Genomic DNA, 56,017 nt, shown 5'->3' with positions numbered 1-56,017 from the left:
GGACACCCGATCCGGTCAGGCGCGGCGGCCGCGGCCGCGCACCAGCGCGGGCAGGGCCTGCATGCCGGTGGTCGGCTGGAACGCCTCTGCGGCCGCGGTGAGGGCGGAGTGCTCGTCCGCGGTCAGCACGATGTCGGCCGCTGCCGCGTTGCTCTCCACCTGAGCCACGCTCGACGCCCCCGGGATCGCCACCACGTTCGGGAAGTGCACCACCCAGGCCAGCGCGATCTGGGCGGGCGAGGCGTCGTGCGCGCTGCCGATGTCGCGCAGCGTGTTGAGCAGCGGCCCGGCCGCGTTCAGGTTCTCCGGGAGGAACATCGCGTTGGTGGCCCGGATGCCGCCGCTGGGGCGGTGCCCCGCGTCGTAGCGCCCCGACAGCAGGCCCTGCGCCAGCGGGCTCCAGGCCATCACGACGTGCCCGGTGCGCCGGGCCCAGGGCAACATCTCCGCCAACGGCCCGCGCGAGACGAGGCTCAGCTGCACCTGGTTCGACAGCACCCGGCCCCCCGCGCCCCCGGCGTCGGCGCTCCTGCCCGCGAGCGACGCCTCGGCTCGCTTCCAGCGCGTCAGCGAGTAGTTCGACACCCCCACCTCGTCGATCACGCCGACGTCGCGCAACGCCGTCATCCCGCGCATCGTGGTGGCGTCGGAGACGACCGGGTTGGGCTGGTGGACCTGGTAGAGGTCGATCCGCCGGACGCCCAGCCGCTGCGCGCTGGCCACGCCGCGCTGCTGGACGATCGCCGCGGTCGGCAGCACCGGGAAGATCTTGGACGCCACGACGACGTCCTCGGTGCCGCCGCTGTCGCGCAGCGCCGCTCCCAGGATGCGCTCGCTGCGCCCGAAGCCGTACACCTCGGCGGTGTCGAACACGGTGATCCCCAGCTCCCGGGCCCGGGCGACGATCCGCGCGGCTTCCCGGTCGGCGTAGTCGGAGCCGTAGCCCCACTCGCGGGACCCGAACTGCCAGGTGCCCAGCCCGATCACGGAGTACGGCTTCGCGGTGGCGATGTCGACGTGGCGCATGCCCCCAGTCATACCGGGTGGGCCGGCGCCGCGCGCGCCGCGCCCGACCGCTCCTCGCGCGCCCAGCTGCGCCTCGCGCACCCAGCTGCGCCTCGCGCACCCAGCTGCGCCTCGCGCACCCAGCTGCGCCTCGCGCACCCAGCCGCGCCTCGCGCGCTGCCCGCGGCGCGCAGGGCGCCGGCGAGCGCGCGAACGCGCGCCCGCCGGGCGGTCGTGGCCGGGTCAGGCCTCCGCGGGCGGGCCACCGCGGCCGGCCGGGGTGGCGTGGTCGGTGAGGAAGCGGTCGAGGTGGGTCCAGGTGCTCGTGCGGGCGCGGCGCCCGGTGAGGACGCCCAGGTGACCGCCGGGGGCGGGGTGGAAGCGCACCTCGGGCGAGCCCGTCAGCAGTCCCGCGACCCGCTCCACGGCCGCGAGCGGCGCGATCACGTCGTTCTCCCCGCCCACCACCAGAACCGGCACCCCGATCTCCTTGAGCGCGATCGTGCGCCCGGCGAGGTCGATGGTGCCCTCGGCGAGATCGTTGCTGCGCAGCAGCAGGTGGTAGATCTGGCCGAACACGCGGCCGGGGTAGCCGTGCATGTTGTTCATCAGGTGGTCGACGGCCTCGATCTGGGCCAGGCAGTCACGGTCGTCCAGGCGCGAGAGGATCGTGAGGGGTTTGGTGAGCAGCTTGTCGACCGCGGTGAGCTGGAAGATCCAGCTCACCACCGGCGCGGGGAAACTCCCGATCGCCTGGTAGACCACCGAGAGCCCGTGGCCGCCGGTGAGCTCGGCGAGGGGGCGCAGCGGCGCGACCAGCGGCACCGCCGCGATGTCCACCGGGCTGCCGATCACCGTGAGGCTGTGCACGGGCAGCGCGGGATCGGCTGCAGCGGCGAGCATGCAGAAGATGCCGCCGAGCGACCAGCCCAGCAGGTCGACGCCCTCGGCCCCGCTGTCGGCGCAGGTGTCGCGCACGGCCCGCGGCACGACGTCGTCCACCCAGTGCTCCATGCCCAGTCGCCGGTCGGCGAACGTGATCCGCCCGTAGGCGACGAGGTACACGGTGCGCCCGGCCGTGACCAGGTGCTCGACGAGCGAGCAGCCGCGGCGCAGGTCGTAGGCGAAGTCGGGCGCCCCCAGCGGTGGGACCAGGAGCACGGGGGGCGCGTCGAGCGGCTGCACGCCGGGCGCGGGGTCGTAGCGGTAGAGGACCGCGTCGGGCGAGCCGACCAGCGCCGTGCGCGGCATCCGCGTGAGATCGGCGACGCCGCCGTGCACCGCCTTGTCCACGACGTTGGACGCCACGGACGGGACCCACCCCACGATGCTCACGGCGCGACGATAGCGAAGTTACTTGCGGGTATGTGACACTTCCGCCCATGCAGCGCGACATCTTCGACGCCGAGCACGACGCGTTCCGCGACCTGGCCCGCACCTTCGTCGCGAAGGAGGTGACGCCCTTCCACGAGCAGTGGGAGTCCGACGGTCAGGTCAGCCGCGAGGTGTGGCTCGCCGCGGGCGCGGCGGGCCTGCTGGGCACCGACGTCCCCGAGGAGTACGGCGGCGGCGGGGTCGAGGACTTCCGCTACAACGCCGTGCTGCTCGAGGAGCTGTCCTACGCCGGGGCCTCGGGCATCGGCTTCCCGCTGCAGAACGACGTGGTCGCCCCCTACCTGCTGCGGCTGGCCAGCGACGAGCAGAAGCAGCGCTGGCTGCCCGGCTTCTGCTCGGGCGCGACCATCACCGCCATCGCGATGACCGAGCCCGGCACGGGCAGCGACCTGCAGGGCATCCAGACCACGGCCCGGCAGGACGCCGACGGCGACTGGATCCTCAACGGCTCCAAGACCTTCATCACCAACGGCATCCTCGCCGACCTCGTCATCGTGGTCGCGAAGACCGACACCGACGCCGGCAGCCGCGGCTTCAGCCTGCTCGTCGTCGAGCGCGGGATGGAGGGGTTCGAGCGCGGCAGGCGGCTGGACAAGGTCGGGATGAAGGCGCAGGACACCGCGGAGCTGTCGTTCACCGACGTCCGCGTGCCGAAGGAGAACGTGCTCGGCGAGCTCGGCCAGGGCTTCGTCTACCTCATGCAGAACCTCGCGCAGGAGCGGCTTTCGATCGCCGTCGGCTCGGTCGCGGGCGCGGCGGCGGCGCTGCAGCACACGCTGGAGTACACCAAGGAGCGCACGGCGTTCGGCAAGCCGGTGTCGGCGTTCCAGAACACCCGCTTCGAGCTGGCCGAGATGGACACCGAGGTCACGATCACGCAGGTGTTCGTGGACCGCTGCCTGTCCGAGCACGTGGCGGGCAGGCTGTCGATCCCCGACGCCGCGAAGGCCAAGTGGTGGGCGTCGGACGTGCTCAAGCGCGTGGTGGACCGCTGCGTGCAGCTGCACGGCGGGTACGGCTACATGCTGGAGTACCCGATCGCGAAGGCGTTCGTGGACTCCCGGGTGCAGTCGATCTACGGCGGGACCAACGAGATCATGAAGGAGATCATCGGCCGGTCCCTGACCAGCTGAGGATCAGCGGGCGGCGCAGATCCGCTCGATCTCCGCGACCGCGGCCAGGATGCGGGCCGCGTCGAGCTGCACGGCGGTGCCGGCGGGGTCGCCGTCCGGGCCGACCAGCTCCCGTCCCTGGGCGTCGAGGTCGTCGATGGCGGCGACGATCTCGTCCTGCGCGGCCTGCAGCTCGGGGTCGCGCACCCCCGGCGTCGACGCCACCTGACGCGTGTCGAACAGCACCAGCGCGAGCGCGGCCGGGAGCACCGGCATCCGTTCCAGCGACTCCGCGGTGCGGCGCACGAGCGATTCGCCACCGGTGTACTGCGCGCACACCACGTCCTCCGGGACGGGGGCGGCGGACGGGGCTGGGGACGCGGTGGGCCCGGCGGGCCCCGGAGCGGCGCACCCGGCGAGCACCGCCACCGCGGCGACGGCCCCGGCCACCCGCGCTCGCCGCCGCTGCAGCGCCGCGCCGGGATCGGCCGACCTCGCCCGCCCGGTCACGCGACCACGCTGTCCCGCACGCGGGCGCGCTCGGCGGCGACGTCGATGTCGGTGGGCGGGAACTGCGGGTCGAGGTCGACGAGGGTCTCGGTGAGGATCGAGGCGACCGCCCAGTTCCGGTACCACTTGCGGTCCGACGGCACCACGTACCACGGTGCAGCGTCGGTGTCGGTGTGCCGCAGGGCGTCGGCGTAGGCCTGCTGGTAGGCGGGCCACCTGCGGCGCGCGTCGACGTCGGCGGGGTGGTACTTCCACCGCTTCGCCGGCTCGTCGAGGCGCGCGATCAGGCGCTCGGCCTGCTCCGCGGGCGAGATGTGCAGCATGCACTTGACGATCGTGGTGCCGGCGGCCGCCAGCTCCGACTCGAACGCGACGATCTCGGCGTACCGGCCGCGCCAGACGTCCTCGGGCACCAGCGCGTCGACGCGGGCGATGAGGACGTCCTCGTAGTGCGAGCGGTCGAACACGCCGATCCGGCCCGGTCCGGGCGCCTTCGGCCGCACGCGCCACAGGAAGTGGTGGGCGCGCTCCTCGGCGGTGGGCCGCGTGAACGACGCGATCTTCACACCCTGCGGGTTGACCAGGCCTGCGACGTGGCGGATCACCCCGCCCTTGCCCGAGGTGTCCATGCCCTGCAGGACCAGCAGCACCGAGCGGTCACCCCCGCCCGACGCCTCGGCGTAGAGGGCCTCCTGGAGGGTGTCGAGCGTCGCGGCGAGATCGACCATCTGCCCGGCCGCCGCGGACTTGTCCCGGGGCCCGACGGGCCGGGCGCGGGGGTCGATCGCGGCGAGGTCGAACCCGTCGGGCACCCGCAGCGCCGCGCGCACCCCCGGGGTGGATCCGTTCCTGGCCATGATCCCCACCCTAGGCCAGGCCCGCGTCGTCAGCGGATGAGCGGGTCCGTCGCCGGGTCGTGACGAGGCAGGGCGGGATCGGTCGTCGCGGCGTCGACCGTTGCGGCCGGGGGGCCCGGGAAGTCGGGGTTCCCGGCATCCGACCCGTCGGCGTGTGGCTCTCCGGCGTCCGGCCCCTCGGGATCCGGGCCACGCGGGCCACCGCCGTCGGCCGCACCCGGTCGGTCGTGCGCGGCGGGGTCGTGCGCGGCGGCTTCCGCCGGTCCCCCCGCCCCGGTGTCCAGTGCGGCGAGGTCCAGCTCCAGCGCGAACGGCTCCTCCAGCGTCAGGACCTCGCCCGCCTCGGCGCTCGCGTACTCGTGGTAGCGGCCGCCGATGAGCATGTTGCCGGCCGCGAACGGGGCGTCGTGGTCGACGAGCAGGGCGTAGGGGATGCGGCTGCCCGCGTAGAGCTGCGGCTTGAACCAGCGGTCGGCCACGCCGTTGCCCCGGCCGACGACGTCGATCACGAGCAGCGCCACCGAGCTGTCCCGCACCGGCCCGACCCGGCCTGCCGGCTCGTCACCTGCGGTGTCCGGCCCGGGACGCGCGGAGATCACCAGGTCGGGGACGAGGATCCGGCCGGGCGACAGGCGCAGCGCCGTCGGGCCGTCGACCACCAGCCCGGCCGGCAGGGCCGCTTCCACCGCGGCCCGGACGGCGGCGACGGCACGGTCGTGCCCGCCGTCGGTGGTGGGCGCGACGAGCAGGCTCCCGTCCACGAGCTCCACGCGGCGGTCCCCGGGCAACGCCAGGTAGGCGTCCTCGGTCCAGGCCCCCTCGTGGGCCAGCGCCGGGTGCGCCGGTCCGGCCTCGGATGTGGCCATCAGCGGCTCCTCATCGGTCGTCGCGGCGCCATGGTGGCACACCCCGACCGCACCGTGCGGGTGACGGTGACGGAGCGCGATCGGCGGGCCGCCCGGTCAGCCGACCGGTCGGGCCCCGATCGGCACGACCAGCGGCGTCCCGGCCACCGGGTCGGCGATGACGCGGGCGTCGAGGCCGAACACCTCGCGCAGCAGGTCCTCGGTGATGACCTCCTGCGGCGGGCCGCAGGCGACGATCCGGCCGTCGCGCATGGCCACCAGCCGGTCGGCGTAGCGGGCGGCCAGGTTGAGGTCGTGCAGCACCATGACGACGGTGCGCCCGGCCTCGGTGTGCAGGCGGTGCACGAGGTCGAGCACGTCGACCTGGTGGGCGAGGTCGAGGAAGGTGGTGGGCTCGTCGAGCAGCAGCAGGTCGGTGCCCTGGGCCAGCGCCATCGAGATCCAGGCCCGCTGGCGCTGCCCCCCGGAGAGCTCGTCGACCGGGCGCTCGGCGAGGTCGAGCATCCCCGTCCACTCCAGGGCCTGGTGGACGGCCTCCTCGTCGTCGCTGGACCACTGCCGGTACCAGGCCTGGTGCGGGTGCCGGCCGCGGGCCACCAGGTCGGCGACCGTGAGCCCCTCGGGCGCGATCGGCGCCTGCGGGAGCACGCCGAGGACGGTGGCGACCTCGCGGGTGGCCATCCTGTCGATGCGCTTGCCGTCCAGCAGCACGTGCCCCGAGCTGGGCCGCAGCAACCGGCCCAGCGCCCGCAGCAGCGTCGACTTGCCGCAGCCGTTGGGTCCGATGACCGCGGTGACCGTGCCGGCGACGACGTCGAGGTCCAGCCCGTCGACGACGGTCCGGTCGCCGTATCCCAGGCTGACCCGGTCGGCCCGCAGCCGGACGACGTCGACCGCGGGAGGGACGGTTGCGGGGGGGACGATGGTCGTCATGCGCGGGCCTCCCGGCCTTGTCGGGCGAGCAGGTAGAGCAGGTAGGGCGCGCCCAGGACGGCGGTGACGATCCCGACGGGCAGCGGCGACGCGAACGCGGTGCGGGCCACGACGTCGGAGACGACGGTGAGCGCCGCCCCCACCAGCAGCGACGCCGCGATGGGCGGCCGGGCCGCACCGACGAGCCGCTGCGCGATCTGCGGGGCGACCAGCGCCACGAACGCGATGGGACCCGCCGAGGAGGTGGCGACGGCGGCCAGCCCGACCGCGACCAGCAGCAGCGCGGTGCGCGCCCGGTCCACCCGCAGGCCCAGGCCGCGCGCGGTGTCGTCGCCGAACTGGAGCGCGGCGAGCGAGTGGGCGAGCACGAGCGCGGCGGGCACCAGCACGACCAGCGCCAGGCCGACCGGCACGACGTGCTCCCAGCCGCGGGCGTTGAGGCTGCCGGTGAGCCAGACGGTGGCCCGGGCGGCCTCGTAGATCTCGGCGACGACGAGCAGCCACTGCACGACCGCCAGCAGCATCGCGTTGATGCCGATGCCGACCAGCACCAGCCGGTATCCCTGGATCCCGCGCCGCCACGCGAGCCCGTAGATGACGAACGCCGTGACCAGGCCGCCGATCAGCGCGGCGATCGGCAGCCCGACCGAGGCCAGGAAACCGCCGACGACCCCGAAGCCGCCGCCGAGCACGATCACGAACACCGCCGTGGCGCTGGCGCCCATCGTGATGCCGATGATGTCCGGGCTGGCCAGGGGGTTGCGGGCGATGGACTGGGTGATCGCCCCCGACACGGCGAGCGCGCCCCCGACGAGCGCACCGGTGAGCGACTGGGGCAGGCGCAGGTCGAGCACGATGAACTGCTGCCCGCGGTCGCCGCCGCCCAGCAGCACGGAGGCCACCTCGGCGATGCTGATCGGGAAGTCGCCGCGGCCGATGTTGACGACCAGGGCGGCGAGCAGCAGCAGCGCGGTCCCCACCAGCACCGCGACCGTGCGCGGGCGCCACACCACGGAGAACCGGCCCCGCCGCAGGGCCGGGCGGCCGGGTACGCGGACGGGAGGCCGCTCGATCGCGCTCACCATCGTCGCGTCCGGGCCATCAGATGTGCACCATCTTCCGCTTGCGCACCAGGTAGATGAAGAACGGCGCGCCGACCAGCGCGAGCACGATGCCGACCTGCAGTTCCCCGGGCCGCACCACGATGCGGCCGATCACGTCGCCGAGCAGCAGGAGCACCGATCCCGACAGCGCCGAGGCCGGGAGCAGCCAGCGGTAGTCCGGTCCGGTGAACGTCCGGACGACGTGCGGCACGACCAGCCCGACGAACGCGATCGGCCCGCAGGCCGCCGTGGCCCCGCCGGCGAGCAGCGTGATCGCGACGATGCCCGTGACCCGGGTGCGCTTGACCGAGTGGCCCAGGCTGCGCGCCACGTCGTCGCCCAGCGACAGGGCGTTCAGCGCGGGCGCGCTCGCCAGCGCGATCAGCGCGCCCGCGGCGAGGAACCAGACGACGTGGGTGAGCACCTGCCCGTCGCGACCGGCCAGCGAGCCGACGGCCCAGAACCGGTACGCGTCGAGCGTGGCCACGTCGATGAGGATCACCGCCGAGGTAAGCGCACCGAGCAGGGCGGACAGCGCCGCACCGGCCAGCGCCAGCGTCACCGGCGTGGGCCCGCCCCGGCCGACCGAGCCGAGCACGAAGACCGCGACGCTCGCGACGGCGGCCCCGGCGAAGGCGAACCAGACGTAGCCGAGCGGTTCGGTGACCCCGAAGACGTAGATCCCGACGACGACGAGGAACGCGGCGCCGGCGTTGACCCCGAGGATGCCCGGATCGGCGAGCGGGTTGCGCGTGTGGCCCTGGATCAGCGCTCCGGCCAGGCCCAGCGCGGCTCCGACGACCAGGCCCAGCACGGTGCGGGGGATGCGCAGGGCACGCACGACGATGTCGTCCTCGGTGCCGGTGGGGGCCACGAGGGCGTTCCACACGACGTCGAGGGGGATCGGCTTGGCCCCCACCGCGACCGACAGCAGCGCGCACGCCGTCAGCGCGGCCAGCAGCAGCGCGAGTCCGGCCGTCCGGCGCGCGCGCAGCGAGCGACGGGCACGGCCGGGTACCGGCCCGGTGGTGACCGGCGCCCGGGTTGCCGTACTCACGTGCGGTCTCCTCGGCGTCCTGGTGGGTGTGCTGTGCTCACCATAGGTGAGCCTCGCCTAGTGTCCTACCCCTGTCGTGTTCCTCCCACCGACCCGGCCGTCGCGCGCCGAACCGCACCGGCCGTGCTGGGATGGGCGGGTGCAGCGCATCTGGCCGTCCCCCGCCCCGCTCGACGACCCCGGACTCGACGACCCCGGGCTCGACGATGCCGCACTGGCCGCGCACTACGCCTACCCGGACAGCCCGGCCGCGCCGTACGTCCGGGTCAACTTCGTCAGCAGCGTCGACGGGGCGGTGTCGGTCGACGGCCGCTCGGGCGGGCTGGGCTCCGAGGCGGACCGGCGGGTGTTCGGGCTGCTCCGCGAACTGGCCGAGGTCGTGCTGGTGGGGGCGGGCACCGTGCGGGCGGAGGGGTACCGCGGCGCGCGACGTGACACCCGCGGCCGGGACACCCCGCCACCGATCGCCGTCGTCACCGGATCCGCGGACCTGGACCCGGCGTCGCCGCTGCTCACCGACACGCGGGTGCCACCGATCGTGCTGACCCTCGGCTCGGCCCCGGTGCAGCGCCGCGCCCGCCTCACCGACGCCGGAGCCGACGTCGCCGTCCTCGACCGGCTGACCCCCGACGCCCTGCTCGGCGAGCTCGCCCGCCGGGGGCTGCACCGCGTGCTGTGCGAGGGCGGCCCGACCCTGCTCGGCTCGCTGCAGGCCGCGGACGCCGTCGACGAGCTGTGCCTGACCGTCTCCCCGCTCCTCGCAGGCGGCAGGGCCGGCCGGATCGCGAACGGCCCCGCCGGGTCGCCCCCGCGGCCGATGACGCTGGTCGGCGCGATCGTCGACTCCGACGCACTGCTGCTGCGCTACCGCCGGTCCGGCGGTGTACCTTAGTCCGATCGGGTGAGGTTCCGTGAGGACGGACCGGGTACCCCCGTCCTACCCATGTACGCAGACCCGAGCAACACCCGAGGAGCGCAGATGAGCACCCCCACCAAGCCCAGTGACACCAACCCCGCCCGCCTGGCGGACGACACCACGCAGGGCAAGACGACCATCGCCGCGTCGGTCGTCCAGAAGATCGCCGGCATCGCGGCCCGCGAGATCTCCGGCGTGCACTCCATGGGTGGCGGCGTGTCCCGCGCGTTCGGCGCCATCCGCGAGCGCATCCCCGGCGGCGGCACCGGCGCGTCGAACATCGCGGGCGTGCAGGTCGAGGTCGGCGAGAAGCAGGCCGCCGTGGACCTGGACCTCGTCGTGGAGTACGGCGCGTCCATCGTCGAGCTCGCGCGGGCGGTGCGCCGCAACGTGATCACCGCCGTGGAGCGGATGACCGGCCTCGAGGTCATCGAGGTCAACATCGCGATCAACGACATCCACCTGCCGTCCGAGGACGGCGACAGCGACGAGGCCGTCTCCACGCAGCCGTCGCGCGTCGAGTGACGGAGGCCCCACTGATGGCCCCGTCGACCGACCCCGACGCGCTCGCCGAGCTCGTGGCCGCCACGGTGGCCGCGCACCCCGCGGTCGCCCGGCTCGACGGCGGGAAGTTCGGTGTGGTCGCGACCTACCTGCCCGGCCGCCGGCTGCTCGGTGTGCGGATCGGGCAGGGGTCCGAGCCGGTCGAGCTCGCGGTGGTGCTGCACCTGCAGCGCCCCATCCCGGACGTCGTCCGGGACCTGCGTCGGGAGGTCTCGGCGCTGTGCGGCGGGACCACCGTGGACATCACCGTTTCCGACGTCGCCGTGCCGGCCCTCGCGGTCGGACCGCCCGCTCCTGCGGCGTCCTGAGCCCGGGAGTGGCGGCCGTGGACCCTTCGGAGCGCGACATGAGCCCCGAGCAGCGCGCCGCGTACCGCGCGTTCATCCGCGACCACCATCCCGACCGGGGTGGCGACCCCGAGTACTTCGTGGCCGGGCTGGCCCGCCTCCGGGCGGGCCCGGCCGCGAGTCCCGAGGCCACGCAATCGGACCGCGCCCGCTACGACGCCCCGATCGAGATCGTCACGCCGCTGCCGCTGCCCACCCGGGTCGTGATCGCGCTGATCCGCACCATGCGCCGGCAGCGCGAGCGCCGCGTCGACTAGTTCTACCCACCCCGGGCCTCCTTCGTCGGCCCTTCCATCTCCCGGGAGAACACGTGAATCTCACCAACAACACCCACACCGGCCTGCTGGCCGGTCTCATCCTCGGCGCCACGGGCTACATCGGCGGGTTCGGCGCGTTCCTCGTCGCACTCCTCATCGGCGCCGTCGGCCTGGTCGCGGGCCGCGTGCTCGACGGCGAGCTCGATCTCGGCTCCGTCCTGGGCCGGGGGCGGGACCGCTGATGACCGGCCTCGCCGACGCGGGCGAGCGCGGACGGCTCGACATCGACGGCACCGTCCTGCGCAAGATCGTCGAGTACGCCGCCGACGGGACCCCGGGCACGCTGCGCCACGAGCGCCGCGTCGCGGGACTCGGCATGGGCTCGTCCGGGGCGAGCGCCCGGGTCACCGACGGCCCCGACGGCGCGGTCGACGTCCGCCTGGAGCTGACCCTGCAGTACCCCGCCCCCGTCCGCCGGACCGTCGACGCGGTGCGCTCGCGGGTGGGCGGCGAGCTCAGCCGCATCACCGGGCGTCGCATCCGCCACCTCGCCGTCACCGTGACCGGGCTGCGCGGTGCCGACGACGGCGCCGGCGCCTCGGGCGCCCGAGTCGAGTAGGAGTCGACCATGCGTGTCCTGCTCCGCATCCTCGCCCCGCTGCTGGGCCTCGCGATCGCCGCGGCCGGCGTGCTGGTCGTGATCGAGGTCGTCGCGGCCTGGGTCCGCACGCCTGCCACCACCGGGCTGCTCGTGCCCTGGCCCGACTGGCGCACGTCCCTGGACACCCTGACCTGGTCGGACGCGCCGGTTCCCGGGATCGCGATCGGCGTCGGCGTGCTCGGCCTGCTGCTGGTGCTGCTGGGCCTGCTGGCCCGCCGCCGCGACGTCGCCCTGACCTCGCCGACACCCGAGGTCACCGTCACCACCTCACCCCGGGTGCTCGCCCGGCTGGTGGGCCGCCGCGTGCGCGCCACCGACGGCGTCGCCGCCGCGTCGGTCACCGCCACCGGCACGAAGATCTCCGTCGGCGCCCAGGCGTGGAACGACGCGAGCTCCGCCCTCCGCAGCGATGTCGGCACGTCCGTCGGCGAGCTGCTCGACGAGCTGCCGCTGGCCCGCCGCCCGCGGGTGGCCGTCACCGTGCAGGAGAGGAAGGGACCCCGATGACCCTGTCGATGGAGAAGGAGGCGTCCACGGGGAACCAGGCGTCGACGGGGAAGGGATCGGCCCCCGCTCCGGCTGCTCCCACCAAGGCGGTCCGCCGCCGGTCCCGCGCCGCCGTGGCCCGGTCCGCGGGCCGCGACCGTTCCCTGCTGGTGATCATCGGCCTCGTGCTGCTCGTCGTGGGCGCGTTCGCGGCGCTGCTGGGCTACGGCGTGCTGCGCCCGCTGCTGGGCCCGGACGCCGCCGCCCGCCCGCTGCTCGACCCCGCCGTCGTCGACGCGATGCGCGCCCAGCCGCTGATCGCCCGGATCGTCGCGATCGTGGTCGGCCTGCTCCTGCTGCTGCTCGGTCTGATCTGGGCCGCGCGGGCCCTGCGCCCCGAACGCCGTCCCGATCTGGTGCTCGACCGCGGCCCGGAGACCGGCATCGTCGTCAGCTCCGGTGCCGCCGCCGACGCGCTGGCCGCGCAGGCCGCCGCGCTGCCCGGTGTCGGTCGGGCCAAGGCCCGCATGGTCGGCTCCGACGACGCGCCCGCCGTCCGGCTGTCGCTGTGGATCACCGACGACGCCGACGTCCGCGAGGTCCTGGACCGCCTCGACCGGCAGGTCCTGGCCTCGGCCCGCGATGCGCTGGGCCTCGACGCCCTGCCCGTGGCCGTCCGCCTGGAGCTCGACCGGTCCACGGGCGACGGTCCCCGGGTCGCCTAGCGCCGGCGCAGCGCACCGTTCACCGCCCCCACACCGGAGGTGCGAGAGGGTGCGCGACGTGAGCACAGCACGGGGCCGCGGCACCGCCGCGGCCCCGAGGCCGTACCGGGCCCTGGGCGTGGCGATGTGCCTGGTGACGCTGCTGGCCGGATGCACGGTCGGTCCGTCGCAGCGCCCGCCCGTCGCCGTGCGCGGGGAGACCGTGGCCGCCCCGCCGGCCCCCGCCGTGCCCTCGACGCCCGACCCGGTGCCCCCGCTGCAGCCGCAGAACAGCTCGATCCCCTTCGCCGACTGCACCGGCCAGGCGTTCTCCGCGCTCGGTGTGGCTGTGCCCGCAGGCCGCGACCTGCGCGTCGAGTGCGGCGAGCTGCCCGTACCGGCCGATCCGCTGCGGCCCGAGCGGGGCGCGGTGCTGCTCGCCGTGGTCCGGGTCGGGGAGCCCGGCGGGCTGGACCGGCCTCCGCTGCTCGCCGTCGGCGACAGCGTCACCGGGCCGACGGTGCGGCACGCCCTCGTGCTGGGCACGCAGGTCTCCGCCGCCGTGCTCGAGAAGTTCACGGTGGTCGGCATCGACCGGCGCGGCGCCGGGTCGGACCGGCTCGACTGCGGCCGGCCCGACGCGCGCGCGGCCCTCGTCGACGCCGACCCGGCCGCCACGTCCGAGGCCGAGCTCACCCCGCTGCTGGAGCAGGCCCGCGCCGTGGTGCAGGGCTGCAACATCACGCCCTCGATCGCGCTCGGCAGCTACGGCAGCGCCGCAGGGGCCGCCGACGTCGAGCGGCTGCGCGACCGGCTGGGTGTCGCGCAGCTGTCCGCGGTGGGTGTCGGCGACGGCGCCGGGCTGCTCGCCGCGTGGGCCGCCGCGGCGCCCGGGGCGGTCGGGCGGTTGGTGCTCGACGGGCCCCCCGACCCCGCGGCCCCGGAACCGGATCGCTCGACGGCGCGGGCCGCGGCCGCCGAGGCCACCTTCGACGCGTTCGCCGGCTCGTGCACCGGCTCCGGCGCCTGCCCGCTCGGCGCCGATCCCCGCGCCGCCGTCACCGCGCTGCTCGACGCGCTGCGCGCCCGCCCCCTCGCCGCCCCCGACGGCAGGCGGCTCACCGCGGGCGGCGCCGTCACCGCCGTCCTGAACGCCCTGCCCGAGCCCCGCAGCTGGCCCGCGCTCGCCGCGGCGACGGCCGCGGCGGCCGCGGGCGATCCCGTCGCCCTGCTGGACCTGCTCGAACCCTCCCTCGGGATCGACGGCACCTTCGACGGGCGGCTCGCCACGGCGTGCAACGACAACCCCGCCCGGCTCTCCCCCCCGGAGGTGGCCGAGCTGGCCGAGCAGCTGCGTGCCGACCATCCGCTGCTCGGGGGTGCGATCGCCCTGGAGCAGCTGGCCTGTGCCCCCTGGCCGGCCTCCGTGACCCCTGCCGCGCCGGTCGCGACCGCGCTCCCCCCGGTGCTGGTCGTCGGAACCGTCGCCGACCCGCGCGCTCCGCACGACGGCGCCCGGCGGGTGGCCGACACCCTGCCCACCGGGGTGTTCGTCAGCTGGCAGGGCGCGGGTTCGGGCGCCTACCCGCGCACCCCGTGCGTGAACGCCGCCGTCGACACCCTGCTCGTCGGCGGGGCCGTCCCGGCCTCGGGCACGTTGTGCCCGCCCTGACCCCGAGCATGCCCTGACCCGGTCCCGTCGCAGCGGTCAGCCGCAGTAGGTGTCCCGGGCGATCTCGACCAGGTCCGCGGCCTGCGCCCGGCTGACCGTCGGCAGGGACGCGGGCAGCGCGCCGGCGATGCGCTCCTCGGCCACCCCGTCGGCGAGCTCTCCGCAGACGAGCTCGGCCGCCTCGGTCTCGGCGAGCCCGGCCCGGCTGGTCGGCACACCGGCCGCACGCAGCTCGCGCAGGTAGCCGACCGCCCGGTCCGACAGCGGGTCGACCTCGCCGTCGGACCGCGCCGCGTCGACGTCGACCGCGCCCGCCCCGGGGTCGCCGCCTGCCGGGTCGGCGATGTCGCTGGGCGGCACCGGTACGACCGGTGCCCGGCTCGGGGCGGCCTCGATCACCGCCGCGGGTGCGGGCCCCGGGGTCCCGGGCGCGTTCGCGAGCAGCATCCCGGTCAGCGCGAGCACGCCACCGGCCGCGGCCGCGGCCAGCACCGGCGGGGTCGGGCGGCGGAACAGGCCGCGGCGTCGCGAGGCGCTCTCCGGCGTGGCGGGCTCGTCGGGCACGTACCGCTGCGCCGCAGCCGCCGCGCGGGCCCGTCGGCGCGTCTGCGCCCTCGTGGGGCGTTCGGCCGCGGGGGCACCGGCGGAGTTCTCCCCGGAGTCCGCGGCGGGCCCGGCCTCGACCTCGACCTCGGCCTCGGCCTCGGCCTCTGCCTCTGCCTCCGCCGCTGCCTCCGCCTCGGGGTCGGGCTCGGCCGGGACCGCGGCGAACATCGCCGTCGCCGCCTCCTCCGCCCGCCTCCGGGCGGCCCGCCCGCCGGGGGCGGGCTCGGAGCCCAGCAGCAGGGCGGGCTCCACCGCGCCCGGGACCCGGCCTGCGGCGTGCGCGCCGCCCTCCCCGTCCACCCCGTCCTCGGTGCCCGGGACCGCGTCCGCGGTGCGGGAACGGTGCGCCGGCTCCGACCGGGGGTGGCCGGCGACGCGGGCTTCGGCCGCAGCCGCGGCCCGGACGGCGACATCGGCCTGCGCGGCGGCCTGCGCGGCGGCGTCGGCCACCTCGGTGGCCCGGGCCGCGGCGGCGATCGCGGCCTTGGCCTCGGCGGCCGCGGTGGACGCGCGGAGCTCGGCGGCGTACGCCGCGGCCTCGGCCACCCGGCGACGCACGGCCGGGTCGTGCTCGTTCACCGGGGGCATCGACGCCGTGCGCTCCGTCGCGGACACCTGGTCCGCGTGCCCACCGGTCGTCGCCATCGGAGCACTCGACACCGTGCACCCCCTGTCGTCACCGGCCCCGGCGGCCGGTCGTCACTGGATTCAACGACAGCGCGTGGCGAAGGAATCGGTTGTGCGTCCCTTCAGGCGAGAATCCGGGGGGCGGCGGTGACGGAACGCAGTGGCGCCCCGTTCCGTCGAGTGAGCTGGTGCCCGTGTGAGGTGTGGGAATCACCGCAGGTCACCGACCTGCGGAGGTCATCCGGATGCCGGTCGCGCCCGGCTGGGCTGGACCCTCATCGGCTCACCCGGCATCTTCGGGTACTCGGGCGGATACGGCATCTCGCCCAGGCCGTGGTCGCGCTCGTCGGCGGTGTACCACTCCAGCGCCGTCTCGATCCCGCCGACGGCGGCGTCCATCGCCTCGTGCGGGTCGCCGCGCTCGACCAGCAGGCCCGGCACGGTGCGCACGTCGAAGTCCTCCGGCTCGACGTCGGGCAGCTGCTCCCAGGTCAGCGGCATCGACACGGTGGCGCGGGGTCGCCCGCGCACCGACCAGGCGGACGCGACGGTGCGGTCGCGGGCAGCCTGGTTGAAGTCGAGGAAGACACGCTCGCCACGCTCCTCCTTCCACCAGTCGACGGTCGCCCGCTCGGGGAGGCGCTGCGCCACCCGCCGGGCGATCGCGATCACGGCGTGCCGGACGTCGATGAAGTCCCACTCGGGCCGGATCCGTGCGAACACGTGGATGCCGCGCCCTCCCGAGGTCTTCGGCCAGCCCACCAGGCCGGCATCGTCGAGGACCTCGCGCAGCACCGCCGCGACGGCCTGCGCGTCGGCGAAGTCGGTGCCCGGCTGCGGGTCGAGGTCGATGCGCAGCTCGTCGGGACGGTCGGTGTCGGCGCGGCGCACCGGCCAGGGATGGAAGTCGAACGTGCCCATGTTCGCGGCCCACAGCAGCACCGCGGGCTCGGTGGGGCACAGCGACTCCGCGGTGCGCCCACTGGGGAACCTCACCAGGGCGGTCTCGGCGTAGTCGGGAGCGCCCTTGGGCAGGCGCTTGCCGTAGAACGGTTCGCCCTCCACCCCGTCCGGGAAGCGCTTGAGGTTGGTCGGGCGCTCGTACAGCGCCCGCAGCAGCGGCTCGGCCACGGCGAGGTAGTAGTGCACGACGTCCCGCTTGGTGATCCCCGGCCCGGGGAAGTAGATCTTGTCCGGGCTGGTGAGGCGGACCTCGCGGTCCCCGACGGTGAGCAGCTCGACCGGTGCCTTGGACGCCACGGTGGCGCACGCTACTCCGCTACGCTGCTCGGGTGCCGGGACTCCACGATCCGGACCGGGCCGCGGCCCGGTCCCCCCAGTTCGACGACGAGCTGCTCGGCCTGGACCCCGACGATCCCGACGCGCAGGCGTTCGCCGCCCACCTGGACCGGATGCAGCGCCAGCGACCCGCGTTCACCGTCGAGGGCTACCTCGCCGGGGTCGGCGACTTCGCCGAGTCGGCCAACCGGGCCCGGGGCCCGCGGCGGTGGGGCGCGGTGCTGGTCGCGGCGCTGCTGCTCGCCGTCGCCGCCTACCTCGTGTGGGACGCGCTGATGTTCGTGATCACGACGTGGCTGTAAGGAGTCTGTTCGCCCGGATCCGCAGCGCGCTGCCGGGGTCCCGACGTAGCCTGGGACGCATGGATCCCGCCACCTCCGAGCAGCCCGCCACCGTCGTCAGGTCCGACGCCGAGTGGCGCGCGCAGCTCACCCCCGCCGAGTACCAGGTGCTGCGCCAGGCCGGCACCGAGCGCCCGTTCGTGGGCGAGTACACCGACACCAAGACCACCGGTGTCTACGAGTGCCGCGCGTGCGGCGCGGAGCTGTTCCGCAGCGACACCAAGTTCGACTCGCACTGCGGCTGGCCGTCGTTCTTCACCCCGCTCGCCGGTGAGGCCGTCATCGAACGCACCGACTACTCGATGGGTATGAAGCGCGTCGAGGTCGTGTGCGCCACCTGCCACAGCCACCTCGGGCACGTGTTCGAGGGCGAGGGCTACGGCACCCCGACGGACCTGCGCTACTGCATCAACTCGATCTCGCTGAAGCTGGTCCCCGACGCCTGAAGGGCGCGCGCCGAAGTCCGTAGCGATCAGATGTACGACGTCGCCGCGACCGAACCCCCGCACGCGCAGTCGGCGGTGGCCGCACCGGCCGGCAGGCGCACCTTCCGGCCGCAGGCCGCGCAGCGCGGGAGCTGGTCGTTGATCCGGTAGGGCACCCACACGGTGGTGACCCCGTTGGACCCCATCGCGCCGCTGAGCACCCGCGACATGCCCTCGGTGTGCGCCCGGTTGCGGCCGACCGCGGCAAGCGCCTCCTGCGTGCCGGTCCACGCGGTCATGGTGTGGCCACGCCCCCCCCGAGGTGCTCAGCACGGTGCCGAGGAACGACGGCTCGGCGGCGAAGCCCTCCAGGACCGGCTGCATGTACCTCTCGAACTCCGCCCGGTCCTCGGGCCCGGCGAAGTCGGCGGAGGTCATCGTCAGCGCACCGGGGACGTCGGTCCGTCCGAGGTCGATGCGGATCGACGTGCCGAACCGCATCGGCCCGACGTCGTCGGCAGCAGGAACGACCGGAGCCCGAGCTGCTCGGCGAAGGTCTTCTGCTCGAAATAGGCGACGACGGAGCCGATCCCCGGGTCCCCCTCGGGCGGCGTCGATGGTCCCGCGCACCTCCCACCGCAGCACCCGGACCGCCGCGAGCTGCAGGTCGAGCACCGCGACGGTGGCCAGCGCCCCGGCGTCGCTCGCCAGCTCGCGGGCCCGTTCCAGCCGCGTCGACGACGCACTCCGGATCAGGTCGAGGGTGCCCAGCTCGTGCGTCGCGCGGACGACCCACAGCGTGAGCCCGTGCCGCCCGGCGATCCGCAGTTCCTCGGTGAACGCCCCTTCGGCCTCGTCGATGTCGTGCAGCCGGGCGATCCGGCCCAGCACCTCCAGCGCGCGGCACGCCGTCTCGGCGTCCTCGGGCCGGCGCGCGGCCTCCTGCGCGCGGCGGGCCAGCTCCGCGGCCTCGCCCGACCGGCCCTGGCCGAGCGCGACGTGCGCGGCCAGCGCGTCGATCCGTGGCCCGGCGTCGGCCCGGGCCGTGCGGCGGCACCGGCCCAGCTCCGTCTCGGCCGCATCCCACGCCGTCGCGGCGGCGGCCGACTCGGCGAGGAGCAGGTGGACGTGCGTGCGGCGGTCCGGGTCGAGGTCGGCGCCCGCCAGCCGGTCCCCGATCGCGCGGACCGCGTCGCCGTCCCCGGCGTCAGTCACCACCTGCAGGAGCGCCTCGTCGATCTCGACCGAGCGCGGCGTGCCCGCCCCGGCCAGGTCCCGGGCTCGGTCGAGCAGCTGGCGCGCCGTGCGCAGCGCGCCGTCGGCCAGGGCTGCGCGGCCGCTCACGAGCAGCAGCCCGGCCGCGTCGTCGTGATCGCCGGCCGTGACTGCCACGTCGGCGGCGACCTCGGCCCAGATCCCCGGCAGGCCGGGATGACGGGCCTCGATCGCGACCCGGGCCCGCCGCGCCAGGTCCGCCTGCTCCGCCGTGGTCAGGCAGGCGAGTACGGCGTCGCGGGTCAGGGCGTGACGGAACGCGAACTCGCCGTCGGCGATCGCGAGGAGCTGAGCCCCGACGCCGCGACGCAGGGACCCGCGGACGTCGTCGTCGGTCCGGCCCACCATCTCGGCCGGGACCGCCTCGTCGAACCGCCTGCCGAGCACCGCACCGGCCAGCACGACGTCGCGGTCGGAGCGGGCCAGCGACCCGAGCCGCTGCGCGACCCCCGCGGCGAACGTGGCGGGGACGATGCGGTCCGCGCCCGGCCCCAGCACCCACCCGGCGCCGTCCCGCCGCAGGGTGCCCCGGTCCGCGGCCGCTGCCAGCAGTTCCTCGACCAGGAACGGCACGCCGCCGGCGCGGGTCAGCACGTCCACCAGGCCGTCCGGGAGGTCGATCGTGCCCAGGCACCTGGCCGCCACGGCGGCGACCTGCTGCGGAACCAGCGGTGGCAGGTGCACCACGGTGGCGGCCCGCCGGGCACCGAGCGATCGGGCCGTGACCCCGCCCGCCGCATCCGGCCGGGTGGCGGCGAGGATGAGCACCCGCTGCTCGGGGACGTGGTCGGCCAGGTACTCGACGACCGCGAGGGTGTCCGGATCGCACCAGTGCAGGTCGTCGAGCACCAGCACCGCACCGCGGCCCGAGCCCCACACCGCGAGCAGCCGGAGCACTCCCTCGCCCAGCACGATCGACGACTCGGCGGATCCCACCACGTCGTCGCGGCGCCACTGCGGCACGATCCGGCCCAGCGCCGGCCGGTCGGGCCGCAGGCCGGGGTGGCAGCAGGCGGCGAACGCTGTCCACGGATCGGGTCAGCCGATCACCACGACGGCGCGGGGAGGTGCGAGGCGTGGGCTGCCCCGCGGGCTGCAGCTTCGACGCGGGGATGCCGCCCGATCAGCTGACAGTCTCCACCGCGCAGGGCAGCACAGGTGCGCGGGACAATCGGGCGTCGGCGGTGAGCAGTGGTACTCCGAGACTCGCGGCGAGCGCCACATACAGGCCGTCGTAGAACGACAGGTTCGCGCGCAGGCTCCACGCCAGCCGTATCAGCGGGCGATGGACGTAGTGGTGCTGTACGACCACGGCCACCTCCTCCACGAGGGCCAGCGCGTGTGCCGCGGTGAGCTCCCCTCGTGCCACCTTGCTCCGCGCCACCGCCCCGACCTCGGCCGACATCAGATGAGGCACGTGCGAGTCGCCCGCGACGATCCGCGCGGCAAGCGCCCGAGCGGGCGGGCTCACCTCGGTGAAGGCGAGCACGTAGGCGGAGGCATCCAGGACGAAGCCCGTCACCGCCGGGCGGCGTGGACGTCGGCGACGATCTCCTCGGCCGTGGCGCCGACCCCGCCGTACTCGACGAGGAAGCCCTCGAGCCGGTGGATCGCGTCGATCCGGGCCCTGGGCTCGGCGGCCATCTCCATCACCCGACGACGCATGTAGGCCTGCAGGGACTGCCCGGCCTCCTGCGCGAGACGTGCGAGCTGCTGGTGTGCTTCGTCAGGGACGTCTCGAATCTGGATCGTCGCCATGCATGCAGAATAGCGCTGTTCCAGCGCTACGGCAACGCGTCGACGAGCGCCTCCACCCGCACCCGCGGCCCGGTGAAGAACGGGATCTCCTCGCGGACGTGCCGGCGCGCCTCGGTGGCGCGCAGGTCGCGCATGAGGTCGACGATGCGGTCCAGGGCGTCGCACTCGAACGCGAGGATCCACTCGTAGTCGCCCAGCGCGAACGCGGGCACGGTGTTGGCGCGCACCTCGGCGTACCCGCGGGCGGCCTTGCCGTGGTCGGCGAGCATGGTGCGGCGCTCCTCGTCGGGCAGCAGGTACCAGTCCAGCGACCGCACGAACGGGTAGACGCAGACGTAGCCGCGTGCCTCCTCCCCCGCCACGAAAGCCGGGATGTGGCTCTTGTTGAACTCGGCGGGCCGGTGCAGCGCCACCTGGCTCCACACCGGCACGCTCGCCCGCCCGAGCGCGGTGGCGCGGCGCAGGTCGGCGTATGCGCCCTGCAGGGCCTCGACGTTGTCGGCGTGCCACCACACCATGTAGTCGGCGTCGGCGCGCAGGCCCGCCACGTCGTAGACGCCGCGCACCGTGACGCCCTTCGCCGCGAGCCCGTCGAGGTACTCCGCGGCCTCCGTGGCCGGCGCCGTGCGGTCGTCGGGCAGGCGCCCGGGCTCGACCCGGAACACCGACCACATGGTGTAGCGGATGGCGGAGTTGAGCTCGGCGTAGTCCAGGCGGGCCATATTCCCATCGTGCCATCCGCGGCTACCGTGCACGGGATGCGGCCGACGCTCGCCCAGCGCGTGGCCGCCGCGCGCCGGCGCGCGTTCGTCGGCCGCGCCGCGGAGTTCGAGCTGTTCCGGCGGGCGGTCGACGCTCCCGGCGAGCCGCCGTTCACCGTGCTGCACGTGCACGGGCCGGGCGGGATCGGCAAGAGCGCGCTGCTGCGGATGTTCAGGGACCTGGCGGTGGCCGCGCTCGTGGTGCGGGTGGTCGCCCGCGACCTGGCCCCCGGTCCCGACGCGCTGCGGCCCGCGCTCGCCCCGCTCGCGGCCGCGGACTCCCGCGCGGTGCTGCTCGTCGACACCTACGAGCTGCTGGCCCCGCTCGACGCCGCCGAGCAGGACGGTCACCGCAGCGGAGCTGCTGGACTGGCTGCGCGCCCGGCCCTACGTGGAGACCGGGCCGCGCGGGGTGTTCCCGCACGACATCGTGCGGGACCTGCTGGTGGCCGACCTGCGGTGGCGCGACCGCCGGGGCGCGGTCGCGCTGGAGGGGGCGGTCCGCCACAGCATGCTGGACAGGCTGCGCGCCGGTGGCGCGCTCGGTCACGACGCCCTGCTGGACTTCCTGTTCAACCTGCGCGGGTCCCGTGGGCGACCCGACGACGGTCACCGCGACCCGGGCCCGCGGCCTCCCCGGCCGAGATCGCCAGGAGCGGGACATGAGCGTCGCCGGCGATGCTCATGTCCCGGATCGGACGATCAGGGTGATGCGGTCGGCCGCCGCGCGGGCGGTACCGACGCAGGCGGGTACGCCGACCCCGTGCAGCGCGGCGCCGGCGACGGCGAGGCCGTCGGGCAGCCCGGACTCGATGGCCGCGACCCGGTCGAGGTGCCCCACGCCGTACTGCGGCAGCCCGCCGCCCCAGCGCTGGACGTGCACGGCCACCGGGTCCGCGGTGACCCCGGTCAGCGCGGCCAGGTCGCCGCGCACGCGCGCGACGAGCTCGGCGTCGTCGACCTGCAGGGTGGCGGCCTCCCCGAACCGGCCCAGCGAGGCCCGGAGCCGGACCAGGCCGTCGGCGCCGAGGTGGGCCCACTTGTTCGACGAGTGGGTGACCCCCTTGACGTGCAGCGGCTCACCCGCCGCGACCAGCGCCCCGGACGTCGGCGGCAGGCCGGCCGCGTCCGCCGCGCGGTAGGCCAGCGCGACGACGGCGGAGGAGGCCAGCTCGATCTCCCCCGCCGCCCGGGCGGCGCCCGACGCGACCGGGGCGAGCAGCCGCGCGAGGGCCGGGGCGGGCACGGCGAGCACGACCGCGTCGACGTCGAGGGCCTCGGGTGCGGTGGTCGGGCCCAGCACGAGCCGCCACCCGTCGGCGCGACGCTCGATCCCGCGGACGGTGACCCCCAGCCGCACCTCCGGCCGGGCGGCGGCCAGCAACGCGTCGAGCAGCACCCCGTACCCCCCGCGGACCGCGCCGAACACCGGTCCGCCCGCCGTACCCCCAGCCGCCGCACCGCCGCCGGGCCCACCATCGGCAGGCCCACCGCCGCCGGGCCCACCACCGGCAGGCCCACCGCCGGCCTGCGCACGCAGGCCCCGACTCGCGCGCACGGAGGCCCCGACTCGCGCGTCGTCTCCCGCGAGTCGGGGTTTCGGCGTGCGCGTGTCGCGCCGTGCGGGTGTGGTCGCCGCGTCGGCGGCCGCGGTCAGGGACGGGGCGCCGGCGTCGAGGGCCGCGGCGAGCGCGGGGATGGTGGCACGCAGACCGAGCGCGTCGACCCGGCCGGCGTAGACGCCCCCGAGCAGCGGGTCGGTGAGCCGGTCGGGCAGCTCGTCGCCGAAGCGGTCCCGCAGCAGCGCGCCGATGGCCACGTCGGCGCCCGGCTCCCAGCGCAGCGGACGGTCCGGTTCGGCGGCCACCGCGGCCAGGCCCGCGGCCGACAGCAGGCCGTCGAGCACGGCGGCGCGGCCCGGCACGCCGAGCAGGGTGCCGCCGGGCAGCGGCCGGGTGCGGCCGGCCGCGCGGATCGTCGCGGACGCGGCCGTCGGGTGCACCGCCGACAGTCCCAGCTCCGCGAGCAGCCCCGGCAGCTCGGGGCGGCGGGCCAGGTACGCCTCCGCTCCGACGTCGAACGCCGTTCCGGCCAGATCCACGGTGCGTAGGACGCCACCGACGCGGTCGCGCTGCTCCAGCAGGGTGATCCGGGCTCCCGCGCCGAGCCGGGTGCGCAGCCGGTGCGCGGCGACCAGGCCGGAGATCCCGGCCCCGATGATCGCTACGTTCACACCGGCTGGCGGTGCACCAGGTCGACCAGGCGCGTGAGCACGTCGGGATCGGTGTCGGGCAGCACGCCGTGGCCCAGGTTGAACACGTGCCCGGGGGTGCGGCGGCCCTCGGCGGCGATCCGCGCCACCTCCGAGGCGACCGAGCCGAAGTCGGCGAACAGCACCGCGGGGTCGAGGTTGCCCTGCACCGGGTGTGCGCCTCCGGCCCGGCGGGCGGCGTCGTCGAGCGGGATGCGCCAGTCGACGCCGACGACGTCGGCGCCCGCCTCCGCCATCGCACCCAGCAGCTCACCGGTGCCGACACCGAAGTGGATGCGCGGCACCTCGGTGATCGCGGCGAGCACCCGCGCCGAGTGCGGCGCGACGAACTCGCGGTAGTCGCGCAGCGACAACGCGCCCGCCCAGGAGTCGAACAGCTGCACCGCGTCGACGCCGGCGTCCACCTGGACCCGCAGGAACGTCGAGGTCAGGTCGGCCAGGCGACCGAGCAGCGCGTGCCACACGTCGGGAGCCGAGCGCATCAGCGCCTTCGTGCGCTCGTGGTTGCGGCTGGGCCCGCCCTCGATCAGGTACGACGCCAGCGTGAACGGGGCGCCCGCGAACCCGATCAGCGGCGTGGCACCCAGCTCCGCGATCAGCAGCCCGATCGCGTCCCGGACCGGCGCGACCTGCTCGGGGTCCAGCTCCGGGAGCCGCGCGACGTCCGCCGCCGTGCGTACCGGGTTCGCCACGACCGGCCCGGTGCCGGCCACGATGTCGACGCCCACGCCCGCGGCGTGCAGCGGTACCACGATGTCGCTGAACAGGATGGCTGCGTCGACACCGTGCCTGCGGACCGGCTGCAGGGTGATCTCGCAGGTCAGGTCCGGGGTGAGGCACGACTGCAGCATCCCGGTGCCGGCGCGCAGGGCCCGGTACTCCGGGAGCGAGCGGCCGGCCTGGCGCATGAACCACACCGGCAGATGGGCCGGGCGTTCGCCGCGCGCGGCGACCAGGAACGGGGCCGAGGCCAGATCGCGGCGCGGCCGGGTGAGCACGGGAGAGGTAGCCATGGCCGTGCCATCCTCCCACGACGGCGGGACCGGCGATCACCCGGCGCGACCGGGTTCGGCGCGCCTGTCCGGATCGGGGCCCGACCCCGCTTAGAGTCCCGGCTCGTGCCCGACGTCACCGCCGCCCCGCCACCCGATTTCCGGCGCGCCGTGGACTCGATCGGCACGTTGCGCCCGCGTCCCGAGCTGATCGTCTCCGCCCTCGACGCGCCGCCCCGGCTCGCGCCGTGGACCTGGGCGTTCAGCGTCGAGGTGGCCGACTCCACGCTCGGCCGCGAGGCCGCCGACGACGGCGTCGACGAGTCGGACACCTCCGGGCGGCTGATCCTCCTGCACGACCCCGCCGGGCAGGACGCCTGGGAGGGCACGTTCCGGCTCGTCTGCTTCGTGCAGGCGCGACTGGAGCCCGAGCAGCTCGGCGACGAGATGCTGCCCGTCGTCGGGTGGTCGTGGCTCACCGAGGCGCTCGAGGACCACCACGCCGAGCACGTCGCCCTCGGCGGCACCGTCACCCAGACGTCGTCGGTGCGGTTCGGCGACATCGCGCGGACCGCAGGCGGAGCGCGGGGCGGCACCGTCGGGCCGGTCCGCGAGGACGACGTGGAGCTGCGCGCGTCCTGGACCCCGGTGGGCACGGACCTGTCGCGGCACGCCGAGGCCTTCTGCGCCTTCGTCGCGTCCGCCGCAGGTCTACCACCGGTCGGCGCAGTTCCTCTCGCCCATCGAACGGTCTGATCGGCGTGCCCACCTGCGCCTTCGCCGCGAACAGTGATCGTGTTACTCACCCGATCGAGTGGACACCGCTCGACATGGCTGTAACTTTCACCCCGCTAAGTTCGAACAGATACACGACGTTAGACCGCTTGGGGGGCTACGATTCCTCCACGACACCTCCTCGGGCGGTCTCTTCGCCGGCCGAGGTCTGGTGCCGGTCGGGGGCAACGACCGACTCCAGGGAGGTAACACCGTGGCCGTAGTTGGCCAGGGCGCACCAGTTCGCGGCACCACCGGTGCCGTGCTGTCGCCCGCGATGGTCCCGCACCCGCGGGAGGAGCTCTTCTCCGCGCTGGTGGTCGACGACCACCCGCTGCTGCGGGAGGCGATCGCCGCGCGCCTGCGGTCGATGGGAGCGGGCACGGTCTACGAGGCCGCGTCGGTCGCCGAGGCGAGGGCTCGCGCTCACGCCAACGGGCCGTGCGATCTGGCGATACTCGATCTCGGACTGCCCGACGGCAGCGGGCTCGACCTCGTCACCGAGCTGCGCTCGCTGGGCTGGACCAGGCTGGTGGTGCTGGCCTCCTCGGACGACCCGTACGCCGTGCGTTCCGCGTTCCAGGCCGGGGCGCAGGCGTACCTGCTCAAGTCGGCGTCCCCCGCGGTCGTCACCGACGGCGTCAAGCGCGTCCTGGACGGCGGCGTCTACGCCGACCCCACGGTCGCGCCGCTGCTGGCCACCGGCACCCGCGTCCCGGGCACCGACAACACCCCGCGCGAGCTGTCCGCGCGCGAGGTCGAGGTGCTGCAGCTGGTCGCGGACGGCCAGTCCAACAAGGAGATCGGCGAGGCGCTGAGCCTGTCCGCGCTCACCGTCAAGAGCCACCTGTCGCGGATCGGGCGCAAGCTCGGCACCGGCGACCGCGCCCAGATGGTCGCGCTGGCGATGCGGGCCGGGGTCATCCGCTGACCGCTGAGGGCCACGAGGGGTCACCGGCGCCGGAGGGGACGCCGGACGTCCCGGCAACCACCCCGCTCCTGGTCCCGGCCGACGGCCTGCCGGACGTCGTCTCCGACGGCGGCACGCTGCGGGCCGTCGCCGAGCAGTTCGCGGCGGGCACCGGCCCGGTCGCCGTCGACGCCGAACGGGCATCGGGTTTCAAGTACTCGCAGCGGGCCTACCTGGTGCAGCTGCGCCGCGAGGGGGCAGGCACCGCGCTGGTCGACCCCATCCCGCTGGGCAGCGACCTGTCCGACCTCGCCCCGGCGCTGACCGGACCGGAATGGGTGCTGCACGCGGCGTCCCAGGACCTCGCCTGCCTCGCCGAGGTGGGTCTCACACCGACGCGGCTGTTCGACACCGAGCTGGCCGGCCGGCTCGCGGGCCTGCCCCGCGTCGGGCTGGGCCCGATGGTCGAGCAACTGCTCGGCCTGACCCTGGAGAAGGGCCACGGCGCGGCCGACTGGTCGCGCCGACCGCTGCCCCAGGACTGGCTGGTCTACGCGGCACTCGACGTCGAGGTCCTGGTGGCGCTGCGCGACCATCTGGCGGCGCTGCTCGCCGAGCAGGGCAAGCTGGAGTGGGCCCACCAGGAGTTCGAGGCCGTGCGCACCGCCGGACCGCCCGCCCCCCGCGCGGAGCCGTGGCGCCGCACCTCGGGCATCCACAAGCTCCGCAAGCCACGCCAGCTCGCCGCCGTGCGCGCGCTGTGGGAGGCCCGCGACCGGCTGGCCGCCGAGCGCGACATCGCGCCCGGCCGGGTGCTCCCCGACGCCGCGGTGGTGGACGCCGCCACCCGCGCACCGGAGTCCGCGGCCGCGCTCGCCGCGATGCCGGTGTTCCGCGGCCGTTCCCAGCGCCGCCTGACCTCCTACTGGTGGGCCGCGCTCAGCTCGGCCGCGCGTCTCGACGCCACCGACCTGCCCTCGGCCGCCACCCCGAGCGACGGCCCTCCCCCGGTCTCCCGCTGGGCCGACCGCGACCCCGACGCCGCCGCGCGCCTGACCGCCGCCCGCGCCGCCGTGGCCGGGATCGGCACGCAGTGGCAGATCCCGGTGGAGAACCTGCTCCAGCCCGACCTGTTGCGCCGCCTGTGCTGGACACCTCCCGAGGACGGCGACATCACGGGCTTCCTCCGCGCGGGCGGAGCCCGGCAGTGGCAGGCGGAGCTGCTGGCCCCGGCGCTGGAACAGGCACTCACCGCCCGCCCCTGAGGTGCTGCTGATCGTCCAGCACCGACGGCGTCGCTGGGCTCCCGGATACGCGCCGGACGATCAGCAACGCCGCGCGAAGGCCCGCTCGAACCTGTCCACCACCCCCGCCCGGGCGCGGGGGGTACGCATCTCCTCGGGGACCCAGCGCACCACCTCCACGCCATGTCGGTCGCGCAGCCAGTCCTCGCGACGCTTCTCCGCGAACAGCGCGCCCATCCGGTCGTACTTGCCTGCCCCGTCGGCCTCACCCACGGTGCGCCGGCCGGGGAACCACATGTCCACCTCGGCGTAGCCCCCGTCGCCGGTGAAGGGCACCTGCAACGCCGGCCTCGGCAACCCGGCCTCCAGCAGCCACCACCGCGACATCGACTCGAACCAGTTCGCACCACCCGGATCGGCCCGGGCCACGACCTGCCCCAGCCAGGCCGTCCGGCACGGCGATCCAGCTCGTCCCGCAGATCACCCGGCGACGCCATCCCGCGGCGCAGCACGGCATCGGCCACGGCCAAGGCCGAGTCCGGTGGCAGCACCGCGCAGCAGTCGAGCACCAGCCTGGCCCCGCCGAGCACGGGCACCCCGTCGACGAGGACCACGTCCGCATCGTCGTAGTCGGTGACGTGCACGTCACCGAGCAGCGGGTCGTTGGAGGGCGCGTCCGGTCGCCGGGTGACGCACACCCGACCGCCCCCGCCGTCCGGAGGCCGCGGGAGCCCCAGCAACCGGATCGCGCTCGTGTGCGACACCGCTGCCGGGCCGTGCAGGCTCGCCAGGAGCGCGGCGCACAGCCCGTGGTGGCCCGCGTCCGCCATCCCCGGCGCCCCGGGTCGACGCCGGTCCCGGTACACGCCACGGCGGGCCCGGGCCCACGCACCACAGGCGATCAGCCGGCGGATCGCCGCGTCGTCGGCACCGAGGGAGCGGCACTGCCGCGCCGTGACCACCCCTCCGTGCGCGGCCGCCAACGCTCGCAGCGCCTCGTCGAGCCGGCTCAACCGCGCGGACAGCGGCTGCCGATGTCGTCCCATGCCGACACAGTGCTGTGCCCCGAGCAGCCGGGCGTCGAGTTGTCCACAGGCCACCGATGCGTTGCTGATCGTCCGGCCGGTATGCGGCCGTGGAGCCGCGCCTTTCGCGCCGGACGATCAGCAACGCCCCGGGAGCCGCACCGTCACCACCAGCCCGCCGCCCGTGACCGGCGCCGCCGCCACCGTGCCGCCGTGCGCCGTCACCACCGCGCGCACGATCGAGAGGCCCAGCCCGGAGCCGGGGGCGTCCCCGGTGCGCTCCACCGGGCCGCGCCGGAACGGCTCGAACAGCTCCTCCACCCGCTCCGGCGCCACGGCCCGCCCGGAGGAGGCCACCCGCAGCTCCGCCGTCGTCCCCGCGACGCCGGTCCCGACCTCCACCCAGCCCCCGGCCACGTTGTGCCGCACCGCGTTCTCCAGCAGGTTGCCCGCCACCCGCTCCAGCAGCACCGGATCACCTAGCGCGGGGGCCCGCGACGTGTGCACCTGCATCCGGAGCCCGCGCCGGCCCGCCTCCGCCCGCACCGCGGCGAGCGCCGGGGCCACGACGACCGCGAGGTCCACCGCGGCGAGGTCGGGCAGCGCGCCCTCGGTGCGGGCGAGCAGCAGCAGGCCGGTGACGAGGTCGTCAGCGCGGCGGGTGGCGTCGCGGACGACCGCGCCCATGCGGCGCAGCTCGTCGACGTCGGCTGTGGGATCGGACAGCGTCACGTCCACCTCGGTGCGCAGCACGGCCAGCGGGGTGCGCAGCTCGTGGCTGGCGTTGGCGACGAAGCGACGCTGGGCGTCGAACGCGGACTGCAGGCGGTCGAGCATCGCGTCGAACCCGGCGGCCAGCTCGGCCACCTCGCCCCGCGCGGCGGCCACGTCGGTGCGGGTGTCGAGGGAGTCGACGGTGAGCCGCCGCGCCGTGGCCGTCACCGCGTGCAGCGGACCCAGCACCCGCCCGACCAGCACCCAGGACACACCCGCCGCGGCCACCACGACCAGCGGGAACGCGATGAGCCCGGCCCGCAGCACCTCCGCCTGCGCCGCCGCGCCCATCGCCTCGCCGAGCCGCTCGGCGGGCACGTCGAGCCCGTCGACGCGCACCGTCGTGCCCGGGGGCAGGACCGGGACGGCCTGCGACACCCCGGCGACCAGGAGCCACCCCAGCCACAGCAGCAGCCCGCTGACCAGCGCCACCAGCGCGGTGGCGAGCAACGTCAGCCGCGGCCGCAGCCCGCTCACCGCGCTCCCCCGCGGCCCGGGCCCGACGCCGTGCGGTGCCGGCGGCTCCCCGGCGGACGCCCGCTCACCGCACCCGTCCGCGGCGCAGGACGCAGCCCGGACGGTCCGCCCGCCGCCCGCTCACCCCGCGGCGGGGACCCGGTAACCCGCGCCCACCACCGTCTCGATCACGCCGGGCTCGCCGAGCTTCTTGCGCAGCGTCATGACCGTGACCCGGACCGTGGTGGTGAACGGGTCGGCGTTCTCGTCCCACACCCGCTCCAGCAGCTCCTCGCTGCTGACGACACTGCCGCCGGCGCCGATGAGCACCTCCAGCACGCCGAACTCCTTGCGCGTGAGCTCCACCGGCCGCTCGGCGCGGCGCACCGTGCGCCTGCCCGGATCCAGGGCCACGTCGCCCGCGGTCAGCAGCGGGGGGGCCGCAGGGGTGGCCCGGCGGCCCAGCGCGCGCAGCCGGGCGACCAGCTCGGGGAAGTCGAAGGGCTTGGCGAGGTAGTCGTCGGCGCCGCGCGAGAGCCCGTCGACCTTGTCGGCCAGGGTGCCGCTCGCCGTCAGCATCAGCACCCGGGTGGTCGCACCCGCGGACACGATCTCGGCGCAGAGCGCGTCACCGGACATGCCGGGGAGGTCGCGGTCAAGCACCACCACGTCGTAGCGGGTGAACGTGGACTTCTCGTGCCCGCTGTCGCCGTCGAACGCGACGTCCACGGCCATGCCCTCGCGCCGCAGACCGCGGGCGATGGCCTCGGCCAGCGTGCGCTCGTCCTCCACCACGAGCACGCGCATCAGGAGTCCACCGGCACGTCGTCGGGGACGACCGGGGAGAGCGCCGACGCCCACTCGGTGACGCGCCGCGCCACGTCCTGCGCCGTGAGCCCGATGGCCGCCAGCACGTCAGGACGGCTGCCGTGGTCGAGGAAGCGCTGCGGGATCGCGACGTCGCGCAGCGGCACGTCGCACTCGGCGTCGCGCAGGGCCGCGGCCACGACCGACCCGAAACCTCCGTGCCGGCCGCTGTCGCTGACGGTGACGACGAGCCGGTGCGCCGCCGCCATGTCCACGACGGTCGCCGGCACCGGCAGCACCCACCGCGGGTCCACCACGGTGACCGGCACACCCTGGGCCGCCAGCTTCTCCGCGGCGGCGACGCCGAGCGTGCCGAACGCTCCCGCGCAGACCAGCAGGACCGACGAGTCGGGGGTCTCGTGCAGGACGTCCACCCCGTCGGCACGGCGCACCGCGGGCACCGCGTCGATCACCGTGCCCTTGGGGAAGCGGATCGCGGTGGGCCCGTCGTCGACGGCCAGCGCCTCGGCCAGCTCCTCCCGCAACGTGATCGCGTCACGGGGGGCGGCGACCCGCATCCCGGGCACGATGCCCAGCAGCGACAGGTCCCACATGCCGTTGTGCGAGGGCCCGTCGCTGCCGGTGACCCCGGCGCGGTCGAGCACGAGCGTGAGCGCCTGCCGGTGCAGGGCGACGTCCATCAGCAGCTGGTCGAACCCGCGGTTGAGGAACGTGGAGTACAGCGCGACGACCGGGTGTAGCCCACCGTGCGCCAACCCCGCCGCGGACGTCAGCGCGTGCTGCTCGGCGATGCCGACGTCGATGCAGCGCTCCGGGTAGGCCGCCGCGAACGGGGCGAGCCCGGTGGGGCCCAGCATCGCCGCCGTGATCGCGACGACGTCCGGCCGCCGCGCGCCGATCGCCACCAGCTCCTCGGCGAACACGGTGGTCCAGCCCAGCGACGGCGGCCCGGTGGGCAGGCCGGTGTCCGGGTCGAACGCCGCCGGGCTGTGCATCTGCTCGGCCTCGTCGTTCTCCGCGGGCGGGTAGCCCGCGCCCTTGCGCGTGACGGCGTGCACGATCACCGGTCCGCCGAAGTGCCGGGCCCGGCGCAGCGCCGACTCCATCGCGCCGATGTCGTGCCCGTCGACCGGCCCGAAGTACTTCAGCCCGAGGTCGGAGAACAGCTCCTGGGGGCTCAGCGCGTCCTTCACGCCCGCCTTGAGCGCGTGCAGCCCGGCATAGAGCGTGCCGCCGACGACCGGGGTGCGCGAGAGCGCGGCCTTGCCCGCGTCGAGCACCCGCTCGTAGCCCGGCTGCAACCGCAGCGAGGCGAGCCGGTCGGCCAGGCCGCCGATCGTCGGCGAGTAGGACCGGCCGTTGTCGTTGACGACGATCACCACGTTGCGATCACCCGCGGCGATGTTGTTCAGCGCCTCCCAGGACATCCCGCCGGTGAGCGCGCCGTCGCCGATCACCGCGACGACGTGGCGCTGCTGCCCGGTGAGCGCATACGCCCTGGCCACGCCGTCGGCCCAGGACAGCGACGACGACGCGTGGCTGGACTCCACGTGGTCGTGCGGGCTCTCCGCCCGGCTCGGGTACCCCGACAGCCCGCCGGTCTTCTTGAGCCGGTCCCAGCCGTCCTGGCGCCCGGTCAGCAGCTTGTGGACGTAGGCCTGGTGTCCGGTGTCCCAGATGAGGGTGTCGCGGGGCGAGTCGTAGACGCGGTGCAGCGCGATGGTCAGCTCGACGACGCCCAGGTTCGGCCCCAGGTGGCCGCCCGTGCGGGCCACGCAGTCGACGAGGAAGCGGCGGATCTCGGCGGCCAGCTCGGGGAGCCGGCCCGCGTCGAGACGCTTGAGGTCGGCCGGACCACGGATCGATCGCAACACGGTCACCGGACCATCGTAGGAGACGGAGCCGGCCCGCGCCCTCAGAGCGAGGGCCCGCGGGGGGCCGGGACGTGCCGGTCGGCGGCGATGCGCACCGCGTTGCGCCCGGCTCCCTTGGCCGCGTACAGCGAGGTGTCGGCCGCCCTGAGGACCTGGTCGAGGGTGGTGCCGTCGGTGGGTACGGCGGCACCGCCGATCGAGATCGAGATTCCGGTGATGGTCCGCAGCCCGCCCGGTGTGTCGACGCCCACGTCCATCCTCGCGACCCGGTCCCGCAGCCGCTCGGCCACCTGCCACAGCTCCGCGCGCCCGGCGGCTCCCAGCGGAAGCTCCGGGAGCAGGACGACGAACTCCTCGCCGCCGAAGCGGCCCACCACGTCCCGCTCGCGCACCCCGGCGCGCAGCTCGGCCGCGACGGCCGCGAGCACGTCGTCCCCGGCGAGGTGACCGTGCGTGTCGTTGACGATCTTGAAGTGGTCGAGGTCGAGGATCAGGACCCCGGCCCCGGTGCCCGCGCGCTGCACCCGTCGTACGGCGCGCGCAGCCTCGGCTTGCCAGGTGGCGGCGGTGAGCAGGCCCGTCTTCGCGTCCGTGCTCACCTCCTCCTCCAGCTGGCGGACGAGCACGGCGCGATGGAGCACGAGTATCGGCGGGAGCACCAGGGCCACCAGACCCGGCGCCGAGCCCAGCGCGACCGCCGCCAGCGCGCCCATGCACAGCGTGGCCATCTCCAGCGCCACGTCGTCCCAGCGCCCGACGAGCTCCCGCAGCGCGATCCCGGGCTGCGCGAGGCCGATCGCCGCACCGACCAGCACGGTGTTGACGACGACGTAGGCGAGCACCGCCAGCGCGATGGCGGTGACGGCCGCGGGATCGGCCAGGCCACCCGGCAGCCCGCCCGCCGTCCGGACCACCTCGTGCGCGGCGCGAGCGGCCAGCAGCACGGTGGCCGTGGTGTAGACGTGCCGGTACAGCGGTACCCGGGCCGGCGCCCACACGCGGTGCCACAGGTGCGTGTACACCACCACGATCACGACCGCGGCCAGCCCCGGCGGCAGCAGCAGTGCCGCGGCGAAGGTCCAGACCGAGCTGAGGTCGAAGTAGGAGGTCTCAGTCGCGCGGCGGCGGGACCGCTCGATCCCGGTGGCGAGCTCGGTGTGCACGACGCTCAGCGCGGTCAGGGCCAAGGCGAGCAGCAACGGGCCACCCCCGGGCGGGGTGCCCACCAGGCCGGTCACGGCCGACACCGCGGCGGCGACCTCCACCGTCACCGCGAAGACCAGCAGACGATGCCCGACACCCCACAGTTCCCACCGGGTCCTGGAGGGTGACGTGTCGTCCACGAGACGAGACGCTATCGACGTGCGGCCGACGTGTCAGGGTGGATGCGGTCGCACGACAGGTGGAACTCCGTCGACAGCCGGTGACGGTGCGTGACCTTCACCGGGCGGAGTCGACGGCCTCGTGGTCGACCTCGGCGGCCACCGGGAGGTGCATCCCCATCCGCACGACATTGCGCCCGGCGCGCTTGGCCGCGTAGAGCGCCGTGTCGGCCACCTGCAGCAGCGTGCGCAGGTCCTGCCCGTCGCCCGGGAACAGGGAACCACCCACGGACGCGCTCAGCCCGGCGATGCTGAGCGGGCCGTCCGCGGTGGGCATCTCGACGCACAGCGACGCGATGCGACTGCGGATCCGCTCCGCGACGGCCGCCAGCTCCACCTGGCCCTCGCCCGCCTCGTCGAGCCCTCGGAGCAGGACCACGAACTCCTCGCCGCCGAACCGGCCGACGAGGTCGCGGTCGCGCACCTCCGCGCGCATCGCGTCGGCGACCGCCGCCAGCACGCGGTCGCCCGCGAGATGCCCATGGGTGTCGTTGACCGCCTTGAACCGGTCGAGGTCGACCACCAGCACGGCCTTGGGACCCACCCGACGGCTGCCCCGCTGCAGTTCCCGCTCGGCCTGCGTGTGCCAGGCGGCGGCGTTGAGCAGACCCGTCTTGCTGTCGGTGCTCGCGGCCAGCTCGAGATGCCGGACGAGCACCGCCCGGTGCAGCACCAGCAGCGGTGGGAACACGAACAGCACGAGCCACGGATTGACGATGTAGGCGACGGCCGCGAGGGTGCCCAGGCTGATCGTGGCGAACTCGAGAAGGTTCTCGTCCCACTCCCCGACGATGTCGGCGACCTTCGCCTGCGGCGCGCTCACCGCGATCGCCCCGGCGACCAGGCCGGTGTTGACGGTGAAGAAGACGAGCGCCGCGAGCATGAGCGCCAGAAGCCCGGCACCGGGCTCGGACACCTCGAATCGGCCACCGGTGACGTAGCGGACCACACCGCTCGCCGCGAGACACGACAGCGCGATGGCCGCGGTACTGAAGATCTGCCGGTACACCGGCGCCCGGACACGGGCGGAACGCGCCCACAGGTATGTGTTGATCGCCACCGCCAGCAGCGCGGCGAGGGGTGGGTTCAGCAGCACGGCGCCGGCGACGAGCCAGACGGAACTGAGATCGACGTGCAGGTCGTCGGTGATCCGCCAGCGCACCGTCTCCACGTTGTTGGCGATCTCGGCATGCAGCAGGGAAAGGCCGAAGAACACTCCCACGACGACGCCGTCGGCCCAACTCGACGACTCCGTGAGAAGCCCGAACCCGATCAGCAGGAACGCCGTGAGCTCCACCAGGAGAACCGCAGTGAGCAATTGGGTGGGTATCTGCCAGACCGGCCACCGAGCCGGTCGGCTCACGAGATCAGCCACCCGGCGCCTGCCGCGTACCGATTCGTTGGCCACGCCCACCTGTCCCCGTCCGGACCTCGATCGTGATCTTCGGCCACGGTAGTACATCCTCCGGGCGACTGTCACCTCATCGCCGCAAGCCCGGCCCGGTCCCGTCCGCCCGACCGGATTCCGTCCGGCCGCTTAGGCCGAACGGCCTAGTCGCCGTCAGCCGAAGTGCTGCAACGGCCGCTCCGACGTCCCCTCGGCCCGATCGGGATGACACGGTCAGACCGGTCAGCGCATCCTCCGGTCACCATCGGGATGCCGCTGCACCGACGCCACACACGGAAAGGAACCGACCATGCGCGCCAAGAACTGGACCTGAAACCCACCACCGCACCCCACCCACAGAAAGGAACCCACCATGCGCGCCAAGAACTGGACCTGAGACCTCGCGCACCGGCGCGCAGGTCCCGACCGCCGGATGCGTTCAGACGATCGTCGGTGGTATCGCGGCGGCGTCCGGCACCTCCCGGTGCCGGGACGCCCGCCGCCACGCCACCGCGCCGACCGCGGCCGTGGCGACGCCGATCCCGGCACACACGGCAATGGACGTCGACGGGCTCCAGACGTCGGCGAGCACCCCGCCCAGCAGGACGGCCACGCCCTGCCCGGCGATGATCCCGGAGGCGGCGACGCCGATCGCCCGACCCCGGATCGCGTCCGGTGTGGCCCGGACGAACGAGGCCTGCGCCTGCATGACGTAGGCCGTGGACGCCATTCCGGACAGCCCCCACAGCAGGAGGGTGAGCGGGACCCCGGGCCGCAGGGCGGTGAGCAGCAGCGGCAGTCCCGCCGCGATGGCGAGCACCCCGACGAGCCGGGCGCGCCGCCGCGGCGACACGAAGCGTACGAACAACCACGCGCCGAGCACGCTGCCCAGCGGATCGGCCGCCATCAGCAACCCGACCACGGCGGTCCCGGCGCCGATCTCGTCGGCGTACGGCGCGGCCAGCGCCTCGGGCACCACGTAGAGACCGACCATCCACACGAGGATCACCAGCGCCCGGCGTCGCGGGTCGGTGGCGATGTCGGCGATCCCGGCGACCGCGTCGCGCAGGCCGCCCGCAGCCGGGGCCCCCGCCGGCCGGACCGGCCGCGGCCTGCGGGTCAGACCCAGCCGGAGCACGACCGCGGCCAGCAGGAACGTCGCAGCATCGAGCAGCAGCGCCGTCGACGGGCTGACGGCCGCGACGAGCAGCCCGCCCGCGGCGAAGCCGACGACCTGTGCGGTCTGGCTGGTGATCTGGGACACCGCGAGGCCCCGCTCGTAGAGGTCACCAGGCAGCAGCTCGGGCAGCAGGGCCCCCCGGGCCGCGGTGTGCGGTGCCCCGAACAGCACCACCGCGACCAGCACGGCGCACAGGACGGGGAGCGGGAGACCGGGCAGCGCCATCACGGCGACGAGCACCGCCCGGACCAGGTCGCTGACCACGAGCACGACCCGCCGCGGGTAGCGGTCGGCGAGCCCGGACAGCGTCACGCCGCCGACGATCGCCGGCAGGAACGTCAGCGCGTAGGTGGCCGCGGCCCAGGCCGCCGACCCCGTCCGCCCGTAGACCAGCACCGCGAGCGCGACCCGGGCGAGCTGGTCCCCCATGATCGAGAGCAGGTCGGCCAGCCAGATGGCGCGGAACTCCCCGATGCCGAACACCGCGGACAGGCGCGGCTGCTCCTCCGCCGCCGGCGTGCCTGGCCGCCTACCGTTCGGGCTCGGTCCTTCGGACATCCGGCTCGTTCCCCCTCGCCGCTGGCCCACCGAGCGTAGGCACCTGTGCGCCTGCGGTCACCCCGGATGGTCGCCGGACCGGGCTCGGACGGTGCCCGCCGTCGGCCCGAGCAGGTCGGCCACGTGTGCGATCTCGTTGACGGTGCGCACCGAGCGCCGCCCGTCCCGGCCCGCCAGCACCCGGGTGATCCCGGTGTAGTCGAGGGGGAAGGCCAGCGGCCGGTCGATGCCGATGAGACGGGCCAGCCACACGTTGACCACGCCGGCGTGGGCCACGACCACCACGGTCTCGCGACCGGGGTGCGCGGCGACGATCCGCTCGAGCGCGGCGTCGACCCGGCCGGCGAACTCCGCGACGTCGACGTCGGGAGGGAGCAGGCCGGCGCGTATCCGGTCCCACGCCGCCGGGTCGTACTCCGCCATGTCGTGCACCGGGATGTAGTGGGTGGAGTCCGCGTCGTACTCGCGGAGGTCGTCGACGATCTCCGGGTCGCGGCCGAGCGCCTCGGCCAGTGGCGCGGCCGTGGCCCGCGCCCGGCGCATCGGGCTGACGTAGAGCCCGTCGACCGCGGGGCCCACCGCGGCGACCAGCCGGCGGGCCTGCTGCTCGCCGAGCTCGGTGAGCGCCGGGTCGGCGGTCCCGGCGGGGACGGTCGGCCCGGTCGGGATGTCCGCGCGACCGTGGACGCGCTGCGGCAGCGCGTGCCGGACGAGCAGCAGCTGCACCTACCGCCCCGTCATCCGGGGACGTGCTCGCCGTGCCCGGAGTCGCGCAGCGCGGCCCGCAGCGCGTCACGGTGACCGTCCTGCTCGGCGGCGTCGACGGTGGCCGCGGCGTGGGAGAAGTCGAACGCGCCCATGTCCTGCGCCGGGAACACGTGCAGGTGCAGGTGCGGCACCTCGAACCCCGCGACCAGCAGCCCGACCCGCGGTGGCGCGTACACCGTGCGAACGGCCTCGCCGATCGCGTGGGCGACCGAGGTGAGGTGGGCGAGCAGGCCGGCGTCGGCGTCGACCCAGTGGTCGACCTCCGCACGCGGCACCACCAGCGTGTGTCCCGGCGCGAGCGGGTTGATCGACAGGAACCCGACGGCGCGGTCGTCGGACCAGACGAACCGGCCGGGGAGCGCGCCGTCGATGATCTTCGTGAACACGGTAGGCATCGAGGTGAACACTAGCCGCACCGACCCGACCACCGCGAGACGATCACGCCGGCCGACGCCCGGGCCCGGCCCACCCACCTAGACTGGTGATCATGGCTCGTACCGTCGCGACCACCACCACCGTCGACCGCGCGGGACTCCTGGAGTTCCTGCGCCCCCGCCACCACGTGATCCTCATGACACCGCGCGCCGACGGCACCTGGCAGGGCTCACCCGTCACCGCCGGTGTCGACGCCGAGGGACGGATCGTCGTCGCGACCTATCCCGAGCGGGCCAAGGCGCGCAACGCGGCGCGCCACGGGAAGGCCTCCGTGGTGGTGCTCTCCGACGACTTCGGCGGCCCCTGGGTGCAGGTGGACGGCGACGCGGAGCTGCTCACGCTGCCCGACGCCGTCGAGCCGCTCGTCGACTACTTCCGCTCGATCTCCGGTGAGCACCCCGACTGGGACGCCTACCGGCGGGCGATGACCGACCAGGGTAAGGCCCTGATCCGGATCACCCCCGCGCGCTGGAGCCCGATCGCCACCGGAGGGTTCCCCGCGCGGCTCGCGTGAGGCGGGGCGTCGGCCCACCCCGGTAATCTCTCGCCGTTGTCCGAATCGATCGATTGCGAGAACCTCATGCGGCCGTGGCCGGGTCACGCCTACCCCCTGGGTGCCACCTACGACGGCGCTGGTACCAACTTCGCGCTCTTCTCCGAGGTGGCCGAGCGGGTCGAGCTCTGCCTGTTCGACGACGACGGCGAGGAGTCACGGGTCCCGCTCATCGAGGTCGACGGCTTCGTCTGGCACGGCTACCTCCCGACCGTGGAGCCCGGCCAGCGCTACGGCTTCCGCGTGCACGGCCCCCACGACCCGGCCCAGGGCCTGCGGTGCAATCCGAACAAGCTGCTCATCGACCCCTACGCCAAGGCCCTCGACGGCCCGGTGAGGTGGGACGAGGCGGTGTTCGGCTACCCGTTCGACGACCCGTCCGCGCGCAACGACGCCGACTCCGCCCCGTTCGTACCGAAGTCGGTGGTCGTCAACCCGTTCTTCGACTGGGGCTCCGACCGCCCGCCGAAGATCCCCTACAACGAGACGGTCGTCTACGAGGCGCACGTCCGCGGGCTCACGATCACCCATCCCGACGTCCCCGAGCCGTTGCGCGGCACCTACACGGGTCTCGCGCACCCGGCGATGATCGAGCACCTCACGAACCTGGGCGTCACGGCCGTCGAGCTCATGCCGGTACACGAGTTCCTCGACGACCACCACCTCCAGGAGAAGGGCCTGTCCAACTACTGGGGTTACAACACCGTCGCCTTCCTCGCCCCGCACCACGCGTACGCCATGAACGGGAACCGGCCGGGCAACCAGGTGCAGGAGTTCAAGGCGATGGTCCGTGACCTGCACGACGCGGGCATCGAGGTGATCCTCGACGTCGTCTACAACCACACCGCCGAGGGCAACGACAAGGGCCCGACGCTGTCCATGCGCGGCATCGACAACCACGCGTACTACCGCGTCGTCGAGAACGACCCCCGCTACTACATGGACTACACCGGCACCGGGAACTCGCTCAACGTCCGGCACCCGCACACGCTGCAGCTGATCATGGACTCGCTGCGCTACTGGGTCACCGAGATGCACGTCGACGGCTTCCGCTTCGACCTCGCCTCCACCCTCGCCCGTGAGTTCTACGACGTCGACCGGCTGTCCACCTTCTTCGACCTCGTGCAGCAGGACCCGGTGGTCAGCCAGGTCAAGCTGATCGCCGAGCCGTGGGACGTCGGCCCCGGCGGCTACCAGGTCGGCAACTTCCCGCCGCTGTGGACGGAGTGGAACGGCAAGTACCGCGACACCGTCCGGGACTTCTGGCGCGGCGAGCCCGGCACGCTCGGCGAGTTCGCCCAGCGCCTGACCGGCAGCTCCGACCTCTACCAGAACGACGGCCGACGCCCGTTCGCCTCGATCAACTTCGTCACCGCGCACGACGGGTTCACGCTCAACGACCTGGTGTCCTACAACGAGAAGCACAACGAGGCCAACGGCGAGGACAACAACGACGGCGAGAGCCACAACCGCTCGTGGAACTGCGGGGTCGAGGGCCCCACCGACGACGAGGCGGTGCTCGAGCTCCGCGCACGGCAGCAGCGCAACATCATCGCCACGATGCTGATCAGCCAGGGCGTGCCGATGCTGCTGCACGGCGACGAGCTGGGCCGCACGCAGCGCGGCAACAACAACGTCTACTGCCAGGACAGCGAGCTCGCCTGGGTCGACTGGACGCTGGCCACCAAGAACGCCTCGCTGATCGGGTTCACCGCGGGCATGGTCGCCCTGCGCCACGCCCACCCGGTCTTCCGGCGGCGCCGGTTCTTCGCCGGCCGCCCGATCGCCCCGCGACGGCGCTCGGACCCGGCCGCGGCGCTGCCCGACATCGCGTGGTTCACGCCGTCGGGCGAGGAGATGACCGAGGGCGACTGGGACTCCGGCTTCGGCAAGTGCGTCACGGTGTTCCTCAACGGCGACGCGATCTACGACGTCGACCCGCGCGGCGAGCGGGTCACCGACGACTCCTTCGTCGTCGCCCTCAACGCCCACCACGAGGACATCGACGTGGCGCTGCCCGGCTCCGAGTACGGGTCGCGCTGGGCCGTCGTCGTCGACACCGAGGCGGGCGAGGTCACGACGCTCGCCACCGCGCCCGGCATGGCCGCCACGGAACCCGACACGCTCGGCGCGGATGCGGTCCATCGGCTCGCCGCCCGCTCGCTGGTGGTGTTCCAGCGCGTGCAGCCCGCCGGCTGAGCGGCGGGGTCAGCGCACCGCGACGAGGCGGGCCCGGCACAGCGCGACCGCCGCGTCGCCGGTCAGCGCCGACCCGCGCGCGGCCGCGGCGGCGAAGCGCGCCCCGCCGGGGCCGTCGAGCAGCCGGGCGAGGTGCGCGGCACGCAACGGTGACGGTTTGCCCGCGGCGACGAGGCAGTGGTGCACCGCCACGGCGTCCGCACCCGCGTCGAGGCGGGCCAGCAGCCGCACCGCGTAGCGCAGGTTGAGCCACTGCTGGGTCCGGTCCCCGACCCGGTCCCAGTGGTCCACGACCTCGACGACGGCCGCGGCGGCGGCCACCGGGTCGCCGTGCACGGCCCGGGTGGCCGCCGCCTCCATGAGCGCGACGCCCCGCCACCAGAAGTTGTGCACCCCCGCCGCCAGCGCGGCGGCCTCGTCGAACAGCGCCAGCGCGCGTTGCGGGTCGGCCTTCTTGCCCACCAGGCCCAGCGCGTAGCGCGCCATCGACATCGCGGTGGGGTTCGCCGTGCTCCCGGCCACGTCGACGCTCTCCCGGGCCGCCGCCAGCCCCCCGTCCGGGTCGCGCAGCACGGCGTGACAGACGGCCACGTAGTACAGCGTCCACACCAGCCGGAGGGGGTCGCCGTCGCGGCGGGCCGCGGCCACCTGCTGCTCGTAGTGGCGCCGCGCGGCCGCGACGTCACCCTCGTAGAGCGCGATGTCGGCGAGCACGTCGCCGGGGTAGGCGATGCGCCCCGTGCCGCGTGCCGGGACCTGACCACCCGCCCGCTCGGCCAGGCGGCGGGCCCGGACGAAGTCGGCGCGGTTCCACGCCCCCCGCGCCGCGGCACCGACGATCTCGGCGTGGCGTGGATGCTCCGCCGACACCAGGTCCAGGGCGCGCTCGGCCCACTCGGCGGACTCGTAGCCCACCCGGATGTGCCCGATCTCGGACTGCGCGGTCACCACGGCGACGACGAGCCCGACGTCGCGGCAGGCCATGGCGGTCTCGAAGGCGGTGCGCAGGTTGTCCAGGTCGGGCAGGGTGGCCGCGACCCAGGCGCGCTCGTCGGGGCCCTGGGCGCCGCGGGCCGCGCGCCCGGCGAGCCCGGCGAAGTACCGGGCGTGCGCGAGCACGACGGGCGCCTCCCCGTCCGCCTCGCGCAGCCGGTCGCGGCCGAACGCGCGCAACGTCTCCAGCATCCGGTAGCGGGTTCCGGCGGCGGCGGCCCCGGCCACGACCATCGACCGGTCGACGAGCCCGGTCAGCAGGTCGAGCGTCCGCCGGTCGTCGCCGCCCGCGGCGCACACGTCCTCGGCGCACCCGTCCTCGGCGCACACGTCCTCGGCGCACACGTGGTGGGCGGCGGCCAGGTCGAACCCGCCCGCGAACACCGAGAGCCGGGCGAACAGCAGCCGCTCCGCCGGTTCGAGCAGCTCGTAGGACCAGTCGATCGCCGCGGCCAGGCTCCGGTGCCGGGGGTCGGCGCCCCGGGGGCCGCCGGCGGTGAGCAACCGCCCCCCGTCGAGGCGCCCGGCGACCTCGGCCACGCTCATCGCGCGGGTCCGCGCCGCGGCCAGCTCGATCGCCAGCGGCAGGCCGTCGAGGCGCCGGCACACCTCCGCGACGGGCCCCGGCTCGTCGGCGAGACCCGGACGGTGCGCGCGGGCGCGGTGCACGAACAGCTCGGCGGCGTCGCCCATCGGCAGGGGCGTCACCGGCCAGACCTGCTCGCCGTCGACGCCGAGCGGCTCGCGGCTGGTGGCCAGCACCGCGACCCCCGCGCAGCGGGTCACGATCCGGTGGGTGAGTCGGGCGACACCGTCGAGGACGTGCTCGCAGTTGTCGAGGACCAGCAGCAGCCGCCGCGTCCGCAGGTACTCGACCACCGACCCGTCGATGTCGGTGCCGTGGCGCTGCTGCACCCGGAGCGCGGCGGCCACCGCGTGACCGACCGGGCCGCCCTCGGGCAGCGGAGCCAGCTCGCAGAGCCACACGCCGTCCGGGAACGGCTCCCGGTCGCGGCCCGCGACCTCCAGCGCCAGCCGGGACTTCCCGACACCCCCGAAGCCGGTGAGCGTCACCAGCGGGGCGGCGCGCAGGGCCGCGACGACACCGCTCAGCTCGGCGGCGCGGCCGACGAAGCTGGTGGCGCGGCGCGGCAGGTTGCCCGGGGCCGGAGGAACGGCCGGGTCGAGCGCCGGGTCCCGGTCGAGGATCCGCCGGAACAGCGCCTGCGCCGGTGCGGACGGTGCGACGCCCAGCTCCTCGTCGAGCCGGCCGCGCAGCTCGTGGTAGGCCACCAGCGCGTCGGAGGGGCGCCCGGCCGCGCAGAGCGCGGCCATCAGCTGCACGGCCGGGCGCTCGCGGTGCGGGTGCGCCCGCACCATTCCCTCCAGCTCCGCCACGACCTCCCGCCCGCGGCGCAGGTCCAGCAGGGCGTCCACGCGCTCCTCGGCGGCGCCGAGGCGCAGTTCCGCGAGCCGGGCGGCCTCGGCGCGGGCGTCGTCGAGGCCGTCGCACTCGGCCAGCGCCTCACCGCGCCAGAGCCCGAGCGCGTCGTCGAGCAGCTCCACCGCGCGGGCCGGGTCGGCCGACCGCGCGGCGGTGACGAGCCGCTGCGCCTCGGCGGCGTCGAGCTCGTCGTCGACGACGTCGAGGACGTAGCCACCGCTGCGGAAGTGCAGGCGGCGCTCGTCCCCGGCCGCCTCCAGCGTCGCGCGGACCCGTGAGACGTAGGCGCGCAGCGCGCTCGTGGCCCCGGGCGGCGGCGCGTCGCCCCACAACGCCGCCGCGAGCGCGTCGACCGGCACGACCCGGCCGCGGCTCAGCAGCAGGACCGCGAGCAGCGCGCGCGGTTTCGCCCCGCCGACGGCGACCGGCACCCCGCCGAGGTGCACCTCGAGGGGCCCCAGGATGCGGAAGTACACCTCTCACCCCTGGTCCGCTGTGCAATCCGATTGCAAGCCGGTGTCGAGAGGGTAGCGCCGACCGACGACCGGAGGACAGATGCACGCCACCACGACCACGCTCACCGAGCGCCGGGAGCTGTCCGCGATCGCCTACGGCTTCATCGGCTCGAAGGCGCTGTTCGCCGCGCTCGAGCTCGACCTGTTCACCCGGCTCGACTCCGGCCGCGCGACCACTGAGCAACTCTGCGCGTGCACCAGCGTGGCCCGCAACCGGCTGCAGACCCTGCTGCACGCGCTCACCGCGCTCGGACTGCTCGATCACGACGGCGCCGGATACGCGAACGGGCCGGCGGCGGCCCGCTGGCTGGTGCGGGGCGCCCCCTCGGGGTTCGGCGAGTACTTCCGGCTGCAGATCGGGCGCCAGATCTATCCGGCCCTGACCCACCTCGACGCCGGGCTGGCCGGCACCGGAGCCGCGTTCGACACCCTGGCCGGGTTGTTGTCCTCCCCCGAGGAGGCCGCGACCTTCACCGACGCCCAGCACGCCGGGTCGCTCGGCGCCGCCAGGGCACTGGCGGAGCGGATCGGCCCGGCGGTCGACGGCGCCGGCCGGTTGCTCGATGTCGGCGGCGGCAGCGGCGCGTTCTCGATCGCCCTGTGCGAGCGGCACCCCGCGCTGCGGGCCACCGTGCTGGACCTGCCCGCCGTCGTCGAGGTCGCGGGCCGCTACCGCGACGCGGCCGGGCTGTCCGCGCGCATCGACCTGCTCGCCGCCGACGCCGTGCGCGACCCCTGGCCCGCGGACCAGGACGTCGTGCTGCTGTCGTACCTGCTCAGCGCGGTGGGCGACGCCGAGATCGACGTCGTGCTGGCCAAGGCCCGGGACTGCCTGGCCCCCGGCGGGCTGCTGGTCGTCCACGACTTCGCCCTCGACGACCACGGCGCCGGCCCCACCGCCGCGGCCCTGTGGTTCCTCCAGTACGTGGCCTACCACCCCGACACCGTGTCGTTCTCGGCGGGCGCGCTGGCCGAGCGGCTGCGCGGCCACGGGTTCACCGTGCTCGCGCGGGGGGAGCTCATCCCCGGCATCACCGCCGCGTTGTCGGCCCGGAGCCCGTCGTGAGCCCGCTCGCCGCGGCGCTGACCCCGCTGGAGACCCGCCGCGACGTGGTCCTGCACCTCGCCGTGCGCGCCGAGGAGCTGGGCTACGACGAGTTCCTGCTGGCCGAGGGCTGGGGCCATGACGCCGCGGTGCTGCTGGCCGAGGTCGCGACCCGCACGAGCCGCATCCGGATCGGCACCGGCGTGCTCAACGTCTGGGGTCGCAGCCCCGCGTCCCTGGCGATGCTCGCGACCAGCCTCGACGCCGTCTCCGGCGGCCGCTTCACCCTCGGGCTGGGAGCCGGCAGCCCGCAGCTCGCCGAGGGCCTGCACGACGTCGCGTTCCGGGAGCCGGTCGCGCGGCTCGGCGCGGTGACCCGCCAGGTACGTGCCCTGCTCGACGGCGCCCGCCTCGCCCCGTCGGCACCGGACCGGCAGCGCCCACTGCGGCTCGCCGTGCGCCCCGGGGCCCGGGTGCCGATCCGGCTCGCCGCGCTCGGCCCGCATGCGGTGCGGCTCGCCGGCGAGCTCGCCGACGGCTGGTCGCCGTTCCTGCTCCCGCGCTCCGCGCTCAAGGCGGGGATCGGGCTGCTCGACGAGGGCGCCGCCCGCGCGGGACGCCCGCCCGGTGGCACGCTCGTCGGGCCCTGCGTCCCGGTCGCGGTGTCGGAGGCGGGCGCGTACTGGTGGGTCGCGTTCTACCTGACCTCGATGGGGCCGCTGTACCGCGACACCCTGCGCAGGCTCGGCTTCGGCGCCGCCGTGGACGCCGTGCTCGCCGCGGGCCCGGACGCGCCGGTCCCGGCCGCGGCGCGGGTGCTGCTCGACGAGCTCACGCTGCACGGCGACACCGCCGGTGCCGCGCTGGATCGCTGGTACGGCGCGGGAGCCCAGCTCCCGGCCCTCACCCTCCCCCCGCACCTCCCGCTCGACGAACTCGACCGCCTGCTCACCGAGCTGGCACCCGGTAACCGAGAGAAGCCGTCATGACCGCGACGACCGGGACCGATGCCGACCGCGCCCTCAAGGCCAGGCACCGCGCACTGTGGGCGTCGGGCGACTACCCGGCGGTGGCCGCCGAGCTGATCCCGACCCTCGGTGCCGAGCTGGTCCGCCACTGCGGGGTCAGGGCCGGGCAGCGGGTGCTCGACGTCGGCGCGGGCACCGGCAAACGCGGCGATCCCGCCGTGTTCCTCGCCTTCCTGGAGGACTGGCACCGCGGTGGGACCTACGAGGCGGAGTTCCTGCTCGTCTCGGCCCGGCGGCGCTGAGGCGCGTCGACTAGGTTCTCCGGGTGCCCGATGCCCGGAGAACCGTGCCGTCGTCCACCTACCGGCTGCAGTTCTCGAAGGACACCACCTTCGACGACGCGGCCGGCCTGGTCCCCTACCTCGACGCCCTCGGGATCGGGGCGCTGTACGCGTCCCCGCTGCTGGAGTCGGGCGCGGGCTCCAACCACGGCTACGACGTGGTCGACCCCACCCGGGTGTCCGCGGAGCGCGGCGGTGAGGAGGGGCGGCGCCGGCTCGTCGACGCGGTGCGCGAGCGCGGCCTCGGGTTCGTCCTCGACATCGTGCCCAACCACGTGGGCGTCGAGGTCGCGAAGGCGAACCCGTGGTGGTGGGACGTGCTGCGGCTCGGGCGGTCCTCCGAGCACGCCGCCACGTTCGACGTCGACTGGGACGCCGGCCCGATCCTGCTGCCGATCCTGGGCGACGACTCGGTCGCCGACCTCTCCGTCGACGGCGACGAACTGCGGTACTTCGAGCACGCGTTCCCGATCGCGCCGGGCACCGGTGACGGCACCGCGCAGGAGGTGCACGAGCGCCAGCACTACCGGCTCGTGAACTGGCGGCGCGGGGCCGCGGAGCTGACCTACCGCCGCTTCTTCGACGTCTCCACGCTCGCCGCCGTGCGCGTCGAGATCCCGGAGATCTTCGAGAGGACGCACCGGGAGATCCTGCGCTGGGTCGACGCCGGCGACGTCGACGGCATCCGCGTCGACCATCCCGACGGGCTGTCCGACCCCGGTGCCTACATGCGCAGGTTGCGCGCCGCGCTGGGACCGGACCGCTGGCTGCTCGTCGAGAAGATCCTCGGCGTCGGGGAGCAGCTGCCGCCGTCGTGGCCGGTCGACGGCACCTCGGGCTACGAGGCGCTGCGGGAGATCGGCGGGGTGTTCGTCGACCCCGACGGCGCGGGCCTGCTCACCCAGGTCGCCGCCGAGCACACCGGTGTGAAGCAGTCCCTGCACGCCGCGGAGCACGACGCCCGCCGCGAGGTGGCCGCCACGATCCTGGCCGCGGAGGTGGCGCGCATCGCGTGCCTGGTCCCCGCCGCGCCCGGGTCACAGCAGGGTGGCTCTGCCCCGGTCCAGTCGGAGGAAAGCCACCCCGCTGTGACCGGACGGGCCCCCGAGCGGGTGCGCGACGCCGTCGCCGAGCTGTTGTGCGGGTTTCCGGTGTACCGGTCCTACCTGCCGGAGGGGCGCGCGTCGCTCGACGTCGCCGTGTCCGTGGCCCGCGCCCACCGCCCGGACCTGGCCGACGAGCTGGCCGCGATCCACGCCGCGATGCTCGCCGAGCCGGGCGGCGAGCTGGCCACCCGCGTGCAGCAGACCTCGGGCATGGTGATGGCCAAGGGCGTCGAGGACACCGCGTTCTACCGCTGGAACCGGATGGTCGCGCTCAACGAGGTGGGCGGCGACCCGTCGCGCTTCGGGGTGCCGCCGGAGGAGTTCCACACGGCGCTGGCCTGCCGCGCAGCGTCCTGGCCCGCCACGATGACCACGCTGTCCACCCATGACGCCAAGCGCTCCGAGGACGTCCGCGCGCGGCTCGCCGTGCTGGCCGAGATCCCCGCCGAGTGGGCGGACCTGCTGCCCCGCTGGGCCGCCCGGCACCCGCTGCCCGACCCCTCGCTGGAGCTGCTGGCCTGGCAGAACCTCGTGGGGGCATGGCCGATCTCCGCCGAGCGCATGGCGGCCTACCTGGGCAAGGCGGCGAAGGAGGCCAAGCGCGTCACCAGCCACGTCGACGCGGTGGCCGAGGTCGACGAGGCCGTCGCGGCCTGGCCCGCCGCGGTGCTGGGCGACGCGGAGCTGGTCACCGAGATCGAGGAGTTCGTCGAGCGGATCGCCGGGCCGGGCCGGGCCAACTCGCTGGGCCAGAAGCTGCTGCAGATCGCCGGGCCGGGTGTGCCCGACGTGTACCAGGGCACCGAGCTGTTCGAGTACTCGCTGGTCGACCCGGACAACCGGCGCCCGGTCGACTGGGCCGCGCGGCGCGAGCTGCTGACCCGCCTCGACGACGGGTTCCTGCCCGATGTCGACGCGAGCGGGGCGGCGAAGCTGCTGGTCACCGCGGCAGCGCTGCGGCTGCGGCGCTTCCGGCCCGAGGTGTTCGACGGCTACCGGGCGCTGCCCGCCGAGGGCCCGGCCGCCCGGCACGCAGTGGCGTTCCAGCGCTCCCCGTCGCTGGTCGCGGTCGCCACCCGGCTGCCGGTCGGGCTCGCCGCCCGCGGCGGGTGGGGCGACTCGGTGCTGCCCCTGCCCGGCGCGGCGGCCGACTGGCACGACGTCATCTCCGACACCGCGGTCGACGGCAGCGCGCCGCGCCTGGCCGACGTGCTGGGCCGCTACCCGGTGGCGCTGCTCGTCCGCCCGGCGTGACTCAGCCCGCCGAGCGGACGGCGGACGGCGACGGCAGCGCGAACACCGGGAGTGCGAGGGCCGGCTCGGACGCACCGGGACGGGCGAACCCCGGCCGAACCGTGGCTCCGTCCAGCGCCGTCCAGGCCGATAGCGCGGCACCGCCGTCGGCCACCGGCCACGGTGCCCGGAGGTGGTCTGTCACGAGGTCCTGCACGTCGGACAGCAGGTGGTGGACGAAGATCCGCACGGCGTCGGCCCCACCCGAGGCGGGGAGACGGACGCCGTGCGTCGCGATCGTCCGTCCCGACGCGGAGTCCACCATGGCCACCTGCTGACCCGCGCAGACGAGGGCCAGCGGTGCCGGCATCATCGCGTGGAGGGCGGCGACCACGTGGGGAAGGGACTGCGCGGCGGCGACAGCGGTGAGATCGGTCATCGCGGGGTGATCACACATTCGTTCACGGCGGCGACGTAGGTGGTGTTCGTCGCGTTCGAGTAGTGGGTGGCCTGGAGCCGGTACGTGTCGCCAAAGTACCAGCCGTCGACCGCGCGGAAGGCGGTGTGGAAGTTGTCGTCCTTGATGTCGATCCGCGGGGTCTGTGAGACGCCGTTGACGACGTGGGACCAGTTGTAGATGCCCGGCTGCGCGCCCGCGTCGTTGATGAACCAGAAGATCGTCAATGTCGAGAAGTTCCCCGTCGCGGGGTCGAGCCGGAGATCGACCTCGACGCGTCCGGCTTCCTCCGTGTGCACGTAGTTGATGCACGGGGGCGGCTGTGCCGCGGCGACACCCGGCGTCGCGCCCGTCAGCACGGCCGCGCATGCCACCGCGAGGAGGATCCGTCCAGGCCCGGCTGCCCGCCGGATCGATCGTGTCTCCATGGTCAACAGCGCAACACACCGACGTCCAGCGCGAGAAGGCGGCGCGGTCACGATCACCGGGTCGGGCGATTTCGGAGACTCTGCGTGACCAGCATCGCCGCTCCCGGACCGGCACCTCGCAGGTCCGCAGGGCAGGATCGCACCGTGAGTGACTTCCAGGTGTGGGCACCGCACCGCAACCAGGTCCGCGTGCTCGTCGACGGCACCACCCGTCCCATGAGCCGCGACGGCGCCGGGTGGTGGCGCGCCTCGGTGCCCGACGCCGGCCCGGGCACGGCCTACGCGTTCCTGCTCGACGACGACGAGACCCCGCTGCCCGACCCCCGCTCACGCTGGCAGCCCACCGGCGTGCACGGCGCGTCGCGGGTGTACGACCAGCACGCCCACCGCTGGGCCGACGGGATGTGGACCGGCCGGCAACTGCCCGGGAGCGTGCTCTACGAGCTGCACATCGGCACGTTCACCCCCGACGGCACCTTCGACGCCGCGATCCGCCGTCTCGACCACCTCGTCGCGCTGGGGATCGACCTGGTCGAGGTGCTGCCCGTCAACGCCGTCGACGGCCCGCGCAACTGGGGCTACGACGGCGTCGGCTGGTACGCGGTCACCGAGAACTACGGCGGGCCGGACGCGTTCAAACGCTTCGTCGACGCCTGCCACGTGCGCGGCATGGGCGTGGTGCTGGACGTCGTCTACAACCACCTGGGGCCCTCGGGGGCCTACCTGGACCGGTTCGGGCCGTACTTCGCGGGCAGCAACATCTGGGGCCCGTCGGTGAACCTGGACGGGGCGCACTCCGAGCCGGTGCGCCGGTTCGTGATCGACAACGCGCTGATGTGGCTGCGCGAGTTCCACGTCGACGGGCTGCGCCTCGACGCCGTGCACGCCCTGCACGACGAGCGCGCCACGCACGTGCTCGAACAGCTCGCGATCGAGGTGGAGGCGCTGTCCACGCACGTCGGCCGACCGCTGTCGTTGATCGCGGAGTCCGACCTCAACGACGCGCGGATGGTCACCGCGCGCGAGGCGGGCGGCTACGGGCTCACCGCGCAGTGGTGCGACGACATCCACCACACCCTGCACTCCGCGCTCACCGGCGAGGGCCAGGGCTACTACGCCGACTTCGCCGCCGCCGGGTTTACCGGGCTGTCGCACGTGTTCACCCGTGCGTTCCTGCACGAGGGCACGTGGTCGAGCTTCCGGCAGCGGCTGCACGGGGCGCCCGTCGACACCCGGCGGGTCCCCGGCCACCGGTTCCTGGCCTACCTGCAGAACCACGACCAGATCGGCAACCGCGCCACCGGCGACCGGCTGTCGGAGACCCTCTCCCCCGGCCTGCTGGCCTGCGGCGCCGCGCTGGTGTTCGGCTCGCCGTTCACCCCGATGCTGTTCATGGGCGAGGAGTGGGGCGCCCGCACGCCCTGGCAGTTCTTCTCCCACTTCCCCGACCCGGCCCTGCGCGAGGCCGTCCGGAAGGGCCGCACCGCGGAGTTCGCCGAGCACGGCTGGGGTGACGTGGAGGTGCCCGACCCGAACGCCGAGTCCACGTTCACCGACTCGAAGCTCGACTGGGACGAGGCGCTGGCCGAGCCGCACGCCACGCTGTTGCAGGTGCACCGCGAGCTGATCGCGCTGCGGAAGGCCTGGCCGGAGCTGAGCGACCCGTGGCTCGACGAGGTGGACGTCGACGTCGACGAGGACGCGCGCACCGTGGTGCTGCACCGCGGGCGGCTGCGGGTGGCGGCCAACCTCGGCCCCGACGCCGTCACGCTGGCCCTGCACGCCCCGGTGGGCCGGATCCTGCTGGCCAGCGAGCCCGTGCAGGGCCACGACGATGCCCTGACCCTGGGTCCGGAGTCCTTCGCGATCGTGCGGCTCGCATAGCGAGGACCGTGGTCGATCGGGCGCGGACCTCGCCCGAGGCACCGGTCCGACCGGTGTACGGGACGGGCTGTGACGAGTATCGTGTCGGGGCTGCGTGTCGGGCAGCACCGGTAGCACGAGGAGCGACACGATGACGACCGGCGACACCGGGAGCGCCCCGGCTCCTGCCATCGACGGCGCGAAGGTGGAGGCATTCGCCGGGCGGATGTTGTCCACCTACACCGAGGGCATGGTCACCCTGATGATCGATCTCGCGCACCGCACCGGGATCCTGGAGTCGCTCGCGGCCGGGCCGGGCACCAGCGAGCAGATCGCCGCCCGGGCCGGGCTCGTCGAGCGCTACGTTCGCGAGTGTCTCGGCGCGCTGACCACGGCCGGGATTCTGGACTACGACGCCGCGGCCGCCCGCTACACGCTCCCGGCCGAGCATGCCGTCTGCCTCACCGGTGCGGGATCGATGAACCTGGCACCGTTCGCCCGGATCAACACGCTGCTGGGCACGCACCTGCCCGCGGTCGCCGCGGCGACCCGCGACGGCGGCGGCGTGCCCTACGAGAAGGTCCGGCCCGAGTTCACCGAGGTGATGGACGCGATGTCCCGGGGCCTGATGGACGACCAGCTGATCGACGGCGTCCTGCCGGTCACCGGTGAGCTGCCGGACCGGCTGGCCGCGGGGATCCGCGTCGTCGACATCGGCTGCGGCACCGGGCACACGACCAACCTCCTGGCCCGCGCGTACCCCGCCTCCACCTTCGTCGGGTACGACATCTCGCCCGATGCGATCGGGGCGGCCCGCGCGGAGGCCGCCGAGTGGGAGCTACCGAACGTCACGTTCGAGCTGCTCGACGTCACCGACCTGCCGACCGAGCCGCCGATCGACGCCGCGTTCGCGTTCGACGCCATCCATGATCAGGTCGACCCGGCGACGGTGCTGGAGAAGGTGCACGCGGCGCTCGTGCCGGGCGGGGTGTTCGTGATGGTCGACATCAAGGCGTCGAGCCATCTCGAGAACAACGTCGGCAACCCATTCGCACCGTGGCTCTACGGCGTCAGCACCCTGCACTGCATGACCGTGTCGCTGGCCCACGGCGGCGCCGGACTGGGAACCGTGTGGGGCGAGGAACGTGCCGTCGCGATGCTCGCGGACGCCGGCTTCGTCGACACCGAGGTCCACGACGTACCCGACGACCCGTTCGACTCGGTCTATGTCACCCACCGACCGCGCCGGTAGCCCGGACCACGGCCGTTCGGACCGCGGGGATCGTCGTCGACCCCGCCGTGACGCGGATCAGCGCTTGTGCGGCATCACGAACTCGGTCAGGTCGAGCGTGACGGGCCACGGCTCGGTCAGTTCGCCGCGCTCGCCGGGGCCGAGCTCGAGGTCCGGCACGTAGCTGCCGGTCGTCGGGTCGAGGCGGTAGGCCTGCAGGCGGGGGCCGTCGTCGATGCGCCAGAAGTACGGGATGCCCTGCTCGGCGTAGACCGCGGGCTTCGCGACGCGGTCGAGGGTGACCGAGGAGGGCGAGACGATCTCGACCACGAGCACGACGCCGCCGGGATCGTAGGCGAAGTCGTGGTAGGGCGTGCCGCGGTGCACGACGGTGAGGTCCGGGACATAGAGCCGGCGCAGGCCGACGTGGACGCCGACGTTCTGCAGGATGTACACGGTGTCCGGCGCGTTCACCGATACCGCCTGGTCAGCGGCTCGCGCCTCCCAGCCGTGGTCGTCACTCGGTGGCGGAACCACGTGCATCACCCCGTCGTGCAGCTCGCGACGCAGACCGTCGTCCGGCTCGAAGGACAGGTCCGACGCGCTGAGCAGCCCCACCACCCGTGCTGCGGTCACCGCACACCTCCTCGGTCGGGCCCCGATGCTACCGCCCCCACGACGCCGACGACCCCGCTCCGGAGCGGAGCGGGGTCGTCGGAAAGCGGAGGTCAGAGCAGGCCGAGGCTCTTGACCGCGTCGCGCTCCTCGACGAGCTCGGCCACGCTGGCGTCGATGCGCTGCCGCGAGAAGTCGTTGATCTCCAAGCCCTGGACGATCTCCCACGTGCCGTCCTTCGACGTGACCGGGAACGAGGAGATGATCCCCTCGGTCACGCCGTAGGAGCCGTCGGACGGGATGGCGGCGGAGGTCCAGTCGTCCTCGGGGGTGCCGTTGACCCAGTCGTACACGTGGTCGATGGCCGCGTTGGCCGCCGACGCCGCGGACGACGACCCGCGCACCTCGATGATCTCGGCGCCGCGCTTGGCCACCCGCGGGATGAACTCGTCGCGCAGCCAGGCCTCCTCGACCTGCTCCGCGGCGATCTTGCCGCCGACCTCGGCGTGGTAGAGGTCGGGGTACTGGGTGGCGGAGTGGTTGCCCCAGATCGTGAGCTTGCGGATGTCGGTGAGCGGCACCGACAGCGTGTTCGACAGCTGCGCGAGCGCCCGGTTGTGGTCCAGGCGGGTCATCGCGGTGAAGCGCTCGGCCGGCACGTCGGGAGCGGCGGCCGAGGCGATGAGCGCGTTGGTGTTGGCCGGGTTGCCGACCACGAGGACGCGGATGTCGTCGGCGGCACCGGCGTTGATGGCGCGGCCCTGCGGGGCGAAGATGCCGCCGTTGGCCTCCAGCAGGTCGCCGCGCTCCATGCCCTTGGTGCGGGGGCGGGCACCGACCAGCAGGCCGACGTTGGCGCCGTCGAACGCGGCGGTGGCGTCGTCGGTGATGTCGATCCCGGACAGCAGCGGGAACGCGCAGTCCTCCAGCTCCAGCGCGACACCCTCGGCGGCCTTGACGGCCTGCGGGATCTCCAGCAGGCGCAGGCGGACCGGGGTGTCGGGTCCGAGCAGCTGGCCGGACGCGATGCGGAACAGCAGCGCGTAGCCGATCTGTCCGGCGGCTCCGGTGACGGTGACGACGACTGGGGCGACGTTGACGGGTGCGGCGGGTGGGGAAGCGGTCACGGGGACAGGCTAGACCGTGGGCACCCGCGGTCAGGAACTGGAGCGCAGCCAGCCGTCCGCCCGGCCGATGCGGACGAGATCGACCCGGTTGCGGGCGCCCACCTTGGCCATGACGGCCGAGACGTAGTTGCGGACGGTGCCACCCGAGAGGCTCAGCGTGCGGCCGATCTCCAGATCCGGGATGCCCTCGGCGACCAGCTCGACGACGGCGAGCTCCCGCTCGGTGAGACGGACCTCGTACGAGGCCAGTGCGGCGATGGCCAGCGTGCTGTCGACGGCCCGCTCACCTCTGGCCACGGCGCGGATGGCGTCGAGCAGCTCCCCGACGGGCGAGTACTTGACGATGAACCCGAGCGCCCCGGCCCGCAGCGACAGTTGCAGCAGGCCCGGCTTGTTCAGCGCGGTGAGGATCATGCACCGGCAGCCCGGATGGCGGCCGGTGATCTGCCGACAGGCCTCCAGCCCGTCCACGCCCGGCATCTCCACGTCGAGAACGGCGACGTCGGGCCGCAGCCTCGCCACCATGGCGACCGCCTCGTCGCCGCGCCCGCACTCCCCGACCACCGACAGGTCCGGCTCGTTGTCGACGAGGGATGCGAGCGCCGAACGGATCATCACATGGTCGTCCGCGATGATCACGTTCGTCGTACCGGTCCGGTCCATGCGCACCCCCTCACTCGGCCGCCGCGCAGGGGACCGTTGCGGTCAGCGAGAATCCCCCGGCCGTCCTGGTCACGATCAGATCGCCGTCGACCTCCCGCAACCGCTCACGGAGTCCGGCAAGACCGCTGCCGCCGGGCATCTCCGCCATCGTCGGCACCGGAACGTCATTGACCAGCTTCAACCGCGCCCGGCGCGGCGCCGCCGCGTCGAGCGACATCGCGCAGCAGGTGGCGGTGCTGTGCCGCAGGATGTTCGTCGTCCCCTCGCGGATGACCCAGGCGAGGATCTCCGAGGTCCGGGCGCTCAGCTCGACGTCCGCCACCCTGACCGTGACCTCGGCCCCGGTCGACCTGAGCAGGATCGCCGCGCTCGTGATCTCGTCGCGCAACGACGGCTGGCGCATCCCGAGCACGACGCGCTGCATCTCCGCCATCGACTCGCGCAGGAGCTCCTGGACCTCACCGAGGCCCGATCGCCTGCCGCCGGACAACTCGCCCGGCCCGACCCGCTCGGCGAGATCGATCTTGAGTAGGGCCAGCGAGAGCAGCTGTCCGAGGGTGTCGTGCAGGTCCCTGCCGACCCGGACCCGCTCCCGGGCCAGCGCAAGCGAGACGAGCTCCCCCCGTGCCTCGTGCAGCTCGCGCGTCGTGATGACGAGCCGCGGGAGGACGTACAGGACGAAGACGCCGAGCGCGAACTCGGCTAGTACTGCAACGGCAGTTCGGGTCACGGAGGGCGGTGGCCGCGGCGTCGGTAATGGCAGACGCGAGCTTCGTGTTGGCGGCGTCGGCGCCAGTTCGACCAGTTGATCGCGCTGTTCATGCAGACGACGGGGACGAG

57 protein-coding genes and 1 pseudogene are annotated in these 56,017 nt (G+C 74.6%); 25 read left to right on the top strand and 33 right to left on the bottom strand.

Annotated elements, in window-relative coordinates:
- Positions 1 to 15 precede the first annotated feature (15 nt).
- Positions 16 to 1,026, bottom strand: coding sequence for an aldo/keto reductase (locus tag Q1K26_RS05355; RefSeq protein ID WP_300008045.1), 1,011 nt, complete (start codon positions 1,024 to 1,026; stop codon positions 16 to 18).
- A 222-nt stretch (positions 1,027 to 1,248) separates the two neighbouring features.
- Entirely contained in the window at positions 1,249 to 2,331 is a 1,083-nt protein-coding gene (locus Q1K26_RS05350; protein WP_300008088.1) for an alpha/beta hydrolase, read from the bottom strand.
- Positions 2,332 to 2,387: 56 nt separating this feature from the next.
- Between Q1K26_RS05350 and Q1K26_RS05345 the strand changes: the two genes are divergently transcribed.
- A complete protein-coding gene (locus Q1K26_RS05345; protein WP_300008044.1) occupies positions 2,388 to 3,533 on the top strand; it encodes an acyl-CoA dehydrogenase family protein in 1,146 nt (381 codons plus the stop codon).
- Between the two features lie 3 nt (positions 3,534 to 3,536).
- Here Q1K26_RS05345 and Q1K26_RS05340 read toward each other — a convergent pair whose 3' ends face one another.
- From Q1K26_RS05340 to Q1K26_RS05315, 6 genes are all read right to left on the bottom strand, one after another.
- Entirely contained in the window at positions 3,537 to 4,022 is a 486-nt protein-coding gene (locus tag Q1K26_RS05340) for a hypothetical protein (RefSeq protein ID WP_300008043.1), read from the bottom strand.
- Positions 4,019 to 4,879: a PPK2 family polyphosphate kinase gene (locus tag Q1K26_RS05335; protein WP_300008042.1), complete on the bottom strand. Its 861-nt coding sequence runs from the start codon at positions 4,877 to 4,879 to the stop codon at positions 4,019 to 4,021. The genes Q1K26_RS05340 and Q1K26_RS05335 overlap by 4 nt, the downstream gene beginning before the upstream one ends.
- Positions 4,880 to 4,908: 29 nt before the next feature.
- A complete protein-coding gene (locus Q1K26_RS05330; RefSeq protein ID WP_300008041.1) occupies positions 4,909 to 5,745 on the bottom strand; it encodes a Uma2 family endonuclease in 837 nt (278 codons plus the stop codon).
- Positions 5,746 to 5,841: 96 nt separating this feature from the next.
- The gene (locus Q1K26_RS05325) at positions 5,842 to 6,678 is read right to left on the bottom strand and encodes an ABC transporter ATP-binding protein (RefSeq protein WP_300008040.1); all 837 of its coding nucleotides are present in this window, start codon (positions 6,676 to 6,678) and stop codon (positions 5,842 to 5,844) included.
- Entirely contained in the window at positions 6,675 to 7,763 is a 1,089-nt protein-coding gene (locus Q1K26_RS05320; protein ID WP_300008039.1) for an iron chelate uptake ABC transporter family permease subunit, read from the bottom strand. The genes Q1K26_RS05325 and Q1K26_RS05320 overlap by 4 nt, the downstream gene beginning before the upstream one ends.
- Positions 7,764 to 7,779: 16 nt before the next feature.
- A complete protein-coding gene (locus Q1K26_RS05315; RefSeq protein ID WP_300008038.1) occupies positions 7,780 to 8,838 on the bottom strand; it encodes an iron chelate uptake ABC transporter family permease subunit in 1,059 nt (352 codons plus the stop codon).
- Between the two features lie 139 nt (positions 8,839 to 8,977).
- On the opposite strand from Q1K26_RS05315, the gene Q1K26_RS05310 reads away from it, so the two are divergent.
- The 9 genes from Q1K26_RS05310 (at position 8,978) to Q1K26_RS05270 (ending at position 14,445) form a co-directional block, all read left to right on the top strand.
- Positions 8,978 to 9,730, top strand: a complete 753-nt coding sequence (locus Q1K26_RS05310; protein WP_300008037.1) for a pyrimidine reductase family protein — start codon at positions 8,978 to 8,980, stop codon at positions 9,728 to 9,730.
- Positions 9,731 to 9,817: 87 nt separating this feature from the next.
- Complete coding sequence (locus Q1K26_RS05305) at positions 9,818 to 10,279, top strand: Asp23/Gls24 family envelope stress response protein (protein WP_300008036.1); 462 nt, start codon at positions 9,818 to 9,820, stop codon at positions 10,277 to 10,279.
- Between the two features lie 14 nt (positions 10,280 to 10,293).
- Entirely contained in the window at positions 10,294 to 10,626 is a 333-nt protein-coding gene (locus Q1K26_RS05300; protein ID WP_300008035.1) for a hypothetical protein, read from the top strand.
- A gap of 17 nt (positions 10,627 to 10,643) precedes the next feature.
- Positions 10,644 to 10,922, top strand: coding sequence for a hypothetical protein (locus tag Q1K26_RS05295; protein WP_300008034.1), 279 nt, complete (start codon positions 10,644 to 10,646; stop codon positions 10,920 to 10,922).
- 53 nt (positions 10,923 to 10,975) lie between these two features.
- The gene (locus Q1K26_RS05290; protein ID WP_300008033.1) at positions 10,976 to 11,164 is read left to right on the top strand and encodes a hypothetical protein; all 189 of its coding nucleotides are present in this window, start codon (positions 10,976 to 10,978) and stop codon (positions 11,162 to 11,164) included.
- Positions 11,164 to 11,541 (top strand): Asp23/Gls24 family envelope stress response protein, encoded by a 378-nt coding sequence (locus Q1K26_RS05285; protein WP_300008032.1) that lies wholly within the window; start codon positions 11,164 to 11,166, stop codon positions 11,539 to 11,541. Before Q1K26_RS05290 ends, Q1K26_RS05285 begins: the two co-directional genes overlap by 1 nt.
- Before the next feature lie 9 nt (positions 11,542 to 11,550).
- Positions 11,551 to 12,090, top strand: coding sequence for a DUF6286 domain-containing protein (locus Q1K26_RS05280; RefSeq protein WP_300008031.1), 540 nt, complete (start codon positions 11,551 to 11,553; stop codon positions 12,088 to 12,090).
- The gene (locus tag Q1K26_RS05275) at positions 12,087 to 12,794 is read left to right on the top strand and encodes an alkaline shock response membrane anchor protein AmaP (protein WP_300008030.1); all 708 of its coding nucleotides are present in this window, start codon (positions 12,087 to 12,089) and stop codon (positions 12,792 to 12,794) included. Before Q1K26_RS05280 ends, Q1K26_RS05275 begins: the two co-directional genes overlap by 4 nt.
- A gap of 58 nt (positions 12,795 to 12,852) precedes the next feature.
- Complete coding sequence (locus tag Q1K26_RS05270; RefSeq protein ID WP_300008029.1) at positions 12,853 to 14,445, top strand: alpha/beta hydrolase; 1,593 nt, start codon at positions 12,853 to 12,855, stop codon at positions 14,443 to 14,445.
- A gap of 36 nt (positions 14,446 to 14,481) precedes the next feature.
- On the opposite strand, the gene Q1K26_RS05265 is transcribed toward Q1K26_RS05270, so the two are convergent.
- Positions 14,482 to 15,696, bottom strand: coding sequence for a DUF732 domain-containing protein (locus Q1K26_RS05265; protein WP_300008028.1), 1,215 nt, complete (start codon positions 15,694 to 15,696; stop codon positions 14,482 to 14,484).
- A gap of 219 nt (positions 15,697 to 15,915) precedes the next feature.
- The gene (gene ligD / locus Q1K26_RS05260) at positions 15,916 to 16,938 is read right to left on the bottom strand and encodes a non-homologous end-joining DNA ligase (RefSeq protein WP_300008027.1); all 1,023 of its coding nucleotides are present in this window, start codon (positions 16,936 to 16,938) and stop codon (positions 15,916 to 15,918) included.
- A gap of 32 nt (positions 16,939 to 16,970) precedes the next feature.
- Between ligD and Q1K26_RS05255 the strand changes: the two genes are divergently transcribed.
- On the top strand, positions 16,971 to 17,279 hold the full coding sequence (locus Q1K26_RS05255; protein ID WP_300008026.1) for a hypothetical protein: 309 nt from the start codon (positions 16,971 to 16,973) through the stop codon (positions 17,277 to 17,279).
- A gap of 59 nt (positions 17,280 to 17,338) precedes the next feature.
- Entirely contained in the window at positions 17,339 to 17,764 is a 426-nt protein-coding gene (gene msrB, locus Q1K26_RS05250; protein WP_300008025.1) for a peptide-methionine (R)-S-oxide reductase MsrB, read from the top strand.
- A 26-nt stretch (positions 17,765 to 17,790) separates the two neighbouring features.
- On the opposite strand, the gene Q1K26_RS05245 is transcribed toward msrB, so the two are convergent.
- On the bottom strand, positions 17,791 to 18,042 hold the full coding sequence (locus Q1K26_RS05245) for a hypothetical protein (protein WP_300008024.1): 252 nt from the start codon (positions 18,040 to 18,042) through the stop codon (positions 17,791 to 17,793).
- A 508-nt stretch (positions 18,043 to 18,550) separates the two neighbouring features.
- Between Q1K26_RS05245 and Q1K26_RS05240 the strand changes: the two genes are divergently transcribed.
- Positions 18,551 to 20,149: a hypothetical protein gene (locus Q1K26_RS05240; RefSeq protein WP_300008023.1), complete on the top strand. Its 1,599-nt coding sequence runs from the start codon at positions 18,551 to 18,553 to the stop codon at positions 20,147 to 20,149.
- Here the strand turns inward: Q1K26_RS05240 and Q1K26_RS05235 are convergent.
- The 3 genes from Q1K26_RS05235 to hemQ are packed head-to-tail and all read right to left on the bottom strand — an operon-like array spanning position 20,142 to position 21,498.
- Positions 20,142 to 20,540, bottom strand: coding sequence for a type II toxin-antitoxin system VapC family toxin (locus tag Q1K26_RS05235; RefSeq protein WP_300008022.1), 399 nt, complete (start codon positions 20,538 to 20,540; stop codon positions 20,142 to 20,144). The two genes, Q1K26_RS05240 and Q1K26_RS05235, sit on opposite strands and share 8 nt — an antisense overlap.
- Positions 20,537 to 20,776: an antitoxin gene (locus tag Q1K26_RS05230; protein WP_300008021.1), complete on the bottom strand. Its 240-nt coding sequence runs from the start codon at positions 20,774 to 20,776 to the stop codon at positions 20,537 to 20,539. The genes Q1K26_RS05235 and Q1K26_RS05230 overlap by 4 nt, the downstream gene beginning before the upstream one ends.
- Positions 20,777 to 20,802: 26 nt before the next feature.
- On the bottom strand, positions 20,803 to 21,498 hold the full coding sequence (gene hemQ, locus Q1K26_RS05225) for a hydrogen peroxide-dependent heme synthase (RefSeq protein ID WP_300008020.1): 696 nt from the start codon (positions 21,496 to 21,498) through the stop codon (positions 20,803 to 20,805).
- 36 nt (positions 21,499 to 21,534) lie between these two features.
- Here hemQ and Q1K26_RS05220 point away from each other — a divergent pair, with 36 nt between their 5' ends.
- The gene (locus tag Q1K26_RS05220; protein WP_300008019.1) at positions 21,535 to 22,203 is read left to right on the top strand and encodes an AAA family ATPase; all 669 of its coding nucleotides are present in this window, start codon (positions 21,535 to 21,537) and stop codon (positions 22,201 to 22,203) included.
- Positions 22,204 to 22,219: 16 nt separating this feature from the next.
- Here the strand turns inward: Q1K26_RS05220 and hemG are convergent, their stop codons facing one another.
- Positions 22,220 to 23,770, bottom strand: a complete 1,551-nt coding sequence (gene hemG / locus Q1K26_RS05215; protein ID WP_300008018.1) for a protoporphyrinogen oxidase — start codon at positions 23,768 to 23,770, stop codon at positions 22,220 to 22,222.
- Entirely contained in the window at positions 23,767 to 24,822 is a 1,056-nt protein-coding gene (gene hemE / locus Q1K26_RS05210) for a uroporphyrinogen decarboxylase (protein WP_300008016.1), read from the bottom strand. The genes hemG and hemE overlap by 4 nt, the downstream gene beginning before the upstream one ends.
- Positions 24,823 to 24,927: 105 nt before the next feature.
- Between hemE and Q1K26_RS05205 the strand changes: the two genes are divergently transcribed.
- From Q1K26_RS05205 to Q1K26_RS05195, 3 genes are all read left to right on the top strand, one after another.
- Complete coding sequence (locus tag Q1K26_RS05205) at positions 24,928 to 25,557, top strand: DUF3000 domain-containing protein (RefSeq protein ID WP_300008015.1); 630 nt, start codon at positions 24,928 to 24,930, stop codon at positions 25,555 to 25,557.
- Between the two features lie 295 nt (positions 25,558 to 25,852).
- Complete coding sequence (locus tag Q1K26_RS05200) at positions 25,853 to 26,506, top strand: response regulator transcription factor (protein ID WP_300008087.1); 654 nt, start codon at positions 25,853 to 25,855, stop codon at positions 26,504 to 26,506.
- Positions 26,507 to 26,592: 86 nt separating this feature from the next.
- A complete protein-coding gene (locus Q1K26_RS05195; RefSeq protein WP_300008085.1) occupies positions 26,593 to 27,750 on the top strand; it encodes a ribonuclease D in 1,158 nt (385 codons plus the stop codon).
- A gap of 60 nt (positions 27,751 to 27,810) precedes the next feature.
- Here the strand turns inward: Q1K26_RS05195 and Q1K26_RS05190 are convergent, their stop codons facing one another.
- The 10 genes and pseudogenes from Q1K26_RS05190 to Q1K26_RS05150 form a co-directional block, all read right to left on the bottom strand.
- Complete coding sequence (locus Q1K26_RS05190) at positions 27,811 to 28,158, bottom strand: hypothetical protein (protein ID WP_300008014.1); 348 nt, start codon at positions 28,156 to 28,158, stop codon at positions 27,811 to 27,813.
- Positions 28,159 to 28,598: 440 nt separating this feature from the next.
- Positions 28,599 to 28,775: pseudogene (locus Q1K26_RS28665) on the bottom strand (type IV toxin-antitoxin system AbiEi family antitoxin domain-containing protein); the annotation flags it as partial.
- Positions 28,776 to 28,892: 117 nt separating this feature from the next.
- Complete coding sequence (locus Q1K26_RS05185; RefSeq protein WP_300008013.1) at positions 28,893 to 30,005, bottom strand: HAMP domain-containing sensor histidine kinase; 1,113 nt, start codon at positions 30,003 to 30,005, stop codon at positions 28,893 to 28,895.
- Positions 30,006 to 30,125: 120 nt separating this feature from the next.
- The gene (locus Q1K26_RS05180) at positions 30,126 to 30,791 is read right to left on the bottom strand and encodes a response regulator transcription factor (protein ID WP_300008012.1); all 666 of its coding nucleotides are present in this window, start codon (positions 30,789 to 30,791) and stop codon (positions 30,126 to 30,128) included.
- On the bottom strand, positions 30,791 to 32,692 hold the full coding sequence (dxs, locus tag Q1K26_RS05175; protein WP_300008010.1) for a 1-deoxy-D-xylulose-5-phosphate synthase: 1,902 nt from the start codon (positions 32,690 to 32,692) through the stop codon (positions 30,791 to 30,793). Before dxs ends, Q1K26_RS05180 begins: the two co-directional genes overlap by 1 nt.
- 35 nt (positions 32,693 to 32,727) lie before the next feature.
- On the bottom strand, positions 32,728 to 34,029 hold the full coding sequence (locus Q1K26_RS05170; RefSeq protein ID WP_300008009.1) for a GGDEF domain-containing protein: 1,302 nt from the start codon (positions 34,027 to 34,029) through the stop codon (positions 32,728 to 32,730).
- A gap of 97 nt (positions 34,030 to 34,126) precedes the next feature.
- The gene (locus Q1K26_RS05165; protein ID WP_300008008.1) at positions 34,127 to 35,365 is read right to left on the bottom strand and encodes a GGDEF domain-containing protein; all 1,239 of its coding nucleotides are present in this window, start codon (positions 35,363 to 35,365) and stop codon (positions 34,127 to 34,129) included.
- A gap of 529 nt (positions 35,366 to 35,894) precedes the next feature.
- Positions 35,895 to 37,193, bottom strand: a complete 1,299-nt coding sequence (locus Q1K26_RS05160; protein WP_300008007.1) for an MFS transporter — start codon at positions 37,191 to 37,193, stop codon at positions 35,895 to 35,897.
- 57 nt (positions 37,194 to 37,250) lie between these two features.
- Entirely contained in the window at positions 37,251 to 37,919 is a 669-nt protein-coding gene (locus Q1K26_RS05155; RefSeq protein WP_300008006.1) for a histidine phosphatase family protein, read from the bottom strand.
- 11 nt (positions 37,920 to 37,930) lie between these two features.
- Positions 37,931 to 38,356 carry an HIT family protein gene (locus Q1K26_RS05150; protein WP_300008005.1) on the bottom strand — a complete coding sequence of 142 codons (426 nt, stop codon included), beginning with the start codon at positions 38,354 to 38,356 and terminating at the stop codon, positions 37,931 to 37,933.
- 92 nt (positions 38,357 to 38,448) lie between these two features.
- On the opposite strand from Q1K26_RS05150, the gene Q1K26_RS05145 reads away from it, so the two are divergent.
- Both Q1K26_RS05145 and glgX read left to right on the top strand, forming a co-directional pair.
- Positions 38,449 to 38,910, top strand: coding sequence for a PPOX class F420-dependent oxidoreductase (locus tag Q1K26_RS05145; protein ID WP_300008004.1), 462 nt, complete (start codon positions 38,449 to 38,451; stop codon positions 38,908 to 38,910).
- 66 nt (positions 38,911 to 38,976) lie between these two features.
- Positions 38,977 to 41,148, top strand: a complete 2,172-nt coding sequence (gene glgX, locus Q1K26_RS05140) for a glycogen debranching protein GlgX (protein ID WP_300008083.1) — start codon at positions 38,977 to 38,979, stop codon at positions 41,146 to 41,148.
- Between the two features lie 9 nt (positions 41,149 to 41,157).
- Here glgX and Q1K26_RS05135 read toward each other — a convergent pair whose 3' ends face one another.
- Positions 41,158 to 44,061 carry a BTAD domain-containing putative transcriptional regulator gene (locus tag Q1K26_RS05135; RefSeq protein WP_300008003.1) on the bottom strand — a complete coding sequence of 968 codons (2,904 nt, stop codon included), beginning with the start codon at positions 44,059 to 44,061 and terminating at the stop codon, positions 41,158 to 41,160.
- A 79-nt stretch (positions 44,062 to 44,140) separates the two neighbouring features.
- Here Q1K26_RS05135 and Q1K26_RS05130 point away from each other — a divergent pair, with 79 nt between their 5' ends.
- Genes Q1K26_RS05130 through treY form a run of 4 tightly spaced genes read left to right on the top strand, consistent with a single transcriptional unit; the run spans position 44,141 to position 48,814 of the window.
- Positions 44,141 to 45,166, top strand: coding sequence for a methyltransferase (locus tag Q1K26_RS05130; protein ID WP_300008002.1), 1,026 nt, complete (start codon positions 44,141 to 44,143; stop codon positions 45,164 to 45,166).
- Positions 45,163 to 46,134: an LLM class flavin-dependent oxidoreductase gene (locus Q1K26_RS05125; protein WP_300008001.1), complete on the top strand. Its 972-nt coding sequence runs from the start codon at positions 45,163 to 45,165 to the stop codon at positions 46,132 to 46,134. The genes Q1K26_RS05130 and Q1K26_RS05125 overlap by 4 nt, the downstream gene beginning before the upstream one ends.
- Entirely contained in the window at positions 46,131 to 46,415 is a 285-nt protein-coding gene (locus tag Q1K26_RS05120) for a hypothetical protein (RefSeq protein ID WP_300008000.1), read from the top strand. The genes Q1K26_RS05125 and Q1K26_RS05120 overlap by 4 nt, the downstream gene beginning before the upstream one ends.
- 23 nt (positions 46,416 to 46,438) lie before the next feature.
- Complete coding sequence (gene treY / locus Q1K26_RS05115; protein ID WP_300007999.1) at positions 46,439 to 48,814, top strand: malto-oligosyltrehalose synthase; 2,376 nt, start codon at positions 46,439 to 46,441, stop codon at positions 48,812 to 48,814.
- Between the two features lies 1 nt (position 48,815).
- Here the strand turns inward: treY and Q1K26_RS05110 are convergent, their stop codons facing one another.
- A complete protein-coding gene (locus Q1K26_RS05110) occupies positions 48,816 to 49,232 on the bottom strand; it encodes a hypothetical protein (protein ID WP_300007998.1) in 417 nt (138 codons plus the stop codon).
- A complete protein-coding gene (locus Q1K26_RS05105) occupies positions 49,229 to 49,624 on the bottom strand; it encodes a hypothetical protein (RefSeq protein WP_300007997.1) in 396 nt (131 codons plus the stop codon). Before Q1K26_RS05105 ends, Q1K26_RS05110 begins: the two co-directional genes overlap by 4 nt.
- A gap of 198 nt (positions 49,625 to 49,822) precedes the next feature.
- Here Q1K26_RS05105 and treZ point away from each other — a divergent pair, with 198 nt between their 5' ends.
- Together treZ and Q1K26_RS05095 are read left to right on the top strand one after the other, a co-directional pair.
- Positions 49,823 to 51,562, top strand: coding sequence for a malto-oligosyltrehalose trehalohydrolase (gene treZ / locus Q1K26_RS05100; protein ID WP_300007996.1), 1,740 nt, complete (start codon positions 49,823 to 49,825; stop codon positions 51,560 to 51,562).
- Between the two features lie 130 nt (positions 51,563 to 51,692).
- On the top strand, positions 51,693 to 52,793 hold the full coding sequence (locus tag Q1K26_RS05095) for a methyltransferase domain-containing protein (RefSeq protein WP_300007995.1): 1,101 nt from the start codon (positions 51,693 to 51,695) through the stop codon (positions 52,791 to 52,793).
- A 57-nt stretch (positions 52,794 to 52,850) separates the two neighbouring features.
- Here the strand turns inward: Q1K26_RS05095 and Q1K26_RS05090 are convergent, their stop codons facing one another.
- From Q1K26_RS05090 to Q1K26_RS05075, 4 genes are all read right to left on the bottom strand, one after another.
- A complete protein-coding gene (locus tag Q1K26_RS05090; RefSeq protein ID WP_300007994.1) occupies positions 52,851 to 53,408 on the bottom strand; it encodes a Uma2 family endonuclease in 558 nt (185 codons plus the stop codon).
- 92 nt (positions 53,409 to 53,500) lie between these two features.
- Entirely contained in the window at positions 53,501 to 54,514 is a 1,014-nt protein-coding gene (locus tag Q1K26_RS05085; protein WP_300007993.1) for a malate dehydrogenase, read from the bottom strand.
- A gap of 30 nt (positions 54,515 to 54,544) precedes the next feature.
- Positions 54,545 to 55,177, bottom strand: coding sequence for a response regulator transcription factor (locus Q1K26_RS05080; RefSeq protein WP_300007992.1), 633 nt, complete (start codon positions 55,175 to 55,177; stop codon positions 54,545 to 54,547).
- A gap of 10 nt (positions 55,178 to 55,187) precedes the next feature.
- Positions 55,188 to 56,017 (bottom strand): histidine kinase (locus Q1K26_RS05075; protein WP_300007991.1); only part of this gene is annotated, 830 nt, incomplete at its 5' end.

This window comes from Pseudonocardia sp., from assembly GCF_029263155.1.
In the GTDB taxonomy this organism is placed as follows: Bacteria; Actinomycetota; Actinomycetes; order Mycobacteriales; family Pseudonocardiaceae; genus Pseudonocardia.
Note: the sequence above shows the minus strand (reverse complement) of the source record. Positions and strands in the feature narration are given on the sequence as shown.

What these genes read in the sequence shown, in the direction of transcription:
- Q1K26_RS05230 (WP_300008021.1), bottom strand. Translation starts at nt 20,776, where the DNA reads ATGGCGACGATCCAGATTCGAGACGTCCCTGACGAAGCACACCAGCAG.
- Q1K26_RS05095 (WP_300007995.1), top strand. Translation starts at nt 51,693, where the DNA reads ATGACGACCGGCGACACCGGGAGCGCCCCGGCTCCTGCCATCGACGGC.
- Q1K26_RS05265 (WP_300008028.1), bottom strand. Translation starts at nt 15,696, where the DNA reads ATGGCGACGACCGGTGGGCACGCGGACCAGGTGTCCGCGACGGAGCGC.
- hemQ (WP_300008020.1), bottom strand. Translation starts at nt 21,498, where the DNA reads ATGGCCCGCCTGGACTACGCCGAGCTCAACTCCGCCATCCGCTACACC.
- Q1K26_RS05180 (WP_300008012.1), bottom strand. Translation starts at nt 30,791, where the DNA reads ATGCGCGTGCTCGTGGTGGAGGACGAGCGCACGCTGGCCGAGGCCATC.
- msrB (WP_300008025.1), top strand. Translation starts at nt 17,339, where the DNA reads ATGGATCCCGCCACCTCCGAGCAGCCCGCCACCGTCGTCAGGTCCGAC.
- Q1K26_RS05275 (WP_300008030.1), top strand. Translation starts at nt 12,087, where the DNA reads ATGACCCTGTCGATGGAGAAGGAGGCGTCCACGGGGAACCAGGCGTCG.
- Q1K26_RS05285 (WP_300008032.1), top strand. Translation starts at nt 11,164, where the DNA reads ATGACCGGCCTCGCCGACGCGGGCGAGCGCGGACGGCTCGACATCGAC.
- Q1K26_RS05335 (WP_300008042.1), bottom strand. Translation starts at nt 4,879, where the DNA reads ATGGCCAGGAACGGATCCACCCCGGGGGTGCGCGCGGCGCTGCGGGTG.
- Q1K26_RS05150 (WP_300008005.1), bottom strand. Translation starts at nt 38,356, where the DNA reads ATGCCTACCGTGTTCACGAAGATCATCGACGGCGCGCTCCCCGGCCGG.
- Q1K26_RS05110 (WP_300007998.1), bottom strand. Translation starts at nt 49,232, where the DNA reads ATGACCGATCTCACCGCTGTCGCCGCCGCGCAGTCCCTTCCCCACGTG.
- Q1K26_RS05120 (WP_300008000.1), top strand. Translation starts at nt 46,131, where the DNA reads ATGACCGCGACGACCGGGACCGATGCCGACCGCGCCCTCAAGGCCAGG.
- Q1K26_RS05330 (WP_300008041.1), bottom strand. Translation starts at nt 5,745, where the DNA reads ATGGCCACATCCGAGGCCGGACCGGCGCACCCGGCGCTGGCCCACGAG.
- Q1K26_RS05130 (WP_300008002.1), top strand. Translation starts at nt 44,141, where the DNA reads ATGCACGCCACCACGACCACGCTCACCGAGCGCCGGGAGCTGTCCGCG.
- Q1K26_RS05280 (WP_300008031.1), top strand. Translation starts at nt 11,551, where the DNA reads ATGCGTGTCCTGCTCCGCATCCTCGCCCCGCTGCTGGGCCTCGCGATC.
- Q1K26_RS05160 (WP_300008007.1), bottom strand. Translation starts at nt 37,193, where the DNA reads ATGTCCGAAGGACCGAGCCCGAACGGTAGGCGGCCAGGCACGCCGGCG.
- Q1K26_RS05305 (WP_300008036.1), top strand. Translation starts at nt 9,818, where the DNA reads ATGAGCACCCCCACCAAGCCCAGTGACACCAACCCCGCCCGCCTGGCG.
- hemE (WP_300008016.1), bottom strand. Translation starts at nt 24,822, where the DNA reads ATGGCTACCTCTCCCGTGCTCACCCGGCCGCGCCGCGATCTGGCCTCG.
- Q1K26_RS05320 (WP_300008039.1), bottom strand. Translation starts at nt 7,763, where the DNA reads ATGGTGAGCGCGATCGAGCGGCCTCCCGTCCGCGTACCCGGCCGCCCG.
- Q1K26_RS05300 (WP_300008035.1), top strand. Translation starts at nt 10,294, where the DNA reads ATGGCCCCGTCGACCGACCCCGACGCGCTCGCCGAGCTCGTGGCCGCC.
- Q1K26_RS05355 (WP_300008045.1), bottom strand. Translation starts at nt 1,026, where the DNA reads ATGCGCCACGTCGACATCGCCACCGCGAAGCCGTACTCCGTGATCGGG.
- Q1K26_RS05220 (WP_300008019.1), top strand. Translation starts at nt 21,535, where the DNA reads ATGCGGCCGACGCTCGCCCAGCGCGTGGCCGCCGCGCGCCGGCGCGCG.
- Q1K26_RS05200 (WP_300008087.1), top strand. Translation starts at nt 25,853, where the DNA reads ATGGTCCCGCACCCGCGGGAGGAGCTCTTCTCCGCGCTGGTGGTCGAC.
- Q1K26_RS05325 (WP_300008040.1), bottom strand. Translation starts at nt 6,678, where the DNA reads ATGACGACCATCGTCCCCCCCGCAACCGTCCCTCCCGCGGTCGACGTC.
- Q1K26_RS05080 (WP_300007992.1), bottom strand. Translation starts at nt 55,177, where the DNA reads ATGGACCGGACCGGTACGACGAACGTGATCATCGCGGACGACCATGTG.
- glgX (WP_300008083.1), top strand. Translation starts at nt 38,977, where the DNA reads ATGCGGCCGTGGCCGGGTCACGCCTACCCCCTGGGTGCCACCTACGAC.
- Q1K26_RS05345 (WP_300008044.1), top strand. Translation starts at nt 2,388, where the DNA reads ATGCAGCGCGACATCTTCGACGCCGAGCACGACGCGTTCCGCGACCTG.
- Q1K26_RS05145 (WP_300008004.1), top strand. Translation starts at nt 38,449, where the DNA reads ATGGCTCGTACCGTCGCGACCACCACCACCGTCGACCGCGCGGGACTC.
- Q1K26_RS05245 (WP_300008024.1), bottom strand. Translation starts at nt 18,042, where the DNA reads ATGACCGCGTGGACCGGCACGCAGGAGGCGCTTGCCGCGGTCGGCCGC.